Origin of the sequence: Mycobacterium sp. OTB74, assembly GCF_029892685.1 — a bacterium.
In the GTDB taxonomy this organism is placed as follows: Bacteria; Actinomycetota; Actinomycetes; order Mycobacteriales; family Mycobacteriaceae; genus Mycobacterium.
Genome location: NZ_JARXVD010000020.1, coordinates 57,672 through 115,114 on the forward strand (window position 1 = coordinate 57,672; position 57,443 = coordinate 115,114).

Genomic DNA, 57,443 nt, shown 5'->3' on the forward strand with positions numbered 1-57,443 from the left:
AAGTCATCGGCGAGGCCGGATCGGTAGCTCAAGCGATGGCCCAGATCCCCGCGCTGCGGCCCGATGTCGCCGTCCTGGACGTGCGCCTCCCAGATGGCAATGGCATCGAACTATGCCGTGACCTGCTGTCGCGACTGCCGGACTTGCGCTGTCTGATGTTGACGTCCTTCACGTCCGACGAGGCCATGCTCGATGCCGTTCTGGCCGGCGCCAGTGGCTACGTGATCAAGGACATCAAAGGTATGGAACTGGCGGAGGCAATCAAAACTGTCGGTGCAGGGCGATCACTGCTGGACAATCGCGCCGCCGCCGCGCTCATGGCCAAGCTGCGAAATGCAGCCGAGCGCTCAGATCCGTTGTCGGGCTTGACCGATCAGGAACGCGTGCTGCTGGATCTGCTTGGTGAGGGCCTGACGAACAAACAGATTGCCGCCAGGATGTTCCTGGCCGAGAAGACGGTGAAGAATTATGTGTCGCGTCTGCTCGCCAAGCTCGGCATGGAGCGGCGCACCCAGGCCGCGGTATTTGTGTCGAGACTGGATCGCCCGCAGCGTTCGGCACCGTGAAGCAATTCTGGCCACAACGGGCACCGGACATCGCGCGCGATGACAGAATCTGCGCTGTGTCAGGAAGTCCGGTAAACAATGACGGCAATACCGCGCGGCCGCTGCGCGCGCCGCTGTCCGGGCTGCGGTTGCGCGAGTTGCTCAGCGAAGTGCAAGACCGAGTCGAACAGATCATCGAGGGCCGCGACCGCCTCGACGGACTGGTGGAGGCGATGCTCACCGTCACCGCAGGCCTGGAACTGGACGAAACGCTCCGAACCATCGTGCACGCTGCCATCGAATTACTCGACGCGCGATATGGAGCACTCGGGGTCCGCGGCTCCGACCATGAACTCGTCGAGTTCATTTACGAGGGCATCGACGAAGAAACCCATCGGCAGATCGGACGGCTGCCCCAGGGACGCGGAGTCCTTGGCGTATTGATCGAAGATCCGAAACCTATTCGGCTGGATAATATTCGGACGCACCCGGATTCTGTGGGCTTCCCCGAGCACCACCCGCAGATGACTACGTTCCTTGGTGTGCCGGTCCGAATCCGCGATCAAGTCTTCGGCAATCTTTATCTGACCGAGAAGGCCTCCGGACAACCGTTCAGCGAAGACGACGAGGTGCTCGCCCAAGCGCTTGCCGCAGCTGCGGGTATCGCCATCGACAACGCCCGCCTCTACGACCAAGCACAACGACGCAGGGCGTGGATCGAAGCTACCCGCGATATCGGCACAGCGCTGTTGTCCGGAACCGAGCCAACCGAGGTGTTCCGGCTGATCGCCCTGGAAGCGCGCTCCCTGACCGACGCAGAGGCGACCCTGGTAGCGGTCCCTGATGACGATCTTCCGGCCCACGAGGTCACCGATCTGCAGGTCGTCGACTCGACCGGAAACCTCCCATCGACCCCTCGGCGGATCCCGGTGGCAGACGGACCGATCGGTACTGCATTCCGCGATCGCACCCCCGTTCGCTGCGCACCATCCGAGCTGCCCGCGGCGATCTCGACTGGGATGGGCTACGCGCTGGTTCTGCCGCTGCGGACCACCGAAAGCGTGGTCGGAATTCTGATCATTTTCCGAGCCGCGGGACGGCAGGCGTTCACCGCTGACCAGCTGGGCATGATGGCCGCGTTCACCGATCAGGCCGCGCTGGCCTGGCAACTGGCCGCGACCCAGCGCCAGATGCGCGAACTCGACGTCCTGGCCGACCGCGATCGAATCGCCCGCGACCTGCATGACCATGTCATTCAGCGCCTGTTCGCGATAGGTCTCACCTTGCAGGGTGCCATCCCCAGAGCGCGCTCCGGCGACGTGCAGCGGCGTATCACCGATTGTGTCGACGACCTACAGGAAGTCATCACCGAAATCCGCACAGCAATTTTTGACCTGCACGGCAGCTCCACGACGAGCACTCGGCTCCGCCAGCGCCTCGATGCGGCCATCTCTGCATTCTCCAGTAGCGAATTGCACACCACCGTCCGCTATAACGGACCGCTGTCGGTCATCGAACCAGAGCTGGCCGATCACGCTGAAGCCGTCGTCCGGGAAGCAGTAAGCAACGCCGTTCGCCATGGCCGAGCTACCGCCATCACCATCACTGTGAGCGTGAACAACGACCTGCATATCGACGTCACGGACAACGGTTGCGGGCTCGCAGAATCAATCACCGAAAGCGGACTGAACAACCTTCGACGCCGGGCGCAGGAATGTGGCGGTGACATGACGATAGGGGCGGCCGAAGGTCAAGGCACGATTCTCCAGTGGTGGGCGCCGCTACCGTAGCGGCTGTGCTTTACCGGAACCAATCTTTGCGTCCCCCGCCGTCGTGGTCCAACATCCGCCACTCGTTGGACCACCCTGCATAACGACTCCGGTCCAGTCGCCGGTGCAAGATGCCGACTAGTGACAGTAATCCGCCGACGACCCCCAGCCACAACGCGGCCGCTGCGCCGAATGCCGCTGTCGCAATCTGTTCCCGCGTCATTGGCGGCTCGGTGATATCACCGCGTTTGTCCACCCACACAGTGGTCCAATCGCCGGTCTTCAGATCGGTCGGTCCCTCAATCGAGCCTGTATAAGTTCTGCCCGAAACCATCCAGCGCACGTTTGACCGGAACGCGTCTGCAGCAACTCGAGATTGGATGACACTGTTGGCGACAGCCTGCGCCGGCACGTTGTGCCACTCTGCAACCTGCCGCAGCGCCAACTGCACCTGCTGATCATGAACGGCAGTACCGAATGCGGCTGCCGGCGCAATCGCCAAAACCGCGAGAATCGCCGCAATCAGCTTCACGATCGCCTCCAGCCGGTCGCTAGCGCGTACCAGTGGATTTCGAGAAAAGCATCGATACAAACCGACCGGAATCGGGCACCATGCGTAGCGATCCATGGCTGGCTCCTCAGACGACGGGTGCATCTCGCGACACCATGGACACCAGATTGCAGCACATCAGCCAGCGCGCACAGAGCCCAATGTCATTGACAACCAATACCCATGAACATCAGACCTGTAGTTGAAGTGCTGTCCAACATCAGCTGACCAAGTGACCTTCTGCCCTGTCGACAGCCGGGGATCAGACCGCACGATCACCGTATGAAGGACAAGCAATCGCCGGCCGGGTCGGCTTCGGTCGCCGGATCAGCCGTTCCGGCTCCATCAGCGTTGCCGCGCAAGCACGCCACACTGCGCGATGGATCATTCATCACGGTACGAGACCTGGTTACCAATGACTTCGCGGCCGTGATGGCACTGACCGAAAATCTCAGTGGCGACGAGCTCTACCTCCGGTTCTTCACCTTCCATCCGAAACATCTTGTGGAATGGGCACATTCGGTGACCCAGCCGCGACCTGGGAGTGTCGCCCTCGGCGCATTCGACGGCCAGTCGCTGCTAGCGGTCGGGAACTATGTGCCCACCGCTGAGCCCGGAACTGCTGAGATCGCCATCGTCGTCGCACACTCCAACCACTACCGAGGAATCGCCACCGTTCTGCTCACTCATCTCGGCGAGCACGCGAAAAATACAGGTACACAGCGCCTCATCGCGGACGTACTGGTACAGAACCTCGATATGCGCAGGGTCATCTCCGAAGCTGGGTGGAGCTGCCACCAACATCGAGACGGTGAGGTGATCTCGGTCGAGATCGACCTGACCAACTCACAACGTCCCAACGTATGTGCCATGAGGTGAAAGATATGTCCGACGAATTCCCAGATCAGCAAACCGTGCAGGCGGCGATGGCTCTTGCCACTCGCGCCCCCTCAGTGCACAACACTCAACCGTGGCGCTGGCGGGTCGGCTCCTGCAGTGTGCAGTTGTATGCCGAACAGTCGCGGCACCTGATGCACACCGATCCAGACGGCCGCGACCTGGTCATCAGTTGCGGTGCAGCGTTGCACCACGCAGTCATCGCGTTCGGTGCGCTTGGTTGGCAGGCCACCGTCCATCGATTCCCCAATCCTGCAGAACCCGAGCACCTTGCGGCGATCGAACTGCAGCCATGCGCACCTCAGCTTGCTGACATCGCCCTCGCCGCAGCGATTCCGCGACGGCGCACCGATCGACGACTTTTCAGCGGATGGCCGGTCGCGCTCGGCGACATCGCATTGATGTCTGCGCGTGCAGCCCGAATCGGCATTGCGGTCCGACGGGTGACACCCGACGACGTCCTCATAGCCGCAATGCGGCAAGCGGTTGCACAACATGGCCAAGACGTGGATTACCTGACCGAACTGACAGCGTGGAGCGGCCGGTACGCGGCGGTTGGCGGGGTGCCGGCACGCAACACGCCGATACCCGACCCTGCCGCCACCATCCCAGGCCGGATCTTCGCCGGACCGGTTCTCGATCAGCCACCTGGAACGAGTGCCGTCGACGACAACGGGTCGCTGCTGGCTCTCGGCACCGCGGCCGACACCCCGACCGATCGCCTCCGCGCCGGGGAAGCCACCAGCGCAATTCTGCTGACCGCAACAGCGCAAGGTCTGGCCACCTGCCCAGTCACCGAGGCATTAGAGAATCCGACATGCCGTGACATGGTGCGGACCGATGTTTTCGGCGACGATCTGTTCCCACAGATGCTGATCCGCGTCGGTTGGGCTCCGATCAACGCCGATCCCCTGCCGTCGACTCCCCGACGGCCGCTGGCCGACGTCGTGTCCTGGCTGGACGGGTGCCCGCCTCCGTGATGCCCCGATGAGGACGTAGGGCTGCCTGAATATGACCTTGGTCCCTCGCCGGAACGGAGACCGATGGCATCTCATATCTATACCGGGCAGCCAAACCCGCACGGCAATAACACAATCCGACAAATTCCTCAGGGCTGGAGGACCCAAAATGAGCACATCACCACAGATTCAGGACCGCACCCGCGTGCTCGCCCGCGTGCTCGGACCATACCTATTTATCGCAGCCGCGACGCTGGTCGTCCGCCCCTCATACGCTGAGACGCTGCTGCGGGCGTTCGATGAAAACTCTGCGTGGCCCTGGATCACTGGCGCATTCGTCCTGCCCATGGGGCTGGTAGTCGTTGTGCTACATCCATATTGGCGCGGACCGGCCGCAGCGACCATCTCCGTGTTGGGATGGCTGACAGTGCTCAAAGGTGTTGCACTGATGACCTTCCCACAGCGCTACCTGTCATTCGGGCAGGGGGCCGTCAGTACCGCCCCGTGGTGGCAGGCCAGCGTCTTCGTCATGGCTTTGCTCGGGCTGTACCTGATCGCCGTCGGCTGGGGCCGGGACCGACGCGAGACTCAATCGCCAACGCCACCAACCCATGCCGTCCGCGGCTGATCCGTCGATTTGGCTTACGCCGTTGCTGTTACGCGCAGCTGTTTCCTGGGGAACCTGGCTCCTGCCAGGTTCCCCAGGTCATTCGGCCCGACAGTCAGCCATCGGTCACGTCGGATTCTGAAGCAGGTCTTCGATATTCGCGATTGCGGGCAGCGCCCGATATCAGGGTCGGGCGATGGCTAATCATGCACCCGCAACAAGTGGTGTCAGAGGCCACTCGGATAGGTTTCGGGTGTCTCACCTTCACGCCAAATGCTGCTCAGCTCCAGTGGTTCCAGCGCCCGAGTCCTATCGACATGGATCATCGCGTCGAACTGATCAGCGGGACGTACATGGTAGTAATGGCTTTGCCGTTCTGTTGCGGGTAGGTAGATGACACCGATGGCGCGACCCAAGCGCACCACTGAGAGCGGCTCCGCCGCTGTGTGAGTGAGCAACGGGGAGACCAAGAATGATGCGCGACCGACTTCATGCAAGAGCTCTTCAATGCTCCCATTGAGCGCTGGGCGCACCGCCTTACGCTCAGCGATGCCACCCCATTCGCTGGCAGCGGTCACAGTACCGGCATAGGTGCTGAAGCCGATGAGCCGGCAGTCGCTTCCATAGCGCTCTCGAACAAGCTGCCCCAAGGTGAGTTGACCTTCGTTTCCCACCTCCGTGGCACGAGCATCGCCGACATGCGAGTTATGGGCCCAGACAACGATTTTCGGTTCCTGTGTACCTTGAGCATCCAAGTGATCGAGCAATGCGGTCAACGTGTGCGCCATGTGTTTGTCACGTAGATTCCATGAGGAAACCCGTCCACCAAACATCGCGCGGTAGTACACCTCGGCATCACGAACCGTCTGGGCATTCTGTTGGGCATAGAAAGCCTCGTCCTCAGCGAGCAGCCCATCGTGCTTGGCGGTGTCCACCGCATTACGCTGCATGTCGACCAGCTGCTCGATCGCCTCACGCTCACATGAGATTCCAGCTCCGAAAGCGGCTGCGAAACCGTAGGCCTGACCGTCGTCAGCGGACGAGACGTGATCGAAGCAGGCGTATCGTTCGCGTGCCCGGGCAGCCGCACGCGGATCGACCTTGTCGAGGTAGGCAATGACTTCACCCATCGAACGATGCAGGCTGTACAGATCGAGACCATAGAAGCCCGTTTGCCTCTCGTGGCCGGCAGCCCGCTCGGCATTTTGTCTGCGCAGCCAGTCGACGAAATCGCGGACCACGACATTGCGCCACATCCACGCCGGAAATCGTTCGAACCCGCTCAGCGCCTGGTCCGAGGAATCATCGGTGCCGAGACCTCGCACATACCGATTCACCCGGTAGGCATCGGGCCAGTCCGCCTCGGCCGCGACAGCGCAGAATCCCTTCTCTCGGATAAGCCATTTCGTGATCTCCGCACGTGCGGCATAGAACTCGTGTGTACCGTGGGACGCCTCGCCGATGAGAACGACTTGCGCGTCGCCGATTAGTTCCTCCAGCACCTCTGCTGGAGGAACGCCGGCGGGCGCATCGATCGCCGCGGCGTCGATGACATCGGCTGGGGTCTTCACCCGCAGCGACCGAGCCGCGTGAGCCGACCCAACCGTGGGTGTGGCCAGCAGCTCGTGCACCTCGTCATCACTGACTTGCCTGAAATCCCAGAAGGATTCGCCAACGGCACGAAATGGTGTCGGCATGCTGGCACATACAACATCATCAGCGAGGCCGGCGAACTGTCGGCAACTCGACTCTGACGCCGCAGGTATTGCAACCACCACTGCTTTTGGTTCGGCCTCTCGCAGTGCCTGCACAGCGGCAAACATGCTGGCGCCGGTGGCCAACCCGTCATCGACCACAATCACGGTCTTGCCCGTCACGTCGAGTGGCGGGCGACCAGCGCGGTACGCGATTTCCCGCCGCTGTAGTTCACGACCTTCCCGCTCCGCGATTTCTGAAAGCTCTTGCGGCGAAATTCTCAGCGCCCGAACTACATCGTCATTGATGACGACGCTGCCTCCACTGGCCAACGCTCCCATGGCGAACTCTTCATGACCGGGTGCGCCCAGTTTCCGCACAATGAAAGCGTCCAGAGGGGCACCGAGCGCGGCGGCCACTTCCCAGGCCACAGGAATTCCGCCCCTGGCCAAGCCCAAAACCACAACGCCCTCTTCGCCGCGGTACGCGGTCAACAGTTCGGCCAGTGCGCGCCCCGCCTCACGTCGGTCACGGAAGACGCGTCTCGGCGGATGTTGTATCAGGCTTCGAGTTGACATAGTTCGACTCCCTATTCGTCATTTCGTGTCGAACGGACCAATCTGATGTTCACCAGTCGGCGGCCCAGCCCGCTAGAGTCACTCTCCCCGTACGGAGAGGACTTTCGGTCCACGCCTCCGGGCGATTGGTGCCGAAGGTCCCTGATGGCGCGTCCGATCAGCCCTGCCATCGAGGCACTGCCGAGGTTCAGCATCGATTTGACGGGCATGGCGCGATCCTCGTGCGCATGCCGATGGGAGGAGCTAATGGGCAACACATCGCTGCGGCCATTGTTCGATCAACAGGGCCCCCGAGCCACGGGTGGGCACATCTCGTATGTGCCGATAGGTCAACAGGTTTCCGGAAGTATCTGATGAACGACGACAAACTCACCGCTCTCGACGCCGGTTTCCTGCAGGCCGAGGATTCCGACAGCCACACCAGCTTGGCTGTCGCAGCGCTGGCCATCATGGAAGGACCGGCCCCAGAGCTTTCAGAACTGCAAGCTACGCTCGACGAACGCTCCAAACGCATTCCCCGGTGCCGGCAGGTGTTGCATACCCAACCTCTCGATCTCAGTGCGCCGGAATGGATTACTGCGCACAAGTTCGATATTGCCCACCATGTACGCAGGCTCACCGTGGCAACGCCCGGAGACGACGCCGCCGTCTATCGCGCGGTCGCCGACGTGATGGAACGCCGACTCGATCGGTCGCGTCCGCTCTGGGAATGCTGGGTGCTTGAAGGCCTCGCGGATGGTCGCTGGGCGTTCCTGATCAAATTGCATCACTGCATCGCAGACGGCGTCGCCGCGACCGCGATGCTCGCCGGTGTCTGCGATGACGCGCCAGCCACGTACGACGACGAAAAGCCCAGCGCAACTTCGCAATCGGCCCTTCGGTTGTTCCGCAGCTTCAATCCCATCACGCTCAGCACCGACACGTGGCGCGCGGTGGCGTCGACCGCCCGCAGTGGCATACGGATGGCGATGGGCGCCGCACAGATCGTGGGCGGCATGCTGACTACGTCCGCCCAACCGCTGAACGGTCAACTCAGCGACCTACGTAAATTCAGTGCCGCCCAGGTAGCTCTGGGTGACGTCCAGTTGGTCAGCGAGCGGTTCGGCGTCACCATCAATGACGTCGCGCTCGCAGCCATCACCGAAGGTTTTCGATCAGCAATGTTGCACCGCGGCATTGAGCCGTCGACAGCGCCGATCCGCACTGCGGTACCGGTATCCGTCCGGCCCGCCGAATTCCTGCACGTGCCCGACAACCGGATCTCCCTGCTGCTGCCCGATCTTCCCGTCGATCGATCGGATCCGCTTGAACAACTACGTCTGGTCCATAAGCGCCTGAGCACCGCGAAGCGCAGTGGGCAGAGTCAAGCCGGCTCGCTTGTGGTCGCAGCGGCCAATCTGGTGCCGTTTCCGATCATGGCATCCACTGTGCGATTGCTGGGACGAATCCCACAGCGGGGCGTGGTTGCCGTGACTACCAATGTCCCTGGCCCACAACATCGGCTGCAGATCATGGGTCGCGAGATTATCGAGTTGGTAGCGGTGCCGCCCATTGCGATCGGAATGCGCACCGGCATCGCCGTCATGAGCTATGCCGGGGGTCTGACCTTTGGCGTCATCGGTGACTACGACGCCGAACTCGATGTCGACGATCTTGCCCAAGGCATTGAACACGGGATCGCCCGCCTCGTCAGCGTCGCCTCGGCTGCTAGACACACACTGCGTGCGGGCAACCTCATGTTGCTCAGCGGGTGAAATGGCGGCGCTAGTAGTACTGCAGCCTCGGATGGACGGTGCTGATCACGATGGCGATAGTTGGATGCTCAATCAGCCAGGCTCGCCAGCCGCTGCCGCGTTGCCAAACAGCATCCCGTCAAAACCGCCCCGACATAGGAGACACGCCCTAGTGTGACGGCCGAACGTGAAACAGCCGATCGGCTGACAGAGGTGCGAGGTGTGCCCATGGAAACGGTCCGTAGCTTCTGCCGCATCTGCACTTCTGTCTGCGGCATCTTGGTCGACGTCGACGGCGACGAGGTCATCCAGGTCCACGGCGATAAAGAACACCCGTTCTCCAAGGGCTACACCTGCTTGAAAGGTCGTTCCCTGCCCCAATTGCACCATCACCCCGACCGCCTGGAGCGCCCCCAGATGCGCAGGGACGGACAGTTGCAGGACACCACGTGGGACACCTGCCTCAACGATCTGGCCAGCAAACTGAAGGACGTTATCGACAAGCACGGCCCCCAATCCGTCGCCATCTACTTCAGTACCATGGAAAGCGCCGGCTTCCGCATGGCCGAGGCCCTGCATGCGGCCATCGGCACCCCGGCGAAGTTCAGCCCGTTGACCATCGACGGCACCGCAAAACCATTGGTCTCGGACCTCGTTGGCGGATTCATGGGGCTGTCGGGTCGGACGGACCTCGACAACGCCGACTTTCTGATTCTGATCGGTGTGAATCCGGTGGTCTCCCACGGCCACGCGATCTCGATGCCCAACCCGACTGGCACCATCCGTGATATCGCCAAGCGAGGTCAGGTGTGGGTGATTGACCCGCGCTTCACCGAGACGGCAAAGCTGGCCACCGGCCATCTTGCACCGCGACCCAGCACCGACCACGCGGTGCTTGCCTATTTGGTGCGCGAGATCCTGCGTGACGGCATGAAAACCGAAGTGCCGGTGCAATGTCTCGACGAGTTGCGAGCGGCGGTCGAGCCGTTCACCCTCGACCACACCGCGGACCTCGCCGACGTGCCGCAGGAAGATCTGAAGCGGCTGTGTGAGGCGGTGCGCGGCGCGAAATGTGTGGCGGTCGAGACCGGGACCGGGGTCACGATGACCGCCGAGCGGGGCAACGTCACCCAGTGGCTTGCATGGGTGCTGATGATCCTCACCGGCGCCATGAACCGGCCCGGCGGGACGTGGTTCCATCCCGGATTTGCTTACCAGCTCGAGGCTTTCGGCGAATTTCTGCCGGTCACCCCGATCGAGGGTAATTTCGGACCAGGCCCGCGCAGCCGCCCGGAGGCGCAGGCGTTCATCAACGAATGGCCGTGCGCGGTGCTGCCTGACGAAGTTGCGGCGGGAAACATCCGCGCCTTGATCAACGTTGGCGGCAGCCTGATCACCAGCTTCCCCGAAACCGGCAAGCTCATCCCGGCGCTGCAAGCCCTCGAAGTATTCGCGACCACCGAGATCATCAACAACGAGACCACGCAGTTGGCCACTCATGTTCTGCCGACCAAGGATCCGCTGGAACGGCCCGATATCACGTTGCACGACATCCTCAGTGCCCGGGTGTCGGTGCAATACACCCCTGCAGTCGTCGCCCCGGTCGGGGACCGCCGCTCGATGTGGTGGGTGTTCGCCGAACTCGGTCGCCGCATGGGCCTCGACATGGGCACTCTCGGCGATCCCGACACCAGCACCGACGACGATGTCCTCGCGGTCCTGTTGGCCGGTGCCCGCTGCGCATTCGCCGACGTGGTCACTAACGGCTGGGCCGAGTCACCGCAGGATCTGCCCGCCAAGTGGGTCGAGGACCACATCGGACGGATGGGCGGCTGGCGGCTGGCGCCGCCGCTGCTGGTCGACCAGCTCGCCGCGCTCGAACCACCGGCGCCGTTGGTGATGGTGCCGCGCCGGCAGCGTACGAAGTTGAACGGCCAGCTCGACTATCTCGGCGCACCGCCGGAAATCCAGATCAATCCTGCCGACGGCGCCGCCGCGGGCGTCATCGACGGCAACCCTGTGACGGTGCGCAGCGCTGTCGGTGAACTGACCGGTATCGCCAAACTCGACGACACGATTCGGCTTGGGGCCGTGGCGATTCCGCACGGTCATCACGCCGCCAACGTCAACCGGCTGACGAGCAAAGACGACATCGACGTGGTGACCGGAATGGTGCGCTATTCCGGCATTCCGGTGAGCCTGCACCCGGCGTAGCAGGCAGTGACCTCTGAGACGCGTTGCCCGGCTACCAGTCGATCTTGATTGTTCGGTCGACGTCGCCTCTTACCGCGCAACACCTCGACGGTATGAGGAGGCTAGGGGTGCATTAGGGATGTAAGCCGAAGAAACCCGACTGGCCGGTTCCGCTGTTGAAGAAGCCCGAACTTGTGGTACCTGAGTTGAAGTAGCCCGAGTTCTCGACGCCCGAGTTACCCACACCCGAGTTAGTGTCGCCCGAGTTCAAGATGCCCGTGTTATCGCCGGGACCCGAGTTCAAGAAGCCATCGTTACCGCCGATGCCGAAGTTCAAGAAGCCCGTGTTTCCGCTAGTCGCGCCTCCGGTTTGGAAGTTCAAGAAGCCCACGTTTGCGCCCGGGGTGGTCGGGCTCCCAACGATCTGGTTCAAGAAGCCGGTGTTACCGCCGAAGCCGAAGTTCAAGAAGCCCACGTCGGATTGGCCTTGCATGTTCAAGAAGCCGGAGCTGAAGTTTTGGGCACTTTGGATGCCGTTGAAAAAGCCGGTGTCAGTGCTGCCCGTGTTGAAGAAGCCGGAGTTATCACCGGCGATGGGGGCGGAGGGGTCTTTAGCCATGCCCATGTTGAAGAAGCCCGAGTTACCGAGGCCCGAGTTCCCGAGGCCCGAGTTACCGGTGCCCGTGTTCCCGAAGCCGGAGTTCCCGTTAGCGTCGGGCGGCAGGACCAAGCCGAAGATGCCCGTGTTCCCGACGCCGGAGATGAAGAAACCCGTGTTGGTGTTGCCGGAGTTGAACCAACCGGTGTTGACGTTGCCCGCGTTGAGCCAACCGGTGTTGGTGTCCCCCGCGTTGAACAGACCTGTGTTGGCGTTGCCCGAGTTGAAGAAGCCCGTGTTGCCATGGGGCTGGGACAATTCGGGGTCGCCGGGGGTGAGCGTGATAAAGCCGCCCGAGTTGAAGGCGCCCGCGTTACCGAAGCCCGAGTTGAAGATACCGAAGGTTTCATAGCCCGAGTTGAAAGCGCCGAAGTCGAAGCTGCCCCCGTTCCACAGGCCCATGTCCACAATGCCCGCGTTGAAGGCACCCACGTTAAAGGAGCCCGCGTTCCCGACGCCCTGGTTGAATGAGCCCGCGTTCCCAAAGCCCATGTTGAAGTCGCCCGGGTTGAAGGAGCCGGTGTTGGTGCTGCCCGAGTTCCACAGCCCGGTGTTGTGGTCGCCGGTGTTCCCGATGCCGGTGTTGGTGTCCCCGGAGTTCCACATGCCCCAGTTATTGAGGCCCGAGTTGAACAAGCCGAAGTTGTTGGTGCCCGAGTTGAAGAAACCGGCATTGTTGGTGCCCGAGTTCCCGAAGCCGACATTCCCGCTGCCCGAGTTGAACGGATCACCGAAATTGAACGTGCTAGTTGTTCTGTCGAAATAGAAGTTTCCGCTACCGATCAGATTGCTACCTGTCAGTCCGAAGCCGATGTTGTTGTTGCCGGTGTTGCCGAAGCCGATATTGCCGACGCCGTCGTTCCCGAAGCCGAAGTTCGGCCCACTGGTAAGGGAGTTCAGTCCACCAATGCCAATCTGATCGGAGCCCAAGAGCGCGATACCGATGTCGTTGTTGCCCAGGTTCCCGAGGCCGATATTGTTGTCACCGAGGTTCGCGAAGCCGGCGTTGTTGCTGCCGAGGTTCCAGCCGCCCAGGTTGAAGCTGCCGAGGTTGCCGCCGCCGAGGTTGAAGCTGCCGATGTTGCCGCTTCCGACGTTGCCGTTGGACAGGATTAAGTGGCGGGCATCCCCGTTTCCGCTGCCGATGTTGAAGCTGCCGAAGTTGCCGCTGCCGATGTTGAGGGTGCCGATGTTGCCGCTGCCCACGTTGTAGTTGCCGGAAACGGTGATCTCCGTCGGCCCCTGGGAATTGTTCGGGACGCTGATCGTGCCACCCCGGTTTCCGCTGCCCAGGTTGAGATTGCCATTCAAGTTTCCACTGCCCAGATTGAGATTGCCGACGTTGCCGCTGCCCAGGTTGGCGCTGCCGATATTCCCGCTGCCCAGGTTGACACTGCCGGTGTTGCCGCCGCCCAGGTTCAACGCGCCGGTATTGCCAAGGATGTCCGGGTCCACGGCGGCGGTGGTGAGCGCGAGCGTCGGGTTGACGGTGCTCGCGCTTGCCGAGGCAAGACTGACCGCGGCACCGGAGAGTTCGCGACGCACCGCCGCCAACAGCACCCAAGCGGTGGGCGGGTCCGCCGGCGGCGTGGCCGGGGTGTTTCCAACGAACGGGCTCAAGATCTGGTTGACCACGGCGGCAAGGACTGTCGAGACGCTGGGAGCCGACGTTGCGGCGCGTGGCGTTGTCGGCTGTGTCGTGACCACCGCAGTCGGTGTTACTTGGGAACTATGTGTGATTGAAGATGACGACAGCGTCGCCGCCGTCGTCACAGTCGTTGGCACCACAGCGGTCAAAGTGTTTGTGGGGGGTGCCTTGACGACGATCTGGTTGGCCGTGACTGTGGCACTGAGCGTCGCCGCCGAAGAAGCTGATGAGTCAAGCTTTACGCCAGCCGACGCCGATGATGAACGACCCGATGCGGCGACTTTGCGCTTCGGCGTCGCGACCGAGGCAGCCGTCTTACCGGTGATCTGCGTCGGGGTCGATGCACTCTTCGAACCGCTCTTTGCACCGCCGGTGCCCACCAGCACGCCGGGGGCGGCGGAGGACGTAGCTCCTGCTGACGCAGACGTCGATCCCGATCCCGATCCAGAACCGCTCCCCGACGAACCAGACGAGTTAGAGGTCGATCCCGACGACGTCGAGGATGACCCGCCGGAAGCGGGTGCGCCGCAGGCGACCCCATTACCGGTGAAGACCGCCGCGCCCACCCCCAGCGCTACCGCCAGTCCCCCGATACGACCGATATACAGTGAAGCATTCATCGTTCTCCCCATGTTGGCGACCAACACCCAACCGGAGACTATCCCATCGGCCATCTGAATAATGGCAAAAAATTTCGAACTCGTTAAAAATAAATCGTTAAATTATCTAATCGTTAAATTGTCTAAGGGCGGTAGTCCTCGGCCCAATACGCCGCCGATTCCGTCGCACGGAACGTTGCTGGGCTGGGTGTCGGTTCCGGCAGGCTTGTCCTGCCAGTACCACAATGAAATTCGTCAAGCTATCGAGGTTTCCCATGAAAATAGTTTTCCATCAACTTATCCGGGTTCCCACCGATTCACCTTTGACGATTTCGAGGCCGGCTGACGACGCCTTCGCTCAGCCGGTCAGGACCGTAGCCTTCAAAGCGCTGCTCACACAATCAACGTTACTGGAACAACCGCTTTCAACCGAGCATGATTGTTCCGAATTCCATTGCAACGGAACCGATTACACCTTGCCCGACCACGCGGGACGAGCGGCTGACCCAGACCGACAGAAGTCGCCGAAGTGTCCTACCGAATCGGGTCTCGGGGCCAGCGTCATGGTTCGAGCTATAGCGGGATAGACCAGCGGACTTGGGTTCCCCCTGACTCGGGGCTGAGAATATCGCAGGTACCGCCGAGTTCTTGCGCACGGCGGGTCATGTTGTCCAGGCCACTGCGACGTTGGTTATCCACAGGGATACCACAGCCATTGTCGGTGATATTGATCGTCAGGTCTTCGGCTACGGCGACCTCAACGGTCAGGGCGCTAGCGCCGGAATGACGCAACGCGTTACTGATCGCTTCGACGATGACCGCCAGAGCGTGATCGGCGAGCGCAGGACTCAGAACGGTCAGTGGACCCAGAATGCGTACCGTCGTGGCCAGCTCACAGTGTTCCGTCAATTCAGCCACTGTGCTCTGAAGTCGCTCCCGGAAACTTGTGGTACCCGGCGGCGATTGAAGGTGGAAGATGGCGGTGCGGATCTCGCTGATGGTTGATTGCAGTTCATCGATGGTGCGGGTGAGCCGCGTAATGATCTGCGGTGAGTGGACCCGGGCCACGGTACCTTGGAGATCCATTCCGGCGGCGAAGATGCGCTGGATTACATGGTCATGTAGATCGTGAGCGATCCGTTCACGATCGGCAAGAATGGTCAGCTCACGGGCTTGCTCGCTCGCTTCGGCCAAAGTCAGCGCCATTACCGCGTGGTTGGCGAAGTCAACCAACCAATTCAGGTCGTCGCGGGTGAACCGGGGACGATCAACACCGCGAGCCACCGCGAGAACGCCGGTCACATGATCGCGGGCACACAGTGGCACTGCGATGGCCGGTCGTTCTCCCAGGTCGGTAAACGACGGTTTCCGATACTGGAAGGTGTCGGTGATCACCGGGGTTCCGGTGCGGAACACTTGGCCACTGGTCGATCCGTCAATCGGTACCTGATAGCCGATTGGCAGATCGGAACTGTGCCGGCCCACGGCGGTGACGACGGTCAGTGCGTCGGCCTCTTCAGATGAGTCATCCGTGTCAGTCGGGATGAAAACAACCACCTGTTCGGCGTCAGTGAGTTCGTGGACACGCTCGGCGATCATCTCTAGCGGCTGCTCTGACGAGGCCGAGGACAACAGAGCGGAGGTGATTTCACGGCTGGCCGCGATCCAGCGAGCTGAATCCCGCAGCCGGGCATTGTCAATCGCCACTCCGGCTGCCGAACTCAATGCTCGCACGGCGTTTTCGTCGGATTCGCTGAATACACGCCCGGGCCGGTCGTCGGTGACATAGAGACTGCCGTACACCTGTCCGCGGATCGTGATGGGCACGCCAAGAAATGCCCGCATCGGCGGGTGATGCTCAGGGAAGCCCACCGCCGCCAGGTGCTGGGTCAGATCATCGACGCGCAGCGGCTCGCTACGGTCCAGCAGCACGCCCAACAGGCCTTTGCCCACCGGCAAATGCCCGATGCGGGCTTGTAACTCGGCGTCGATCCCATCAAATAGGAACGCGTCAAGGGTGCCGTCGGCTGCCCGGACGCCCAGCGCACCGTAGCGCGCCCCAGTAAGGCCGATCGCCGCATCGATGAGCCGGTTCAGCATGCTGTTCAGATCCAGATCCGAACCGATGTCGACTATGACTCTTAGCAGTGATTCCATCTGATCGCGCCCCGCAACAAGCTCATCGAGCTCTTCGCGCATCTGGGCGGACACGCCTCGCCTACTCAACCGGGAAAATACCGACCCGGTTGCACTCTCGGTGTCGGTCATTGCCCGCACCTCCACCCGCGCAATCCTGCCGGTGTGACACTACACCGGTTGCGGAGAGCCGTATTCATCGACGCCGAAACTTCATCGGGTCGCCACAGAGTCTTTGTTCGACCAGCGCCTGAGGGGTTAGCGATCATAACCGCATTCGAGCGACTCCGCCGGCCGATCACCAGCCCGAAGGCCGGCGGAGCAATTCGCACGCACCATCTTGCCAAGCCGACAACATAAAGCGATTTCAGCACACGCACCCTCAGGTTGTCGTGCTTTGGGGTGGCGTCCAGGCGTTCGGGCCCAAATACGCTGAAAAGAAATGACTTACGGCCCGTTCCGGACCCATCCTCAAACGCTAACGTCACAGATATGCAAACAGAGACAAATTCAGTCACGATTCTTTCCGAATCCGATTGCTGGGCACTTCTCGCCACAACCGCGCTGGGAAGACTGGTCACCAGTGTGGACGGTGAGCCTGAGATCTTTCCGCTCAATTTTGCGGTGCAGGGCCAGACTGTGCTGTTCAGCACGGCGCAAGGTACCAAGTTGGTGAGCGCTGCCATCAACAGCCACGTGTTGTTCGAGGCTGACGGACATACTGCGACCGAAGGCTGGAGCGTGATTGTGAAAGGAATTGCCCGTGCCCTCCGCACTGACGCGGAAATCACCGAAGCGGCCGGCTCTGGATTACGTCCATGGACCACGACGCCCAAGGATCACTGGGTACGAATCCGTCCGATTCGGGTCACGGGTCGCAGGTTCGACTTCAGCCACGCAGGTAACGGTTGATCCAGATTCATGCTATGCCGACCCGATGGGAGTTCTCGCAGGCGGGCGTTGAGAGTCCGCCGCACACGTCATGGCGCCTGTAGCTGTTCCTAGTCGAAATTATCTGTGTCACAACGGCTACCTTGCAACCGACACCGAACTCCATCCAGATTTTCAATGGCGAACTACCGTCCGCGATCCCGTCGGCGCGACCCACCGGCGGGATGACGTCGCGCTGCCTCAAGCAGCAGTGCACGTTCCGCTGCAGCGACGCTGCGCCGCGTCGCGCCAACCGCGTCGGCATTGACGGAGATCGACGTAATTCCCATCCGCACCAGGTGTTCGGCGAATGCCGGGTTGGTCGACGGAGCCTGCCCACACAGCGATGATGTGATTCCCATTCGCCGCGCGGTACCGATGATCGTCGCAATCGCATCGAGGACCGCTGGATCTGATTCGTCGAACTCGTCGGCGCACAGATCGGAGTCACGGTCCAGCCCCAGCATCAGTTGGGTCAGATCGTTGCTGCCGATGGATACCCCGTCGATACCCATGCCGATGTATTCAGGCAGCCAATGCACGACTGACGGTACCTCGGCCATTACCCACCGATGCAGGCGACGTTGCCGGCCCAATGGGCTGGAATCGACCAACTGCAAACATCTCTCCAATTCCCACCCAGTTCGCACAAAAGGGATCATCAGATGGACGTTGTTGTAGCGTTCCCGTACCTTCGCCAGCGCCTCGCACTCCATCCTGAACAGCTCAGGTTCTTGGACGTAACGCATACAACCCCGGTATCCGATCATCGGGTTGCGCTCCACCGGTTCGTATTGCTCACCACCGGACAACGCTCGAAACTCATTGCTGCGGAAGTCGGTTGCGCGATATACGACTGGGCGTGGGAAAAACGCGGCCGCGATCGTACCGATCGCGGCACTGAGCGCCGAGATCAACCGCTGCTGTTCACCATCAGCGATCAGTTTGCGTGGATGCACACCATGCAGAGCGTCGGTGAGCATCAACTCAGCTCGCAGCAGCCCGACCCCGTCAACGTCAAGAGCGGCTGCCGCTTCTGCTGCGCGCGGAATCGCAAGATTCACATAGATTTTCGTGCCGGTCGACACCGCGGGTGATTCGGTCCGTTGGTGCGGAACCGGAGAAATCTGGGGAGCTGACGGAACCACTCCGGCGCGTACTTCGCCACGGGCACCATCGACCGTCACCATCTCGCCGAGTCGCAACGTCTTCGTCGCCGATCCGGCGCCGACCACGCACGGAACACCGAGTTCACGGGCCACGATCGCAGCATGGCAGGTCATTCCGCCCGTCTCGGTGACCAGCGCCGCGGCGCGCCGGATCGTCGGCAACCAATCAGGGCTGGTCATCGGCGCCACGAGAATCTCGCCGTCGACAAGCTGTGAGCCTGCCGTGGGATCGTCCAGGACTCGCACGGGTCCGCTCGCCAGACCGGGAGCAGCTGGCAGACCACGGACCAGCACCTTGGCGTCGACTGGGACGGCAGCTGTCGTTTTTAGCGGGTGCAGCGTGGTTATCGGTCTGGCCTGCACCAGCCACGTCGCTCCGTCGGCGATCACCCATTCCACATCCTGAGGCCAACAGCTGTGCTGTTCGGCAAGAACCGCAAGTCCGGCAATCGACTGAAGCTCCGTGTCGTTGAGCACGGAAGCTCGGGCTTGTTCTTCGAGCAAATCGACCGTGACATCGTGTCCGTCCGCACCACGCACGATCTTGACCGCCTTGTGACCGATCCTTCGATCCAGAACCGCCAGTGTCTTCTTGTCGATCACATAAGTATCAGGTTCGACCCTTCCGGATACCACTACCTCGCCCTGCCCGAACGCGGCTTCGACAACCACGCGCGATGTGTCCCCGGTCGCAGGATCGGCGGTGAACGCCACGCCAGCACGCTGGGCGCAAATCATCTGCTGCACAACGACTGCCATCGCCGGCTCGCAAGCGAAACCGTGGCTGGCGCGGTAGGTGATCACCCGCGGGGTGAACAGCGAGGCCCAGCATCGGTGGATCGCTACCATGAGTTCTTGCTCACCAGTGACATTAGTCAGGGTGGCGTTCATTCCCGCGAATGAGGCGTCGCGCCCGTCTTCGCCGGTTGCCGATGACCGCACCGCCACCGAGGCAGCGGGCCCAAGCCGAGCGTAGGCACTGTTCACCTCGCGGCGAATATCGTCAGGAAGTTCCGTCCTGTTCACGAGATCCTGCATGCGGCAGCACAACTCACCCAACCGCACGGTATCGTCGACACATCCCAGAGCCTTGCTGTGCAAGGCAGCTAATTCATGTGCGACTCCGGCCGCCTGCATGGTGTCCCGATAACAGTTGCGGAGCAACACAAATCCGGGTGGCACAGGTAGGTCGGCCGCCACTAGCTCGCCCAGATTGGCTCCCTTACCACCGGCGTCGTCCGCATCGGCGACCCGAAGTGTCGACAGGTCCCGAACGTAAATCGTTGTTTTCATAGTGAAATCCATTCACACTCGCCTGGATCGGTCTGTCGGTAGGCATTCTCTGAATCGCTGTCACACTGGCGGGCAGTGTCATTCACGCACCACGAAGACCGAATCAGCAACGGCCCCAAAGGTCCGGCTAGACCCCGCAGCGTCGAGTTCATGCGACAATCGTTCGCCCCGCGGCGTGGCTACACCAACGGCCAAATGGCCCATTGCAGAGGCACAACGTCACCAGTTCAGTTGAATCGAGACCCCACAAAGTAGAGCTCACTGGCTGAACTCAATGGTGGCTCCGGCTCTCAACTGTTGAACGCGGCCGCGGCATTCGACGTCGATCGGTGCGGCGTCACCGTGTTCGGCGCTGAGAACCGAGCTTCTGCCGAAGATGCGCAGCCGCAGGCGGTGGCCACGATAGCGGAATACGAACTCTAGTTTGCCCAGCGCCTCAGGCCAGTGCGGACCCAGGACGAGGCGGTCACCACGCAGTTCCAGCCCGGTGAAACAGCGTTGAAGCAAGTCGATACTGCCGGCCATCGCGCCCAGGTGGATGCCCTCGGCAGTTGTGCCGCCTTGGACGTCCTCGATATCCGATAGCAGCGCCTGGGAGAAGTACTGCATTGCCAGATGACGGTTGCCACGTGCCAGCACCCACGAGTGCACGACGGCGCTCAAGCTTGAGCCATGCGAAGTGCGAGCCAGGTAATAGTCGACGGTCTTGGGGATTTGTTCGGGCGCGAACAGATAGCCGAGACGGTCGGTAAGGTCACGCAGTTCGTCGGCAGACAACAGATAGAACAACATCAAAACATCGGCTTGTTTGGAGACCTTGTAGTTGTTGACACTGTCGTTTTCGGCTTCCAGTATTCGGTCGAGTCGCCTCAGGTTGTCGTACCGGCTGCGGTAGAAGTCCCAGTCAAGCTCGCGCAGATCCTCGTACCCTTCGAACTGGCTGATCACGCCGTCGTGAAACGGCACGAACATGCGCACTGTGACATCCTCCCAACGGGACAGCTCGTCGTCGTTGATCCCGAGGGTCTCCAGTAGCGCCAGCCGGTAGTGCATCGGGATGCGTTCGAGTGCGTGCAACGCTCGTAGGATCACCCAGACGGCCATCAGGTTGGTATAGGCGTTGTTGTCAATGCCGTCATCCTCGCGGCCGGGGTACCCGGAATGGAACTCGTCAGGTCCAATCACACCGCAGATCACGTAGCGTTGCCGGACGTCGTCAAAACTGGCCAGACTGACCCAGAACCGAGCAATCTCGGCCAGCATTTCCGCACCGTAGTCGACCAAGAACCCGAGGTCGCCGGTCACTTGGTAGTACTGCCAGATGTTGTAGGCGATGGCGAGGCCGACATGGTGGGCACGCGCGCTGGGATCGGGCTTCCACCGGCCCGATTGCGGATTGAGATGCATCCGCTGGCTTTCTTCGCGGCCATTGCTGCCCGACTGCCAGGGAAACATCGCCCCGGCGTAACCCGCCCCGCGGGCCGCCCGACGTGCGGCTGGCAACCGGCGGTAGCGGTAGCCCAGTAGCGCGCGAGTCACCTTTGGTAGGTGCATATTCACGATCGGGAAGACAAATAGCTCGTCCCAGAACACGTGACCTCGATATGCCTCACCGTGCAGGCCGCGGGCAGGCACACCGACGTCGAGTTCGGCGGTGTGCGGCGAAAGCGTTTGCAGGATATGGAATTGGTGCAGTCGCACAATGCGCAATACGTCAGCGTCATGCGCCATGTCGATGTTGTAGAGCTCCCACAAGTGGGCCCACGCTAGGCGGTGTCCGTATTCGAGGTCGCCGTAGCGACCGTGCCGGTTCAGTTCGCCCATGGCCTCGTCCGCGGGCTCCGACATGCCCCGATCATGCCCGGTGAACAGAGTCGCGACCTTCTCCACCGTCACCGACTGACCAGACATCAAGTCCACGGCAACGTCATGACCGATGCGCTGGTTATCTTGAACGGGTCGATAGTCCGCAGCAGCGCGGGAACCATTGCGCCACAATGTAGTGCGCGCGGCGACTGCGATACGTACGCGGGACTGGATGGTTTCGGCCATCAACAGCACCGAGTCGGTGGACAGCTCACGCATGTCGGTCACCATGAGGTGCTTGCCCTGCAACTGCCGATATCGCGCGACCAACGAATTGCTCGTGTCGCCGTCGATCATGGACCGGAATTCGATCCTGCCCGACCAGTTCTCGGCACAAATCGTGGTCTGCAACGCACCCACGTGGGGCAGATGCATGGCAGCGAACCTGCGCTCGGTTACGGCGACGACGCGGCCTTGACCATCCTTGATCCGTATTTCACGTATTAGTACGCCACGCCTCAAATCGACGGTGACCTGATAGGACAACAGGTTTGCCTCGTCAAGGTCGAACCATGCACCTCCGTCGATGCGAAAGGTCAGCGGCAACCAGTTGGGCATGTTGACCATGCTTTCGTTGTCGACCGTGACACCCGCAACGTTGTCGGTCAGCCGGTTGAACACCCCCGCTACATACGTGCCGGGATAGTGGGTTACGCCCAAGTTGGCTTCGGGCGCGCAGCCACGGGTAGCGAAGTAACCATTACCCGTGGTGCACAACGCCTCTCGTAGCTTCTCATCCTCGGGTTGGTATCCACCGAACGTCAATGTCCATGGGTTGCTAAAGGGATCCCCTTCTTCAACAAGTTGGGTGAGCAATCGTTCGACGAATTGGCGTACCGCATCAGGATCATCGAGGGCGAAACGTGCCGATGATGGTCGGTCGCCGTCGTCGTCGTGGCGCACCACGATACCGATCCCGTCCCGGCGCACGGCGTCAAAACCGTCCTCATCAGTCAGGTCGTCGCCGATGTAGATTGGCAGCAGCGGTGCTTCGCCGTTGATGTGGTCAAGAACCCACTGCACGGTCGAGCCTTTGTCCCAGTCGATGTCTGGGCGCAACTCGATGATCTTGCGCCCCGCTGTAGCCCGAACACCGTTGTGCTGAGCAATGGTTCGCACCGCGGCGGTCACTTCTGCCACCCGTGCGGATTCGACGTTCCGGTAGTGCACCGCCACCGAAAACTGCTTGTTCTCCACCCGGACACCCTCCACGGTGGCTAGGCGATGACAGAGCTGCTCTGCCGCACACGCGAGTGCATCGACGGAGGCGACGGCCGCCTCATAGTTGTGCTGGCTGCCATCCGGCGCGCACAGTTCGAAACCGTGACTACCCGCATACCAGATGCCCGGCAAGCCGACCCGCGCCCGTACATCGGCGAGAGCGCGACCGCTCATAACGACAACCGGACAGCGGGATGCCAGCGATTCGAGTACTGCAGCGACGCCAGGCATCAGCGTGGCAGTATCCGGATCATCGACGATCTGAGACAGCGTCCCGTCGAAATCCACCAACAGCACCAGCTGGCGGGTAGCGATCAAGGTGGTGATTTCGCCGTAGCACTCCAGTGCATCGGTGAGCTCCGACTTCCGCTGGTAGCCGCCGCGGACGCTCACCGCGCCGTCGCGCCACCCCCACGATGACGGCCGATAATCGGCTATGCCGCCCTTCGGATCCTGCGCGCAATGCTCCACTGGATACTCCATCCACGTCACAGCGCCGACACGTTGTCAGACTATGTGGTCATTGCCATCATCGAGCTCGAGGTGCAGACGCGATAGGGACAAGAGTCACATCGGGCAGTCTGCGCCGACGCGAGGAGATCGATGAGGAGGTCAATCGGGAATTATCGGCGGCACAAACACATACGCGGCATCGCTGTCGCTCCACTACCACCCTCTGGTCAGTCGGCGATGAACACCGAGAGTCTGCAATAAGTAGTGACTTTTGACTGTTGCCGATTGGCACACTGCAACAGATGATGGTGGCGCCATCCTCACTTCAGGGAGCAGACATGATGGAACACCAATGGGACGCAACCAACTCGATCCTGACCGTCCGACCGCAATCACCGTTGAGCTCAAGCGACTTCGCTGAGCTAGCAGATACCGTCGACCCGGTGATCAAAGAGGGTGGTGATCTCACCGGACTGATCATCGACGCACCGCACTTTCCGGGGTGGGACAGTTTTGGTGCGCTGGTGAATCACGTCCGCTTCGTGCACGATCATCACAAGCACGTCAAGAAGATCGCTGTCGTCACCGACTCCCCTGCCGTCGGCGTGGCTCAGCACCTGGCCAACCATTTCGTAGCCGCGCAAATTCGCCAATTTCCGGCAGGCCAGGTTCAGCAGGCGCAGGAGTGGATCGCCGCCGCGGAGTGACCGGCCAGCGCACGCCGGCTTGTGTCCTCATGGCGACCATCTCCAGAATGTCTTTACCGATCGATCACGTCACCCCCGGCTATGCCGGCCTAGGGGCCGAGGTACCCACCTCTGACTAACCTGTGACCAGTTCTATTCCGACCAAATATCCTTTGCGAAAGGGACTTTGGTCCCCAAGGATGCAGTCGAGATTTCGACCTCGTCAATTTCATCGCGAGCGAGTCGCGCTGCAAGTAGTTGCGCAGGCGGAATGCCTAGGCGAGGCCAAACGTCCCTATCCCACCGTCCGAAACAGACCTAGTCTCACGTCATGCGCCGACAATGTCTACCGGATTCAAACCTGGTGGGAAGCGGAGCCCGCCAAGACGATGCGGTCACGTCCGGCAACGCTGCCAGATCTGGCACGCACCCTAAACACGTGTCGGATCGAGTGTCCAGCGGTCGCAGGATCGGGTCCACAACATCGTCAAGTTCCCGCGTCGATTGGAAGGACGCACTACGCAAGAGCTGGTTGGTGAACGACCGTATGACGGTAGACGTCCTTTTGGGGTTGAGTGGGCTCGCACCGTCGTTACACCTCAACGACTTTCCGTCAGGGCACCAGATTTTCGTCGAAGGCCAGTCCGCCAACCGCGTCTACGTGATCATTTCGGGAACCGTCAAGATGTCCGCGGCACTGCCACACGGGCGCCGAACCGTACGGATGCTGCTGGGCCCCGGCGACATTCTCGACACCGCTGCGGTATTCGACGGAGGACCCCATTGTTACACCGCGACCTGCCAGAGCCTGGTACGGACCGCCTGGTTGAACACGGCCGCGTTGCACAGGCTGCTCAAACAACGTCCGCAACTCGCCCGGCGATGGCTGCAGGCCCTGGCGCACGAAGTCCGCAATCGCGAAGTTGATATCGCCCTGCTGGCATCTGACGACATCACTGGCCGGGTCGCCCGTCAATTGGTCACGCTCGCAGAACATCTCGGGAACACCGCGGACGGTGCGCTGCTCGTTCCACACGGTTTGACCCGCCAGGAGTTCGCCGAGCTGACCGGCATGCCCAAGGAGGCGGTCAGCAAGGCGCTGGCGAACTTCGTTGCACGCGGATGGATCGTCACGGCCCCCGGCAGGTTTGAGATCGCCGACATCGATAGCCTTCGCCGGCGTTCGGTAGCGATGGCCGCACAGCCACCTGGCAACCGTTCGGCGACCACGGTCGACCGGGGCTACATACCGGGACCCACCATCTGATCTGGGTGCGGCACAGGGGTATCGATCCTTGAGCTGGGTGACCTCTGGCCCTACGACAGGGTGTGCCGGTTCGCCACGATATCCCTGGACGACCTCCGGACCTCATTGCCAATGATCAAGAAGGACGAGCATGCCGGCTGCAGCAGATGTGAAGGTACTAGCGAACCAATTCCTCACCTCGCCATACGCCAGCGTCGAGTTCATCAACTGGTCAATCGATCGTCGAGTCGAGGGGTTTCTCCGCAATCGCGGCCTGGCCCGGGTGGCCGATAACGGCGACTCACTACGAAACTTGGTGGATCGGGTGTTGGACTGTCACAACGCGGAACTCCCAGCGGCACCTTGCGACCAGGCGACGCCCGACCGAAGCGACGATCCGAATGAGAACGCGCAAGGGCCGATTCTGAGTCCTGGTCGGAATCGATGACTCCGCACCTTCTCGAGCCGCGGTTCGTTGGGCGTCCATAGTGCGGCGATACATCAACGCTGCCGCGCTACCCAAACCACCAAGTGTCTTTGGCCCCTACGCCTGGCGGGTCGGGTCAGAAAAGCTGATCGCGAACACAAGTCACTTCGACTCGAGGAATGCACATGATCAAATTGCTGGACGCATTCCCGGACAACGTGGTCGCGTTTGCCTACCACGGGGACGTAACCAAGTCGGACTATGACACAGTGCTCATCCCCGATCTCGAAGATCGACTGCGGCGGCACCAGAAGATTCGCATATACGTCGAGATCGCCAAAGATCTGGATAGTTTCGAGCCCCTCGCGGTCTGGGAGGATCAGAAGGTCGGGTTCCGCCATTTCTTCGACTGGGACCGCTGCGCTGTAGTAACCGACGTCGCGTGGGCGCAGCACATCGCAAAGGCGAGCGCAGTGCTCGGCTTCCTGTGGCCCGGCCAATACCGAGCATTCTCCGAGGCCGATGCCGACCAGGCACGTCAGTGGATCAGCGCCGATTCTTGACTGCCCATACCTACATAGCCAAGGACCCGTTGAAGCCGGGACTTCTTGCCCTACAAGGCCGCACTCGGTGGTGGTCCTATCGAGGTGTCCCAAACGATCGATCGATCAAGGAGCCTATCCATGACCACTTCACACATCGTTCGGCGTGAACACTCGCTCCTGCCGGACCTTTCCGATTTCTTCATGTCCTTTCCTTCGTTCGCCGGGCTGCGCCCAGTGCTGGACACGCGCCTGATGCGGTTGGAGGACGCGATGAAGGACGGCCGTTACGAAGTGCGCGCAGAAATCCCCGGCATCGATCCGGCCAAGGATGTCGACGTCACCGTCCGAGACGGACAACTGACCATCAAGGCTGAACGCACTGAGGAGTCACACGAACACGGCCGATCAGAGTTCAGCTACGGCTCATTCGTTCGCTCGGTCTCGCTGCCTGTCGGGTCCGACGAGAACGACATCAAGGCCAGCTACGACAAAGGAATCCTCACCGTTTCGGTTGGCGTTTCGCAGAACCAGCCCACCGAGAAACACATCACCATCGCCGCGGGTAGCTAGCTGAATCCAGTGGGCCCCAAGAGCATTCGCTTCAGGGGCCCGCTGTCCGCGCTGCGGGTGCCGTCGCGCGGAAGGATAAGTCGCCCGGTACGCTCATGTCACGGATACATTAATGGCAAGTGCCACAACGACTCTCCCGGTTCCAGCTGCCACAACCGGCCGGCGTTGACCCGAACCAAGCTCGCCGCTCCAGCCATGAGGACCGCGGCAAGCAGCCCGCCCAGAACGGCGGTGACTACCGTGGTGCGCAACTCGCCGGCACTCGCGGTCATCACGTCGAACCACGCGTCGCAGAGCAACAGGATTCCGGTGGTGAACGCCGCGAACACCAACAAGTAGCGGTGCAACCACGCCAAAACTGCCGTGACGGCCATGAACACCACCAGCAGACAGTCGAAGCCCACCCACATCAACGACCAGTTCCGGACCATGTGCGTCCGCGGCAAGGTGAATGCCAAATACACGATCCAGGGGGTCATGAAAACCGCCCCACCGATCATCAAACCCAAGTGCGCGCGCCTCAGCGTCGAGGCATAGCCAGTGGGCACCACGTCGTCTATCGGGCGCTGCAATCGCCTGATGAGGGCACGCCGCTGCGCCGCAGTCAATGCGCGGATTTGATTGTCGGACAATACATCTGTTGTATCGTCATCCTCGGAATGCTGATGAGACATTCGTTCAACGCTACGAACGGATCGGCAACGGCGTTAGAGCCCTTGGGCCCAAGCCAACAGAATGCTCGCCGGTGACCTTGGTCACTAGCGCCACACACTCGGTGCCGGACACCATGGAACCATGTCAACCGCTGCTATTCCGGGCATCGTGGTCGGAATCGACGGGTCGGCCGACAGCGACGCTGCGCTGCGGTGGGCCGTTGGTGATGCGATGCTTCGCCATCAACAACTGACTTTGGTAGTCGTCGTCAGTCCACTGATCACCGGCTACCCCGGCATCGGAATGTCGACGCCGGTGATGCCCCGAGACCTGACAGAGTGGCAAGAGGTCCGGGCCCGACGGGCACTGGACAAGGCCGCGCAGACGGCACGCAGCATCGCGGGTGACTCGGAGCTACAGATCCACACCGAAATTCCGTTCGGCCCCGTCGTCCCGACACTGGTCGAGTTGAGTACTCGCGCTGACATGATGGTGCTGGGCACCAGGGGCATGGGCGCATTCGACCGGCTGCTTTTGGGATCGGTGAGCACAGCACTTGTGCACCACGCGCATTGTCCAGTCGCGTTGATCAACGCGCAGGCTCCGTCCCTTCCGGTCCATGCGCCGATCCTGTTGGGTGTCGACGGCTCGCCTGGTTCAGTACCGGCCGTCGAGCTGGCCTTCCAAGAAGCAGCAGCCCGCGACGTCGAACTGATTGCCCTGCATGCATGCGGCGATGCCGAGATCCCCGAAATCACCCCGGTTCCATGGTGGGCCGCAAGCACTGACGCAGAACATCGACTGGTGGAACTTCTGACGCCGTATCAAGAACGGTATCCCGAAGTCGCCGTACGCTATTGCATCGTGCGAGATCATCCGGCCCGCCATCTGGTCACGCAGTCCGAATCCGCCCAACTGGTGGTCGTCGGCAGTCGTGGTCGCGGTGGCTTGGCGGGCATGCTGCTGGGATCGGTCAGTTCCGCCGTAGTGCATGCGGCGACCACACCGGTGATCGTCGCCCGGCACGATACAGTCCACATCGAATCCGCACCAACCGTTGCGACGGCAGCACGATCATGATCACCTCCACGATGCGCACTTGGCGGGTAACTACTCCCGGAACAATTGCCGAACGGCCGCTGGAATTCGGCAGCGCAGAAGTCGTGGCGCCGGCTGATGGCGAGGTGCTCGTCGCGGTCCGCGCCTGCGGCGTCTGCCGTACCGATCTGCATGTCGCTGAAGGCGATCTGCCAGTGCACCGTCCCCACGTCACTCCCGGCCACGAAGTCGTGGGTGAAGTGGTGGCCATCGGTGACCGACCGACCAACGACCTGGCGGTCGGCGACCGCGTCGGGGTGGCGTGGCTCAGACACACCTGCGGACGCTGTCGGTTCTGTGTCCGAGGAGCGGAAAATCTCTGCCCGCAATCCCAATACACCGGGTGGGATGCCGACGGTGGCTACGCGGAATTCGTCACGGCGCCAGCCGATTACGTCCACCGATTACCTTCGGGCTACTCCGATGCCGAACTCGCTCCGCTGCTGTGTGCCGGAATTATCGGCTACCGGTCATTGCTACGCGCCGAATTACCTCCAGGCGGTCGCCTCGGCATCTACGGTTTCGGCGGTAGCGCACATATCACCGCCCAGGTGGCACTCGCCCAAGGCGCGGAAGTACATGTCATGACCCGCGGTGACGCCGCCCAGCAATTGGCTCTGGCGTTGGGGGCGGCATCGGCGCAGGGCCCCGCTGACCCACCCCCGGTGCCTTTGGATGCCGCGATTCTCTTTGCCCCTGTAGGCGAATTGGTCTTGCCCGCTCTTGAGGCGCTGGACCGCGGTGGCACTTTGGCCATCGCCGGCATCCATCTCAGCGACATCCCGGTACTCAACTATCAGCGTCACCTCTTTCAAGAGCGGCAGGTACGTTCGGTCAGCTCGAATACCCGCGCCGACGCCCGTGAATTCCTCGATTTCGCCGACCACCATCACATCCAAGTCACCACCCCGACATATGCATTGGACCAGGCCGACCGTGCGCTCAGTGACTTGGCCGCGGGGCGTATCGCAGGCGCCGCGGTGCTTCAGGTGTCATGACTTCCGGGCATGAGGGCGGGCAATGAGCACCGGGCACGGCGCGTGGTGAATTAGACGGTGGCTCGTTGAGCCGAGCAAGAGCCCGGCCGCCGCGCCGTGGCCATGGCTGCCGACCAGAAGCAATTGGGCGTGCTGGGAATGGCTCAGCAGTACCTGCGCGGGATTTCCGGTGACCACGATGCGACGTACCGCGACATCGGGGAATTTCTCTTGCCATCCGGCCAGCCGTTCGGCCAACAGCATCCGATGCTGTTCCTCACCGGCTGCTCCTATCAAATCTTCCCATGGCGGCTCGCTGTAGTAAAAGGCTGGTGTGAACCGCGATACGTGAACAGCCACCACGTCTGCGCCGCGCATGGAGGCTTCCTCGAACGCCCAACCGACCGCGTCCTCACTTTCGGGGGCCCCGCATATCCCCACCACGACGGGACCGTCGACCGGTACACCCGGCGCGCGGACCACCACGACCGGACTGTGCCCGTGCGCGCTCAGCGCCACCGCCACCGACCCGGCGAGCAGCCCGGTGAATCCGTTCAGCCCGCTGGACCCGACGACGGTCACGAATGCGCTCTTGGACAGATCAAGCAGTATCTGCGCAGGCCGACCGCTAGACCGCACCGATGACACCTCAACAGCAGAGTCCACTGCGTGGACCTGCTCCTTGGCTTCATCAAGGAACCGTTGGCCAGCCTCCTCCAGATGCTTGAAGAAACTCTCCGAGACACCCGGGTCGAACCCCATCGCAAAGCTGCTGTAATCCACGGCATGGACCAATCGCACTGGCAGGTTGCGCAATTGCGCCTCACGGACCGCCCAGTCAAGCGCGTGCAGCGCAGACGTCGATCCGTCGATTCCGACCAAAATGTATGGGCGGGGAGATAATTCGCTCACGATGTCCTCCATCCACGTCGCGGATTTGATGCTGTCGACGTTATGGATCTGCTCGGTTCGGTGCTACGGCCGAAAGTCCCTGTTTCACCGGCCAGAGCCAGCCGCTCGAGCCGGTCGTCAGTTAGGGACTGACGGCGCCACCTCAACGGGACTTTGTGCCCTCGACACGCAGTACCAGCGGCGCGCAGAGTCGGTGACAACCGAAGCAACCGGCGTCCGGATCGGAGGAGGCGTGCAATGGATCCGGCCGATCGAGTGGCGCACCATTGGACGGTTGATACCCGAACTGAAAGCTCAAATTATGCTGCCCAGCATGATATTTGGTCACTGATCGAGAACACCCACGGTGACCCGCTGGCACCGTTTGCAATGGCATCCGGCCGCAGCTATGTCTTCAGCGTCGACGCCACCGCTGCCCTGTGTTACGAGGTACTTGCCGGTTACGCCGTCGCCGCGGGCGATCCGATCGGAGACCCGGAGCGATACGTCGAGGTGATCAACCGGTTCACCACCTTGTGCCGGCTACGTGGCTGGCGGATTGCCGTGCTCTGTGTATCTGATCAACGGCTGCCGTTGTGGCAGAACATAACTGATACAACCAAGGGTCTTTGTGCGGTGCCCATCGGACGCGACGTGGTGATCGACGTCAATCAGTTCAACCTGGTCGGCCGCGGCAAACGCAATCTTCGGCAAGCCGTGCAACGCACCCACAATTGCGGTATCACGACGCAGGTTGTTGCCGAAAGCGGCCTGAATGAGCACCTGCGCGACGAGTTGCACGACGTGATGCTCGAGTCGGGCAAGACAGCAGACATTGAACGAGGATTCTCGATGATGCTCGGCGACACACTGTCGGGTCGCTATCCGGGGGTGTGGCTCATTATCGCTCGAGATCGCGCCGGCCGGATACAAGGATTTCATCGGTACGCCAGTTCCGGTGGCGGCACCGACCTCAGCCTGGATCTGCCCTGGCGTCGCAGAAACGCCCCGAACGGCATTGATGAACGCCTCAGCATCGACATGATTCAGTGGGCTAAAAATAATGGTGCACAGCGTGTTTCGCTGGCATTCGCACCGTTTCCGGATTTGTTCGACCCCAATAGTGCACCTCGACCGGGGCTGCACACCCTCCGAGTCTTGACTCACCTCGGCGACCGATTCATCAAGCTCGAATCACTTTATCGATATGTGCGCAAATTCGAGGCCATGGACCGGCAACGATATGCACTGTTCCCGCCATTGCATGCGGCGCACGCACTGGCAGTCCTGCTGGCACTGGAATTTGGCCCCCACCATCATTCCGGCTCCCAAGATCGCGCAACTACAAACCGCGTCCAACAACGGAATCGGAGGAGTCATGACAAGCGACACACACACCGGTGACCCTGTTGTAGTCGGAATCGACGGGTCGGCAGCAGCGGTGTACGCAGCTCATTGGGCCGCGAAAGAAGCAGTCGCGCGAGACGTACCACTACGGCTGGTCAGTTGCGTCCAGCCCCCTATGGGCATCTGCGGACCTGCAGATTGGATGGTCGTCGAATACGCGCAGACCTGCCTGCGGGCAGCACAAGAAGCCGTCGAAGGCGCCGATTCGATGGTCAAGATCGAAACGGCCATCCTCGAAGGTAGCCCTACCCAGATGTTGATAGCGGAATCTCACCACGCGGCGATGCTTTGCGTCGGTTCAGTGGGTATCGGTCGCGTTGCCCGAGCATGCCTAGGCTCCACCGCCACCGAAGTCGCGGAAGGGGCGCACTGTTCCGTTGCCGTAATCCACGGATCCGTACCGCGGCGTCGCCCGGAGCACGGCGCGATCTCGGTGGGGGTGGGTGATTCCGCGGAGAACGACGACGTCATCGCGGCTGCCGTGGCCGAAGCACAATTGCGCAGCCTGCCCATCGTCGCAGTCGGAGTATGTGCGCCCGAGACTGGGATTTCTTCGCGGCAAGAACTGACGCGCCGGGTGGCAATGTGGCGCGAGCGCTACCCGGATCTGCAGATTACCGCTAAGCCCGTCACAACTGGTATCGCCCTGTTCATGGCAAAGCCGACGGAATCCATAGAACTCGTGGTGATCGGCGCCGACGATGCCACTGACCTGCCCACGATCATCGGCCCGCACACCGAGGAGGCCGGCTACTCGGTGTTGATCGTGCGTTCCTAGACGGCACCGACACGGGTTCACCGGCCGGGCAGCGTTGGTGTGGCCAACAGTTCGCGCACTTCGTCGTCGCTCACTTGGCGGAAATCCCAGAACGACTCACCGACAGCGCGGAAGGGCGACGGCATGCTGGCGCACACGACGTCATCGGCGACACCCATGAGCTCCTGGCAGCTCGACTCCGAGGCGACGGGTATGGCCACCACCACCTGTGCAGGATGACCCTCGCGCACTGCCTGAGCTGCGGCGAGCATGCTCGCCCCGGTCGCCACACCGTCGTCGACAATGATCACCGTCTTGCCCCTGATATCGAGCGGCGGTCTGCCGTCGCGGTAAAGCGCCTCCCGCCGCACCAGCTCGCGGCTTTCGCGCTCCACGATCTCCGACATCTGTTGCGGCGAAACCCCAAGTGCCCGAACCACTTCGTCGTTGATGACCATTCGGCCGCCACCACTTAGCGCGCCCATCGCGAACTCCTCATGGCCAGGGGCACCCAGCTTTCGGACGATGAAGGCATCCAGCGGGGCGCCCAGTGCAGCGGCGACCTCCCACGCCACTGGTACTCCACCCCGGGCCAATCCGAACACCACGACGTCGGCTCTGCCGCGATATCCCGTCAGTAATCCGGCCACTGCGCGCCCCGCATCTCGGCGGTCGCGGAAGACGCGCCGCGGTGAACGACGGATGAGATTTCGCGCAGACATCAGTGGCCTTGGTCCACCTCCCTGGGGCGACTGCACAACGCCTCGTACATCCAGGGTATTCACATCCGGGGTGTTCGGTGGTAATGCGTATGACGTGGCATTTCGTGTGATCGCGGTAATTCGTATGACTTAGCAATACCAGCGTCCAGGAGGCAACAGTGAAGATCACCAGGATGATCGTGGCGGCCGTAGCGACCGCGGGGATCATGACAAGCACCACTGCACCGATCGCATCAGCGGCCTACCCCGTCGTAGGCAAGCTCGGAACCGAACTGACCATGACCGACAGCGTCGGCCAGGTCAACCTCGGCTGGAAGGTCAGCGACCTGAAGCCAAGCTCCGACGTCATGCCGGGCTACCCGGTCGCCGGAAAGCTCTGGGAGGCCACGGCCACCGTCCGAGCCATCAACGGCCCCGTCACCCCGGGCGTTTCACAGTTCAATGCAGTCGCGCCGAACCAGTCCGCCTACCGGGTATTGTGGCAGGTCGCCAGCCCGGTGAACATCAGCGGCGCGACCATCCCGCAGGGCGCACAATCGACCGGCAAGATCCACTTCGACGTCACCGGCGCCCCGCCAACCACTGTGACCATGAACAACGGCATGCAGGACCTCATGGTTTGGACGCCGTAGTACCCGGCAGTCGACCCAAACGCCACCCGACCAAAATCGAGGCGGCCCACTAGACACCTTGTTATGTGCACGGGGTCCAGGGATGTCCACCGGTGTCGGATTTGTGCAGGTAGAGCCGTTGTGACGACATGGGTGGACACCCAGATACCCCCTGGATTCCTGGGCAATGGCTGTCCCAATGGCTGTCCACTGCGGCACAGGGAGGGTGGGTGTCATGCAGGGGACATCCCTGGGCCCGCTCCATAGTGCGCGGAGTAAAGCCCTGGACAAAAATCCACAATTAGTCTTAGGGATACCAGGGCCATTTCCGGTGTGCCAGAGCGATTCTGAGGGTGCGTCATCGAGACGACACCGAACGAGTTCCGGGATTTGACCACGCACAAGCTAAAGTCACAAAGAAACTGGACAAGGCTGTGCGAATGATAGCTGAGGTCAACCGTGGCGATAGCAGCTAAAAAGGGATCGCCTAATTCCCCGGTGGTCATCGTTGGGGAGAGTCTAGGTCCTCAAAAGTCGCGCATCCCGTTTGATGGCGGCAGTGGCCGGTTGCTCGACCGCGCCCTGCGGGAAGCTGGCAAAACGAAAGACGCAGTGTTCACTACCAACGTCGTTGACTGGCACCCAACCAACAATCGTCGGCTAACGCGCCAGGAAATTGCTAGCGAAACCCCGCGCCTCAAGCGTGAACTTAAAGCCGTCTCTCCCAAGCTGATTATCTGCCTTGGGAAAGTCGCCGCTACAGCATTGCGGGACCTCTATCCAGAAGCGCGAGAATTGCGTTGGCCGTTCACCGCGCCGCGCAAGCGGATCGACAACGGTCCTGCTCTCCTATTCGCCCTGCATCCGTCCGCAGCTCTACGGGAGCGTAACAAGCTGCCGGAAGGAGAACGCGAGCGTTACGAACGCCGGTACGTGTCCAGCCTCGCACGCGCTCTGCGGTGGAGCCTCCAGAGTGACAGCCGTTAGAGCGCACAAGGTCGGAGTGCGTAGAGCCACGAATCGGCACCGAAAATGCTTCAAGACCCCGGTAGGGGCGCTTCAAACTTGCTCGCTGTCGGCGAAAGCGCAGCTCGTATCGTCGGTGGCGACACCACTCATGCCCGAGGGACAAACCCGGAGGATCAGGCGGGGATGCAAAGGTTCGGCGTTTATGGTTGCGGAATCTGTGGAATCTGCGGAATGGCCGGGATAGCCGGGATAGCCGGGATGTCAGGCACCGCAGGAATGTCAGGCACCGCAGGAATGTCAAGCGCCGCGGGAATGTCAGGTGCCGCAGGAATGTCAGGTGCCGCAGGAATGTCAGGTGCCGCAGGAATGTCAGGCATCGGCGGCGCAGATGGCGGATCCGCATTTGCCACACCGATATTCAGTCCAAAGGCGGTCAAGCCTAGGGCACCGGCAACTATTGCCTTGGCGAAGAGTTGCTTTAGTGTCATCGCCCCATCTCCTTGTCTCCGTTTGGCGTTGACGTAACGTTAGTAAAGGTACACCCGAGAGACGTCCCGTTCACTAGCTCCGCAGTAAAAGCGTTTCCCAGAACCGCCTCGCGGCTAAAGCGCGGGTGCTTTCTCTTCTCGTGCTGCCAAATCCGGGTATCAGTGAGACGCGAATCGGTTAGGGGCGCTGCTGGCTAGAGACCCGCACCGCGGGTCACCAGTTCTCGCGCTGCTGTGGTGTTAAACCTGCAGGCGGGCACTCGGGGTGAGCTGGCGAATAAAAGCACGGGGCACCTGGCGGCTCGCTGCCGCCGTACGGGCCTTCGTAATATTGCCCACCAACGCAGTGATAGGTAATTCCTGAATCTTGGCTCGTGTAGCTGGAACCTTCGCGGCAATCGGCGTGCGCGACGCCAGGGCATATGACGGCGGCTGCGGCGAGTAGTGCCGCCGCGATGATCTTCGTCATGGTGTTCGCTTCTTTTCTCACAATAGGTTCTCACTTTGCACGCACCCCACTATGAGCTTTGCGTCTGCCGGGGAATAACCTTGTGGCCCATCAGCTCTATCAACGACCGGGCCTAGCCAGTCAGCCACTGCAACACGCCCCCGTGCCGCCCGGAGCAGGTGGCGGTGGGGTGCTGACTGAACGAGTAAGAGCCGTCGCGACAACGGGCGGTTGCGCCTTGCGGCCCGCTCGGTGCACAGGTGTTGGCCGCATAGCTATCGCAGTCGTTGGGACCGGCGACTGCGACCGCCGGGGCCAACAGGCTGAGGCCGACGACGATGGCGGCGATCTGCGATAGGCGTCTCATTTTGCTCTCCACTGAGCTGGGCGTATTTACCCCAAGTGGATTATCCACCGCGCGGTGGATAGCGCGACAGTCTTTTCGGCGTGGCTGGCCAGCCAGAACACCAGCTTGGACAACGCGAAAAACTGGGTGAAAGGCACCGAGGCGATGCTTCGCGGCGAGCTGCCGACGGCCCGTTCAATGGCGCTCAAAGCCTCCAGGGGCTACCGCTATCTGCTGGGGGCTTGTGAGAGCCAATGGCTGTACGAATGGCTGTCTATACCTCATGGTGGTACATCTCTGGTCGGCTTTAGAAGCCTCTGATCTGCATAAACTCTGTCGGGCTGACGTGATATGACCCCGGCGACCACTAGACACCTTGCTTTAGGGTGTCTACCCATGAAGACCTACCAGTGCGAACCCGTCGGCCTGGATTTCATCGACAGCGCACCGTTCCGGTTCGTCAGCAAGATCGATCTGGCGATCACCCGCGAGCAACTGTTCGACGTGCTCGCCGACGAGACGTCGTGGCCGCAGTGGGCAACGGTGATCACCAACGTCGAGTGGACCAGCCCCAAGCCGTACGGCGTCGGCACCACCCGCACGGTAAAAATGCGTGGCCACATCACCGGTGAGGAGGAGTTCCTGGCCTGGGAACCGTTCTCCTACATGGCGTTTCGATTCAACACCAGTACCTCCAACGCCATCTCGGCATTCGCCGAGGGCTACACCGTCGAAGAGACGCCGGAAGGCTGCCATCTGACCTGGGTGATGGCCATGAAGCCCAGCGGCCTGGCCGGCGAGATCGGCATGAATCTGGGCCGACCGATGATGGGTTGGCTGTTCCAGCGTTTCCTGCACAACCTGAGGCGCTACGCAGACAAGCGTTACGGCAAGTAGAGCCCGTCCCACGCCGCCCTACGGACCTTGTCGGGATCATCGACAATCTCGTCCTTGGTCGACGTGATGACACGGGTAGCGCGCTGATCGGTGTCATAAACCGGCCAGTCCGAAACCCCGGCGCTGGCGAAATCCAGCCACATGCGCTGCATCCGGCGGCCCACTGAGGGTTGCACCTGACGGCCCAGGGGGTGCAGCAGCCGGCCCAGGTACGAGCCGTAGCTGTGCTGGATGTGCACGATCTCGCTGCCGTGGGTGGCGCCGAGGCCGAGCACCTTCAGCGTCCAGGTGGTGTGGTCGAACCGGTACACGTGCGTCGGCGCGTGCGCACTATATGCGTCGGAGAAGGCCCAGGTCGGCGCTCCGAACATCACGTCGGAACCGAAGTCGATCAATGCGCTACGCCGCGGGTAACTCGGATATGCATGCAGGACGTTGTCTTTGGCGCCAGGATCTGTTCGGGCGAAGTATTCGTCGACCATCGGCACCGTGGTGGGCAGCATGGGTGGCTTACCCCAGGCGAACATCGAGGCCTCGCGGCTGTTGGTGCCGATGATCAGCGGCACCTTGTGTACCTCGCCGGTCCGGGCAGCGTCCACGGGGTGTATGGGCAGCAACTCGGTGCCGTAGGTCAGTCCGTAGGCCAGCGTCGGGGTGTTCACCGCGCTCTCGGTCTGCAATTTGCCGGCCGTACGCCGGAGCTGCCGCTGGGGCAGCTCCGGAATTTCGTCGACGTCGACGCCGAGTCGCCGCACGAACTCGTGGGCCTGCCGGTCCCTGCTCTCTCGGCCCGCGATCAGTGGCAGCGCCGGGCTCTGTGCGATGGCCCGACCGAAAAGTCCTTCGGCAGCCGGGCTGGCCAACAGCGCCAGCACCGATGTCGCGCCGGCCGACTCACCGAACACCGTGACCCGCCCCGGGTCACCACCGAATGCCACGATGTTGTCGCGCACCCACTGCAGCGCGGCAATCTGGTCGCGCAGGCACAGATTGTCATCGAACCCCGGGCCGAGGTCACCAAGCTCGAACCCACCGAACACCCCCAGCCGGTAGGTCACATTCACGACCACCACGTTGCCGTTGGCCGCCAACCGTGATCCGTTGTACAGCTGCAGCTGGCCGGCGCCGAAAACAAAAGCACCGCCTGGTATCCACACCATCACCGGCAGGCTGCCGTGTACATCGGGTGACCAAACGGTGACGGTCAAGCAAGCCTCGTCGCGCATCTTGGGATCGTCACGGCCGCCGCCCACGAAGGATTTGCCTTGCGGCGGGATCGGCCCGTGGGCGGTGGCCTCCCGGACTTCGGTCCACGGGATCAGCGGTTGTGGGGCGCGGAATCTGAGGTCACCGACGGGTTGTTGGGCGTAATCGACGCCGCGCCAGACCCCCACCCCGCCTTCAGTGGTGCCGCGTAAGAACCCCGCGACGGTCTGCACAACGGTCGAACGGTCGATCGTTTCCGGCTGGACGGCCACGCGCTGAATCTTAGTGTGCAAAGCTTTGGAAGCAGGAGATTCCCAGGCCCCGGATGGAGCGGTGATGACCTTCAACGAAGGTATGCAGATCGACACGAGCAACACCTCGACCAGTGGTGGCGGCGGTGGCCGCGGGATCGCCATCGGTGGCGGTGTCGGCGGACTTCTTGTTGTGGTGGTTGCGTTGTTCCTCGGGGTTGATCCGAGCACAGTGCTGCCTCAGCAGGGGCAAGCGACGTCCCAGGAGGCCGGCGGAGGCTCAAATTACGATCTGACCAAGTGCAAGACCGGCGCAGACGCCAACAAGTATCTGGAATGCCGCATCGTGGCCACCGGCAACTCGGTCGACGGCGTTTGGTCGCAGTTGCTCAAGGGATACCGGCCGCCGAAGATGCGGCTGTTCAGCAACAGCGTGCACACCGCGTGCGGCCCGGCGACCACCGCTGTGGGGCCGTTCTACTGCCCCGGTGACAAGACGGCCTACTTCGACACCACCTTCTTCCAGACGTTGGTCGACCAATTCGGTTCCAGCGGTGGACCTTTGGCCCAGGAGTACGTGGTGGCGCACGAGTACGGACATCACGTGCAGGATCTGCTGGGCGATATCGGCCGGGCTCAGCAGGGGCCCGGCGGCGCCGAAGGCAACGGCGTGCGCACCGAGTTGCAGGCCGATTGCTATGCCGGTGTCTGGGCGCATTACGCGTCCACCACCAAGCAGGAGGGCACCGGCGTCCCGTTCTTACAGCCGTTGAGCGACAAGGACATTGCCGACGCACTGTCTGCGGCGTCGTCGGTAGGCGATGACCGGATTCAAAAGGAGATGCAGGGCCGGGTCAACCCCGAATCCTGGACGCACGGGTCCTCGGCAGAGCGGCAGAAGTGGTTCACCATTGGCTATCAGACCGGTGATCCGAAGAAATGCGACACCTTCAACGCGGCCAGCCTGGGCTAACGCCATTTTGTGAATTCCTTTGTGCGCCGCCGGTAGGTTGACCCGCATGGCGAAACTGTGGATGTCTCTGGTGGTGCTCTCGGTGGTGGCGATCGGTTCGGCAGGCTGCGGCTCGTCGAACCAGCCCGGCACTGCAACGGCGCCGGCCGGCACGGCCGTTTCCGAGCCGCAGCGCACCACGCCGGATGGGTCCATATCGGTGTCGTCGGACAACTTCGTGCGGGCCGAAAGTGACCTGTACCTGGGGAGAGTCGTGCGCGACGGCGGATTTGGCAAGTTTTACCACACCCGTGAGCTCTCTCCGATGAATCACCAGGTGGTGGTGCGGCAGAACCGCGACACGTTGTACTCGGCTGCGGTCTTCGACCTGCAGGCCGGTCCGGTCACCATCTCGATGCCCGACCCCGGTGACCGGTTCCAGTCACTGCAGATCATCACCGAGGACCACTACAACCCGAATGTGTTCTACGGCAAGGGCGATCACACCTTGGACCAGAAGACCATCGGCACCCGCTACGTCATCGCCGCGGTGCGAACCCTGGTCAACCCGAGTGATCCAGCCGACCTGGGCAAGGTGCACGCGCTGCAGGATGCCATCACCGTCAAGCAGGATCACCCCGGCACTTTCGAGGTGCCCCGTTGGGACCAGGCGAGCCAGACCAAGGTCCGGGATGCGTTGCGGGTGCTGGCCTCGGCGCTTCCGCCTGACACCAAGGGCATGTTCGGCGCGGGCCCGGCTGATGTGGACCCGGTGCGGCATCTGATCGGCTCGGCCTCCGCGTGGGGCGGCAACCGGCCGAAGGACGCGACCTACCTCATGGTCAACCCACCGAAGAACGACGGCAACACGGTATACAGACTGACGGCCAAAGATGTTCCGGTGGACGGATTTTGGTCGGTCACCGTGTACAACAAGGATGGCTATTTCACGCCAAACCCGCAGAACGCGTACTCGTTCAACAACCTGACCGCTGCCAAAGGTCCCGACGGTGCAGTGACCATCCAGTTCGGTGGCTGCACGCCGGAGGTTGCCAACTGCCTGCCGATCACACCGGGTTGGAACTACACGGTGCGTATGTACCGGCCGCAGCAGTCCATCCTCGATGGCACGTGGACGTTCCCCGCTGCCCAACCGGTCTAGCTGGCCGGTGGCCACGGCCGCTTTCGCAGCACCCAGGCTATTGACCGAATTGAACAGATATCGTTAATCTGTTCAAATGCCTGGCTCGCCGATACCGCCGCGCGCGGTTTCTCCAGCCCTGCTGGACGCCACCGCCAAGACGCTACGACGACTGGGCCCAAGGCAATTCAGCCTGACCGCCGTTGCCGAAGCCGCCGGAGTGTCCCGCGGGACTGTCTACAACGCGTTGGGTAGCCGCGAGAACGCGATCACCGTCGCGCTGGATCATCTGGCATCGGCATTCGTCGCTGCGATGGCCGCCGAGGTGGACAAACAGGACACCCTGGCCGAGCAGGTCGCGGCCGCCGCAGTGCTGATCTGTGCACACCGGCAGAGTTCTCCTTCGGTGCCGCAGAACAGCATCAACGAATCCATCGTCGTACTGCTGCTGCGCAACATCGGTGAGGACTTGATGCGCCGTGCGGTCGACCTGTGGAAGCCGCGGGTCAAGGCCGCGCAGCGCGACGGCGAGATCAGCGCCGCTATCGATCCCGCCCGCGCCGGCGAATGGATTGTCCGAATACTGCTGAGTTTCGAGGTTCTCCCACCCATCGGGGTCAACCTCGACAGCCCACGCGCCGTCCGGCGCTTCGTCACCGACCACATCGTCACAGGACTCAACGGAGAGGCACCATGACCAAACCCGACCACGAGGTCGTCATTATCGGCGCAGGGCCAGGCGGCATCGCCACCGCGCACCTGTTGCACCAGAAGGGTATTGACGACTTTGTGATCGTCGACCGCGGTGACGACTTCGGCGGCACCTGGCGGGACAACCACTACCCCGGCCTGGCGGTGGACATTCCTTCGCTGTGGTATCAGCTGTCGTTCGCCCCGAACCCGAATTGGAGCCGGTTCTTCGCGCCGGGCCCGGAGATCTACGCCTATCTGCGTGACACCGCCGCCAAGTTGAACCTGTACCAGCACCTGCGCACCAATTCCGAAGTGCTGCGCCAGAAGTGGGACTCCGACGCCGGGTTCTGGCGACTGACCATTCGTGATCAGCCGGAGTTGACCGCGCGGTTCCTGATCAGCTCGGTCGGCGGCTACGTCAATGCCAAGAACGATATCGACATCGAGGGCATCGAGGACTTCGAAGGCACCATTCTGCGGCCCAACGCCTGGGACGACCACTACGACGTCCGGGGCAAACGAGTCGCGATCATCGGCACCGGTTCCAGCGGCGTGCAGATCACCGGCGCACTGTCCGGAGTGGCAGCCAATCTCGATGTGTACCAACGCACTCCGGCCTGGGTACTGCCCAAACCCGACTTCGACATCCCGGAGTGGATGCAGCGCGCACTCAAGTTCCCCGGCGTCGTGGGCGCGGTCAACGTATTCGGACGCCTGCTCATGGACGCCACCATGGTAGCCCCGATCATCCACGTGTTCTCCCGACTCCCCCGCCGCATCCTGACCCGCCTCATCCCGCTCTATGACGGGAACAGCCGTAATCTCTACCGACTGCTGTTGCGCTACACCGTCAACGATCCGGCCACCCGCAAGGCGCTGCTGCCCCGCTACGGCATCATGGCGAAGCGACCGGTCATCTCCAGCGACTTCCTGCCCGCGCTGAATCACCCGGACACGCATCTGATCACCACCCCGATCGAGCGCATCACCCGCAGGGGGGTACGTACCGTCGATGGCGTGGACCGACCGGTCGACCTGCTGGTCACCGCCACCGGATATGAGCTGTGGACCGATCCGGAGACCTACCGGCCCGGAACCGTCTTGGGCACAGGCGGATTCGACCTCGCCGAGTATTACCGGGCACACGGCATGCACAGCTATGCCGGCACCGCGCACCCACGCCTGCCCAACCGCTGGGAGATCGTCGGCCCGCTCGGATTCGTCGGGTTTGCCTGGATGGACTACGTGGAGACCACTGCCGCACACGCGATCCGGATGATCGAACAGGCGCGACGCCGTGCCGCCACCCCGGTCGTCGCGGTCAGCCAAGATGCGTTCAACCGCTGGAATGCGCTGATCGACCGTCGCGGCCGTACCGCCAGTACTTACTACACCGACTGCAATCCGGGCCTGAACACCTATTTCGTCAACTCGCAGCAAGGCACCCCTTACTACCGTCCGCAAACCATCACCGGCTCAAGGATCTTCGCGCGGAGTTCGCCGTTAACCGATTACGACTTCAGCACCGTCCAGGCCGCACCCATCAAAGAGGAGCTCAGCGCATGACCGAACAACCCCTCGCCGGCAAAGTCGCCTACGTCACGGGCGCAGCCCGCGGACAGGGTCGCTCCCACTGTGTGCGGTTGGCGCGGGCCGGTGCCGACGTCGTCGCCATCGACGCCTGCGGCCCGGTGACCCCGGCCAACGGCTACGAGCCTGCAACGCCGGCGGACCTGGCTGAAACGGTGAATCTGGTTGAGAGCGAAGGGCGCAAGATCTACGCCAAGGAAGTCGACGTCCGCGACGCCCAGGGCCAGCAGCGGATGGTGGCCGAGGCCATAGAGCAATTCGGCCGACTGGACATCGTGGTCGCGAACGCCGGTGTGCTCAACTGGGGCCGGGTCTGGGAGATCTCCCAGCAGCAGTGGCAGGACACCCTCGACATCAACCTGACCGGGTTCTGGAATACCATCCGGGCCGTCGTCCCACCGATGATCTCCGCGGGTAACGGCGGGTCGATCATCGCCACCAGCTCTGCGGCAGGCATCAAGGCGGTGCCAGGCTGCGGGCACTACTGCGCCACCAAGTTCGGCGTGGTCGGGATGGTCAATTCACTGGCAATTGAGTTGGGCGAGTACGGAATTCGCGTCAACTCGATCCACCCGTACGGCACCGACACCCCGATGGGCAACGACCTGTCGATGTACAAGATTCTGCAGGACCACCCCAACTACATCCACAGCTTCTCCCCGGGAGCGCTGCCGACTGATTCATTGATCAAGCCGGACACCATCTCCGACATCGTGGTGTGGCTGGCCGGCGACGCGTCGTCGCTGGTCACCGCGGCCCAGATCCCCGCCGACAAGGGCTACCTGAAGATCTAGAGCGACTTCGGCGCGCTCCGTATCGGACAGCGATACGGAGCGCGTCGAAATCCCGCTACAAGCGGGAGTGCTCTGCGATACCGGTGTCGGTCGTCCGCAACGGACGGATCAGCCCGTCCTGGCTGAACGAGGCGATCAGCTCGCCCTGCTCGGTGTGCACGGTGCCGCGCACGTAGGACATGCCGGCACCCACCTGGGTGCTCTCGTGGCTGTAGAGCAGCCAGCCATTCCACTTGACCGGCTCGTGGAAGCTGACGGTGACGGTCATGGGCGCAGTCGAGACCGTCAGATGTGCCTGCGCGGTACCGATGCCCTCATGTGCCCGCATGGTGGTCGAAATGCCAAGGTGGCCGGTGAAATACGCGACCAGAGCCTTGGCCAGGTCCTCCCGCTGCGGGACCGGGTCGTAGTGCAGCCAGGCGTACAACTCGGGTGGGCCGACCTCATCGGGGCTGTTGACGTCGACCACGTCTACCAGTCGCAGCTGACGGCCCGTCATCGGCATCTCGGAGACGTTCGACTCGTCAGGGCCGGCTACGTCGGGCTTGGGCACGTGGTGGCGGATCACGTCACCGGAGGGCACGTCAGCCAACACGGTGACCGTGATGCACCGCTTGCCACCCTGGCTGGCGGTGATTACGGCGCTGGCGGTGCTGCGGCCCTCGCTGACCACGTCGAGTTCCAGCTCGACCGGCGGCCCGACCATAACGGCGCGGGCGAACACCGCGTGCGCAGAGCGGATCGACTTCTCCGGAAAACGTTTGGCAGCGGCCACAATCGCGGCCGCCAGCACCTGGGTGCCCTCAACCACCTGACGCTCGTCGGCACCGGCCAACCCGCTGGGCACCGTGTAGCGGTTCTCGCCGTCGGGCTGTGCATCGAACAGGTCGAGCAGCATCTGCAGCGTCCACGGCGTCGACACGGATTCTGTTGTCATTACAGGCTTTTCCTTACTGGTTACTACTGGTCACTTATCTGGATTCTCTGATCACGGTGTCGGCGAACTCGGTCAGCGTCGATGGTGCGGCGAAGTCGGCGAACCATACATAGAACCGCTTCACCCCTTGGGCCGCCAGGCCGGCGAAGTGCTCGCGCAGTTCGGCGGCGTCCCCGCACACCAAGCCACTGCCCAGATGCCCGAAGCGCCGGGTGCTTGTCGCGACGACACTGTCGCGGTCCGAACCGGCACCGACGAACCCGACCATCAGCTGCACCGACACGCCGACGTCGCCGACCGTTGGAAGCAGCGTGGGCAACCGGTCGAGTTGATGCGACGGCACATTCCACCAGTCGGCATAACGCCGCACCAGTCCCATGGTCTTGGGACCGGTGCCGCCGATGACCAACGGGATCTTGTGCGACGGCCGTGGCTCCTGAATCTCGCCGCCGTTGGTGAGCCCCCAGTACTGGTGCAGCAGGCCGAGGGTCTGATCCATACGAGCCACCCGAGCCGGCGCGTTGTCGCCGTCGGGCAACCCGAAACGCTCGAACTCCGCAGGCCAGGAGCCCCAACCCAGACCCAGATCGAACCGACCGCCGGAGATCGCATCGAGGGTCACCGCCTGCTTGGCCAGGACGGCCGGATGCCGGAAGGCGTCGCACAGCACCAGATGGCCGATCCGCAGACGTTCGGTGCGCGCAGCCACCAGCGTCGCGATGGTCATTGCCTCCCAGATGCTTTGGTGGGTGGCACCGGGCGGCTCCAGATGATCGATGAAGGCGATGCCGTCAAAGCCCGTGGCGTCGGCCACCCGCGCCCGCTCGACGATATCGTCGATCTCCATCCTCACCTGAGGCAGGAATACAAACCATTCAGCCATCGCTGCGTCACATTAGCCTTAACTTCGCCAACGCTCTACAAAAACGGTAATCTCATTCTCCATGCCGAAGCCGATCGCAGCCAGCGCCGCCGACACCGAGTCGCGGGCGAGCAGGTTCATGCGCTCGGCTCTGGAAATCCTGGGCGAGACCGGTCGCACCGACTTCACCGTGCTGGAAGTGGTGGAACGCTCCAAGACCTCGTTGCGGTCGTTTTACCAGCACTTTTCCACCAAAGACGAGCTGCTGCTGGCTCTGGTGGACACGATCATGACCGAGTCGACCAAAGGCTGGCGTGCCGAGACCGATGGCCTGGGCGCCGCCGCGGCACTGCACGTCCTGGTGGACCGAATCTGCGCGCCGGCCGAGTCCAGCACCCAGGAAGGCATCAACCGCGGCCTGACGTTCTACAACGATCACCTGGCCGAGTCCATGCCCAGCGACTATGCCCGGGTGCTGGCCCCCTTGCACACCCTGATCTGCGACATCATTCAACGCGGAATCAATAGCGCCACATTCGATTCCGCGCTTCAGGTGGACGTCACCGCAGCGCTGATCATGCAGACCGTGCTGGGCGCGATGCGGCTGCGGGTGCTCGGTGCGGAACTCAACGGAACCCCGGTCGACAGCAACCACATCTACACGTTCTGCCTGCGCACCTTGACCAAGTAGCGACTACACAGCGCCGCGAAGACAACACTAACCCGCCCTGGAAGCAACCCCGTTTTCCGTCATGCGCAAAAAATGGTAATGTCATTACCGCTGCCGAATAATGCGACTCTCAGGAGCGGACATGCCTTCACGCAACCTTTCCTACCCGGTGTTCGACGCCGACAACCACTTCTACGAACCCAAAGAGGCGCTGACCCAGTTCTTGCCGGACCACCGCAAGGGCGTCATCGACTACATCGACGTGCACGGCCGCACCAAGATCATGGTGCGTAACCACATCAGCGACTACATCCCCAACCCGACCTTCGAGGTCGTCGCACGCCCCGGCGCGCAGGAGGAGTACTTCAAGCACGGCAGCGGCGGCAAGAGCTACCGCGAGATCATGGGCAAGCCGATGAAGGCCATCCCGGCATTCCGCAATCCGCAGGCGCGCCTCGAGGTTCTGGACAGCCTGGGGCTGGACTACACCCTGATGTTCCCGACCCTGGCCAGCCTGGTCGAGGAGCGGCTCAAGGACGACCCTGAGCTGATTCTGGACATCGTGCACGCGCTGAACCAGTGGATGTACGAGACCTGGCAGTTCAACTACGAGAATCGCATCTTCTCCACCCCGGTGATCAACCTTGGCATCGTTGATCGCGCCATCGAGGAATTGGAGTGGTGCCTGGAGCGCGGCGCCAAGACGGTACTGGTCCGCCCGGCCCCGGTGCCCGGTTTCCGCGGCAGCCGCTCGTTCGGCCTGCCCGAGTTCGACCCGTTCTGGCAGGCCTGCGTCAAGGCCGGCATCCCGGTGTCGATGCACGCGTCAGACAGCGGCTACGCGCAGTACCTCAACGACTGGGAGCCGGCCGAAGAGTTCCTGCCGTTCAAGCCGACGTCGTTCCGGATGGTGGCCATGGGCAAGCGTCCCATCGAGGACACCATGGCGGCGCTGGTCTGTCACGGTGCTCTGACCCGCAATCCGGATCTGCGCATCCTGTCGGTGGAGAACGGCGCGTCCTGGGTGCCGTACCTGTTCTACCAATTCAAGGACGTCTACTCGAAGATGCCGCAGGAGTTCCCCGAGGACCCGATTGCGGCCTTCCGGCGCGCCGTCTACGTCGCACCGTTCTGGGAGGACGACTTCAACAAGATGGCGGACCTGTGCGGTATCGACCGGATCATCTTCGGTTCGGACTGGCCGCACCCAGAGGGCCTGGCCGACCCGATCAACCTGGTTGCCGACCTGGAGGCTCAGGGCCTGGACGCCGAAGGCGTCCGAAAGGTCATGGGCGGCAACATGGTTGACCTGTTCAAGGTCGAGAACGCGCCCTGCCATAACCCCGATGTGCCGGCACTCGAGCTGGTCTGACCCGAGGCTGAACTGACTTTATGACCGACAATCCCGAACAACTGCTGTTCACGTCCACCGCGCAGGCATTCCTGGACAAGGAAGTGCCGATGACCCGGGTGCGTGAGCTGCACGCCGCAGGCATCGCCTTTGACGCCGACTGGTGGCAGCGCGCCGCCGAACTCGGCTGGGCCAGCCTGCTTGTTCCCGAAGACCTCGGCGGCGGCAGTGTCTCCGGTAACGGCGTCGCCGACCTGGCGCTGCTGTCCGAGCAGGCCGGGCGCACCGTCGCTCCCGGTCCACTGCATCCGGTCAGCGTGGTGCTCGCCGGACTCGTCGAGGCGCCGGAGGGCCACGAGACGACCATCGAGGCGCTGGTATCAGGTGAGACAATCGCTTCCTGGGCGGTATACGAACCCGGTAACGGTTGGGCGCCAACTGAACCCGGCCTGATCGCGACCGAAACCGCGGACGGCTTCCAGCTCGACGGAGTCAAGGACCGGGTCGAGGCCGGAGCCGAGTCAGGCGTGCTGCTGGTGGCCGCCCGCTGCGGCGATGCCGTACGGCAATTCTTGGTGCCCACCGATGCAGCAGGTGTGACCATCGAGGCCCAGCAGTCGATCGACATGGTAAAGCGTTACGCCCGAGTCACTTTCGATGGCGTTCAGGTCGGTTCGGACGCCGCGGTTGGAACTGCCGAGCAGGCCTCCCGGCTGATCTCCCGGCAGGCCCAGATCGCCCAGCTCCTGCAGTGCACCGAGACCGTCGGAATCCTGGGTGCAGTACTGGATTTCACCATCCAATGGGCGTTCGACCGGCATTCGTTCGGCCGGCCGCTGGCGTCCTACCAGGCGCTCAAGCACCAGTTCGCGGACCTGAAGATCGAGTACGAAACCTGCCGCGCCACCACCTATGCCGCGGCCAAGGCTGTGGCCGAGGACTCCCTCGACGCTGCCGTCAAGGCCAGCATCGCCAAATCCTATGTCGGCGAACATGCTTCAGACATGATCCAACGCTGCGTGCAACTGCACGGCGGTATCGGTGTCACTTGGGAGCACGACCTGCACCTGTATCTGCGACGTGCGGCGCTGAACCGCTCGCTGTTCGGCACTCCGGAAGATCACAATCTCGCGGTCTACGCCGCCGAAGCAGACAAGGCCGCATCATGACCGAGACCGTCGCAGAGTTCGCAGCTCGGGCCGACGCCTGGCTGGCCGAGAACATGCCGCCCATCGATCCGGCCAACCCGCCGGAGGTCGATCGCGGTGCCGAGGAGCCGTGGCTGCGCGCGCGAGAGCTGCAGAAGAAGCTCCACGCCGGCGGGTTCGCCGGGATCTGCTTTCCCCGCGAGTACGGCGGGCTGGGCCTGCCCATCGAATACCAGAAGGCGTTCGACGAGGTATCGCGCAACTACGAGCTGCCGATCATCCTGAACACCCCGACCTTCACCATCTGCGCCGCAACCATCCTGGACACCGGCTCCGAGGACCAGAAGCGCGACCGCATCTCGGCCGCCATCCGCGGCGACGAGGTGCTGGTACAGCTGCTCTCAGAGCCCAACGGCGGTTCGGACCTGGCCGGGGTGATCACCCGCGCCGACCGCAAGGACGGCAAGTGGGTGATCAACGGCGCCAAGACCTGGAGCACCAGCGCGTTCGCCGCCGACTACGGCCTGATGCTGGCCCGCACCAACTGGGATGTGCCCAAGCACGAGGGCCTGACCATGTTCCTGGTGCCTATCAACTCACCCGGCATCACCATGCGTCGGATCCGTCAGGTCGACGGCAGCGACGAGTTCTGCGAAGAATTCTTCGACGACCTGATCCTCGGCGATGACGCCGTGGTGGGCGAAGTGAACGACGGCTGGGCAGTGGCCTCCCGGCAGATGCACCACGAGCGCCGTGCGGTGGGCGGCGGCTCGGAGTTCGCGAGCGGCATCGGGGCCGAAGGTTCCAGCGATCGGCCTGTGGACTACCCGGCGCTGCTGGCTCAGGTCGGCGACACCGAACGGCATCGCGAGATGGCCGGTCGGGCACTGGTGCGCCGGGCGGTACAAGAACAGCTGATCGAGCACGTGTACCACAGCACCATGGATGGTTCACTGCCCGCGGCGGCAGGTTCGATCATCCGGGTGGGGCATGCAGAGGCCATTCAGTTCGAAATGGACACAGTGCTCGCGCTGACGGGCAGCGCCGGTGTGGTCGACGGCGACGATGGCTTGTTCCCCATCACGGCCCGCTATCTGTCCCGTCAGCAGGCATCGCTGGGTGGCGGCACCTGTGAGATCGCCCGCAACGTGATCGGCGAGCGAATCCTGGGGTTCCCGCGCGAGTTCGCCGCCGACCGTGGACTGCCGTTCAACCAGGTCAAGCGCAAGCGCGACTGACTCCCTCCCCTTTCCTGCCCAAATGGGCGAACGGGCCGCTTTGCTCGACTAAGGCGGCCCGTTCGTCGGTTTCGGGGGTCTGGGCGGCTATGCGACTGTTGCCGTACCGTGGCGCCGATACACCACAATCCGGCCGCCGTCGGCCGGCGCGCTGGCAATCCCTCGCGAGTGCAGTCGCTCGCCGGGTGCCGTGGTGGTGCCGAACTCGAACTCGCGCAACAGCGTTCGCAGCGTGACGGTCATCTCCATGTTGGCGAACGCGGCACCGATACATCGGCGCACCCCGCCGCCGTACGGTATCCAGGTGTAGTTGTCGGGCGGATTGCCGATGAACCGGTCCGGGTTGAAGCGTGCTGCGTCGGGGAAGCTGTCTTCTGCTGCATGGGCCGCACCGATGCTGACCACGATGACGCGGTTTTCCGGAATTACCCACGGTCCCAACTGGATTCGTGCTCGGCTGATCCGTGCGATGGTGTTGACCACCGGCCGGGTCCGCTGCACCTCGAAGATCGTGGCTTGGGTCAGCTCCGTCCCACCGGCGTCGACCTCGGCCCCGAGCCGGGCCAGCACATCGGGATGGCGCCGGAGGCGTTCCATGGCCCAGGCCAACGTCGTCGCCGTGGTCTCGTGACCCGCCGCCAACAAGGTCAGCAGCTCATCGGCGACGTGGTCGTCCGGGATCGCCGAGCCGTCGTCGTACCGGGCTGCCAACAGCAGCGCCAACACGTCGGCTCGCTGGTCCAGTTCCGGGTCGGCGCGGGCCTGCGCGATCAACCCGGCGATGACCTGGTTATAGCGATCTCGCAGCTTCAACGCGCGGCCGCCCGGACTGAGCGGGCCGAAGTCGTGGCGCGCCAACGGTGGCAAAACCACCAGACGCGATGCTCCTAATACCATCAGCGGCAACAGTTCTCGCAGTTCCTCCAACGCCTTGCCTTCGGCGCCGAATACAGCGCGCAAGATGGCGTTGAGCGTGATCCGCATCATCGACGGCATAGCCGCGAACTCACGTCCCTGCGGCCAGTTAGCCGTCTCGCGCAACACTTCTTCTTCGATGATGCTTTCGTAACCGTGCATCCGCTTGCCATGAAATGGCGGTACCAACAGCTTGCGCCGCTGCCGGTGCGCACTGCCGTCCAGGCTGAATATCGACCCATCCCCCAGCACGTCGCCGAGCTGGCCGGCTCGCCCGATCAGATCGGTGTTCATGGTGAACAACTCTTTGACTGCGACCGGATCGCTGATCACAACAGTGGGCCCGAAGGTCGGCAGATCCAGAGTGAAAGCCGAGCCGTGTCGCCGGGTCAGCCGGGCGAAAGTCCGTTCGCGCGCCACGACGAACCTGAGACCCTGAATGAATCCGGGCACTCGCGATGCCGGCGGTAGACGCACCTCATCTGTCGTGGCTAGACCCATGCGCCCCACGGTACGTTGCGGTACCGGCTCGAACAACCCACAATCAGAACAACGCAGGCTGCACCGCCCCGGCGGCCATTGCCGCCGGGGCGGTACGCACGGAATCATGTTCGTTGCGGAACCGCGCCATCGCGCCCGTGGACCGATTCAAGCCATGACGACGAACTAGTGGCGCAACCCTGCCGCGCAGTTCCTCTTGATAGCCGGAACCCAAATACGCTCCACGCCCGTACAATTGACGGTATATGGGCAGCAGATCCGGATAGGCCGATGCCAGCCACGCCAGGAACCAGCCCCGCGTCGCTCCCCGTAGATGCAGCCCGAACACCGTCACGCCACTGGCACCGGCGGCGGCGATCCTGCCGAGCAACGCATCGAGATGTTCGACCGAATCCGTCAGATGCGGCAGCACCGGAGCCACCATGACGTGGCAGTCCAGACCGGCACGGGTGATGGCCGAAATGAGCTCCAGACGAGCCGTCGGTGACGGGGTTCCAGGCTCGACTGCACGATGCAGATCCGGGTCGAGCACCGCCAACGACACCGCGACGCTGACCTCTACCCCCTCGGCGGCCGCAACGATCAGCGGCAGGTCCCGGCGCAGCAGTGTGCCCTTGCTCAAAATCGAGAACGGTGTGCGCGAATCTGACAGCGCCGCAATAATTCCCGGCATCAGCGCGTAGCGCCCCTCGGCCCGTTGATACGGGTCGGTGTTGGTACCCAACGCCACCGACTCGCGGGTCCAAGAGCGCCGAAAAAGCTCACGCCGCAACACTTCTGCGACGTTCGTCTTCACCACCACTTGGCGATCGAAGTCGTGACCGGAGTCGAAGTCGAGATATTCATGCGTGGGGCGGGCGAAGCAATACCGACAGGCGTGCGAACAGCCACGATAGGCGTTGACGGTGAATCGGAACGGCAGATTCGAAGCCGCAGGCAGCTTGTTCAGTGCCGATTTGCACAGCACCTCGTGAAACGTCATGCCTTCGAACTGCGGCACCCGAACACTGCGAATCAAGCCGATGCGTTCCAGCCCCGGAAGCGCACCCTCGTCACCCGCTGTGACCGCCTGCCCTTCCCAACGCATATCCATATCGAACACTTGTTCGATACAAAAGTCAAGAAGTCACCAGTGGCGTCGCCGCCGCACCTACCCACGACGAAAAGCGCTACCCACCAATGTCGGCGAGGTAGGGAGTCCGGTAATCAATGACCACCCGGCCCTCGATTTTGCCCTCCGCCAGCTCTGCGAGGATGGCGTTGATCTCGTCTAGATGGGCGCGGGTGACGCTGGGCTTAATCAATCCACGGGCATAGAAGTCGAGCGCTTCGACCATGTCCTGCCGAGTTCCCACGATCGAACCACGAATAGTCAGACCCTTGATCACGATGTCGAAGATCGACGCAGGGAAATCGCCTGGCGGTAGACCATTGAACACAATGGTGGCGCCCCGCCGCGCCAGCGCGATCGCCTGTCCGAAAGCCTCGGCATGCACGGCGGTGACCAATACTCCATGGACACCTCCCGTAGCCTCTTTGACCGTCTCCACAGCATCGTCAAACTTCGCGTTGACTGCCACCTCGGCACCGAGGCTTTTTGCCAGCGCCAGTTTCGGCGCATCGACATCGATGGCGACGACCCGCATGCCCATAGCACGCGCGTATTGAACAGCAATGTGTCCGAGTCCGCCGATCCCCGATATCGCCATCCACTGCCCCGGCTGGACATCGCTGACTTTGAGGCCCTTGTACACAGTCACGCCGGCACAGAGGATGGGTGCGACCTCCACGGGATCGGCGTCATCGGGGATCCGGGCGGCATAGTCAGCATTGACCAGCATGTAGGTGCCGAAGCTGCCGTTGACGGTGTAGCCGCCATTTTGTTGGCTCTCGCATAGGGTCTCCCAACCTGTACGGCAGTACTCGCAGCGACCGCACGCCGACCACAGCCATGCATTGCCGACCTTGTCGCCGACAGCAAGATCGTTCACGCCGTCGCCGAGTGCGACGACGGTGCCGATTCCTTCGTGGCCGGGAACAAACGGCAGCTCGGGCTTGATCGGCCAATCACCTTGCACCGCATGCAAATCCGTATGACATATGCCGGACGACTCCAATTTGACAAGAGCCTCACCCAAACCCGGCGAGGGCAGTTCAAGTTCACGCAGCTGCAGCGGCGCGCCAAACTCGGTAGCCACCGCGGCCCGCATGGTCCTCGGCTGGGTGAGATGGGTTGAAACATGCCGTGTCTGAGTCATGGTTTACCTTCTCGGTGATTATTGAATTCTCTTGGCATGCAATTACATTGCCTGTCAGTGCCGATGCGCTCAGATCATCGAACGGACAGCAGCGAGCAGTCCGAACGGCTTACGCTCTTGCACGTGTGACCACTGGTCAGCTCTTCGACCAATTCTGGGCGACTTCCCGCCCCAATGACAAGCTGATCCATTGATCTCCAATGATATCCGGGTCACCCATCGCCGCCTTCACATCGCGCCCAAAGTCCCCATGGAGGCCGCGCGTGACGGCGACATTCACAGCTGAAATCCTTCGGGCAACGACGAGTCGGCGCTGCTGACATACGGCCTCTAATCGTCACCGAAAGTCACCCAAGAGCGCACAGATGACTTCTGGCCCTGTCAGCACCGAACCGAATCGGGCACCGTGAAAGTGCACCTCATCGCCACCGAGAAGGACAACTCATGACGAAACGCCCCGTCGTTTCACAACAGCCAACCGTGGCGTTGGGTTCTGGAGTCAACCACCCTGCGACTTTTTCTCGATACCGAACGACAGGTGCGGCAGGTGACATTGAACACCCGCCGATGCCCGGGAGAGTTCCTTTCATTCGCCGGCCGCCATCAGGTCCCCGTCACTGCACCGAGATATCCATGGGACCACGCCCGGCACGCGCCGAGCGTGCTTGCCGCCGGACGCATCTGCGGCGCCGCGGTGGTCGAGGTCAGCTGAACCATGCCCCCGCTCACCCACCGACATCGGCTACCTGCCGACCACTGGGCCCCAGACGCTGATCGCCTTGGCCATCAAACATCGCTCCACTTCGCCGCACAGCAGGCGGTCCCAAATGCCGCTCCAACTCGAGAGGAAAACATCATGTACAAGCACCAGGCCGACGTCGTGATCGTCGGAGTCGACGGTTCGCAAACAGCCGAGGCTGCTGCACTCTGGGGCGCCCAGGAGGCCGCAAGTCGCGGGATGCCGTTGCGGTTGCTCTATGTGATCAAGTCGAGCCTGGCCACCCCAATGCCCGCAGAGGTGTACCGCGTCGAGCTGAACAAGGGCAAAGCCGCCCTGGCATCGGCCTATCGCACCGTCGCGGCCAACATTCCTACACTGACGGTGAAAACCGATGTCTTACAAGGTGATCCCGCCGGAGTCCTGGTTGCCGAATCCCGATTCGCAGCGATGATCTGCGTGGGATCGACCGGAATCGGCCGGTTCCGTGAAGCGTTCCTGGGGTCAACCTCGGCCACGGTGGCGAGCGACTCCACCTGCTCGGTCGCCATCATCCGTCCGGCTAATACCGGGCAACCTGTAGATTTCCAGCCGCGATTCGTCATTGCACCGGTCAGCATTTTCACCGACAACTCCGACGTCATCGGCGCCGCGGCAGGTCGAGCCCGTCACCACCACTGTCCGGTATTGGCAGTGGGTATCAAGGACAATGATCTCGGCGCCACACCCTATGACGTGCTGGACAGCTTGGTCGATGGCTGGCGCCGCGAATATTCGGACGTAACTTGGTACCCGGTTCCCACCAACTCCGGGCTGCACAACTTCCTGCACGCCCATCCAGAATTGTCCGCGATGGTTGTCCTGAATCCCAACGCAGATAAAGATATTTCAGCAATCATCAGGCGTATTCCACGGGACCCAACTACCGGCCAGCAACTGATTGTATTCATCGACCGAGATCATCCGACGATCGAATCAGGCACTGAACACGACACCGCGTCCGTGGGCGGTCAAGCGTCCCCGCACTGATACTCGCGCAACGCGATATTCTCTGTACCCGTGAAAAAGCCAAGCTACCAATCAATTTCAATTACTCACACGGCCGCAAAGATGGCCTGAACGGCAACGCCGTCCAGGCCATCCAGCCTGATGGCTCAGTACCAGTGTCGTCGGCCACCGACGGTGTGGCCGATCGAGCCGAGCACCCACATCACTGCACCGATGACCAACAAGACAACACCGATAACCCACAACGCATACACCTTCAAGAACAGGCCAAGGATGAGCAGCACGGCTCCCAACACAATCATCGTTACCTCTCAATCCGTCCAGCCTGCACGGTCACCAGATTGAACTCGGTGCCATCGAACTCGGTTGCGGCAGGCGACAATCAACGACTTTGGGGTTCACCCCTGCGTAGTTCAGCGGTCCCGCGACCACAGTCAGGGCGATCCGGCCCGCCGTGCCGCAACTTGTGTCACCGCCATGGAAGTAGTCGCGCTGCCAGGCCGCGAAAACTCCGATCACCAACCAGACCAATACGAGCGTGCTGCCAACACCGCGCCACATGATGTCCTCCATGAATTTGAACTACCTTGTACCGCATACCCCGTCGGCGTCGATCACAAACATCGACCGTTCCGAACCCGCAGCGTCATGGCTATTTGCATCCACCAACGCTCAGCGCAGACCTGATGATGGACAGGATCTTTCGTGCCGATCGGCACAGATTTGCTCATAGTGGATCAATTAGCCGGCTAGACACCGTCCAAAATCGAGTACGGCCCAGAACCACGGCGTCCCCTTCAGGCGCGTTTGGCGTGCCGGACACCGGGGTATTACAAGAACGGAAATATCAGCCGACAATGGAGGGGTCGCTATGTCTGAAGCGAATACCCACCAGAATGTCGGAACGATGAAAGCAACGGAGTTCCACGACGACGTCCGCAACGACGGCTCCGGACATCAAGGGCGGACAGCCCTGAACTGGACGTTGGCCGCTCTTACGGTGCCTGGCGCCTTGATCGTCGTTGCCTTCGAATACATCCAGGTGCTGGGTACCGCCGGCTGCTCAGAGCACACCTGCGGCCCCTTAGGCCCCGGACCGTTCGTATTCGGGCTGATTGAATACGGCGCACCGCTGGTGGCGATTGTGTGCGTCGCACTGTCGTTCATAACCGCCAGGCGCCGCTACGGAACCCTTGTGCCATCGGCCGCGTGGGCAATTCTGGTAACCGCATTTGCGGTGCTGAACTTCAGCTTTCAGATTCGTTGATTGTCGCCAAAAGCCCGCCGTCGAAGACTGCGATGCCCCCTGGCGAGCGGGCCTGGCGAGCGGGCCTGGCGAGTTCACGGGTTGGCTCAGCCGAGTACCGAATCGGCCGAGCCGATAGTCACCTTGTCGGCCGAGCCGACAGTCACCACTGACTGAGCTGGCACTGCACGTTGTACGGCGAGTCCTGCTGGGTGGCCACCTGGCCGTCAATTGCGATCTCGCAGTGCGAATTCGGCGCGGCCTGTCCGCCGTGCGTGGTGCTGCTGACAGTGAAGATCGCCCACTGCGGGTCGGCCAATTTGGTCTCAAACACCCACGGCGCATCCGGCGAAACGCTGACCGTCTCGCGCTTGACGTACGAATATGCGTCGGCGTTGTAGGCCGCCTTGCTCGCCGGCTGATTCACCAGGTACAGCAGATCGAAGCTGGCCGGGCCACCCACCGACAAGGTGTACCGGACGGTGTGACCGGCCGGGTCGGCGGACGCAGCACCAGCTGTCAGCCCCGCGGCCACAACCGCTGCCGCGCCACACACTGCCCCGAACTTCACTGTCGCTTTACCCATACCGGTCATATCGACGAAACTACCGGATCGTTACAACTGCAACAGCAGCATCAGGCCTACTGCAACTCCAACAGCACCGTCACCGGGCCGTCGTTCACCAGTTCGACCTGCATATTCGCCCCAAAAACGCCGCTGGCCAC

At 62.2% G+C, this 57,443-nt stretch carries 52 protein-coding genes and 2 pseudogenes (2 of these 54 cut by a window edge); 33 read left to right on the forward strand and 21 right to left on the reverse strand.

The features are described from left to right. Window positions 1-566, forward strand: partial view of a response regulator transcription factor gene (locus M2432_RS22780; RefSeq protein ID WP_280829167.1) — the 3' portion only. 82 nt of this gene lie to the left of the window's left edge; 566 of the gene's 648 nt are visible here — the last part of the coding sequence; its start codon lies beyond the left edge, outside the window; the stop codon is at window positions 564-566. 56 nt (window positions 567-622) lie between these two features. Beyond that, a complete protein-coding gene (locus M2432_RS22785; RefSeq protein WP_280829111.1) occupies window positions 623-2,335 on the forward strand; it encodes a GAF domain-containing protein in 1,713 nt (570 codons plus the stop codon). A 10-nt stretch (window positions 2,336-2,345) separates the two neighbouring features. Here M2432_RS22785 and M2432_RS22790 read toward each other — a convergent pair whose 3' ends face one another. Beyond that, window positions 2,346-2,846 carry a hypothetical protein gene (locus M2432_RS22790; protein ID WP_280829112.1) on the reverse strand — a complete coding sequence of 167 codons (501 nt, stop codon included), beginning with the start codon at window positions 2,844-2,846 and terminating at the stop codon, window positions 2,346-2,348. Window positions 2,847-3,146: 300 nt separating this feature from the next. Between M2432_RS22790 and M2432_RS22795 the strand changes: the two genes are divergently transcribed. The 3 genes from M2432_RS22795 to M2432_RS22805 all read left to right on the forward strand — a co-directional run bounded on the left by M2432_RS22795 (window position 3,147) and on the right by M2432_RS22805 (window position 5,348). Next, window positions 3,147-3,743, forward strand: a complete 597-nt coding sequence (locus M2432_RS22795; RefSeq protein WP_280829113.1) for a GNAT family N-acetyltransferase — start codon at window positions 3,147-3,149, stop codon at window positions 3,741-3,743. A 5-nt stretch (window positions 3,744-3,748) separates the two neighbouring features. Further along, window positions 3,749-4,741: an NAD(P)H nitroreductase gene (locus M2432_RS22800; RefSeq protein WP_280829114.1), complete on the forward strand. Its 993-nt coding sequence runs from the start codon at window positions 3,749-3,751 to the stop codon at window positions 4,739-4,741. A 148-nt stretch (window positions 4,742-4,889) separates the two neighbouring features. Further along, on the forward strand, window positions 4,890-5,348 hold the full coding sequence (locus tag M2432_RS22805; RefSeq protein WP_280829115.1) for a hypothetical protein: 459 nt from the start codon (window positions 4,890-4,892) through the stop codon (window positions 5,346-5,348). A gap of 206 nt (window positions 5,349-5,554) precedes the next feature. Here M2432_RS22805 and M2432_RS22810 read toward each other — a convergent pair whose 3' ends face one another. After that, window positions 5,555-7,600 carry an erythromycin esterase family protein gene (locus M2432_RS22810; protein WP_280829116.1) on the reverse strand — a complete coding sequence of 682 codons (2,046 nt, stop codon included), beginning with the start codon at window positions 7,598-7,600 and terminating at the stop codon, window positions 5,555-5,557. 353 nt (window positions 7,601-7,953) lie between these two features. Here M2432_RS22810 and M2432_RS22815 point away from each other — a divergent pair, with 353 nt between their 5' ends. Both M2432_RS22815 and M2432_RS22820 read left to right on the forward strand, forming a co-directional pair. Next, complete coding sequence (locus M2432_RS22815) at window positions 7,954-9,354, forward strand: wax ester/triacylglycerol synthase family O-acyltransferase (protein ID WP_280829117.1); 1,401 nt, start codon at window positions 7,954-7,956, stop codon at window positions 9,352-9,354. Window positions 9,355-9,561: 207 nt separating this feature from the next. Next, window positions 9,562-11,547, forward strand: coding sequence for a molybdopterin-dependent oxidoreductase (locus M2432_RS22820; RefSeq protein WP_280829118.1), 1,986 nt, complete (start codon window positions 9,562-9,564; stop codon window positions 11,545-11,547). Between the two features lie 112 nt (window positions 11,548-11,659). Here M2432_RS22820 and M2432_RS22825 read toward each other — a convergent pair whose 3' ends face one another. After that, entirely contained in the window at window positions 11,660-13,891 is a 2,232-nt protein-coding gene (locus M2432_RS22825) for a PPE family protein (protein ID WP_280829119.1), read from the reverse strand. Between the two features lie 28 nt (window positions 13,892-13,919). Here M2432_RS22825 and M2432_RS22830 point away from each other — a divergent pair, with 28 nt between their 5' ends. Continuing rightward, complete coding sequence (locus tag M2432_RS22830) at window positions 13,920-14,510, forward strand: hypothetical protein (protein ID WP_280829120.1); 591 nt, start codon at window positions 13,920-13,922, stop codon at window positions 14,508-14,510. 494 nt (window positions 14,511-15,004) lie between these two features. Here M2432_RS22830 and M2432_RS22835 read toward each other — a convergent pair whose 3' ends face one another. Next, on the reverse strand, window positions 15,005-16,630 hold the full coding sequence (locus tag M2432_RS22835; protein ID WP_280829168.1) for a GAF domain-containing sensor histidine kinase: 1,626 nt from the start codon (window positions 16,628-16,630) through the stop codon (window positions 15,005-15,007). A gap of 429 nt (window positions 16,631-17,059) precedes the next feature. Here M2432_RS22835 and M2432_RS22840 point away from each other — a divergent pair, with 429 nt between their 5' ends. Beyond that, window positions 17,060-17,479 (forward strand): pyridoxamine 5'-phosphate oxidase family protein, encoded by a 420-nt coding sequence (locus M2432_RS22840; protein ID WP_280829121.1) that lies wholly within the window; start codon window positions 17,060-17,062, stop codon window positions 17,477-17,479. Window positions 17,480-17,643: 164 nt separating this feature from the next. Here the strand turns inward: M2432_RS22840 and ppsA are convergent, their stop codons facing one another. After that, window positions 17,644-19,959, reverse strand: a complete 2,316-nt coding sequence (gene ppsA / locus M2432_RS22845; protein ID WP_280829122.1) for a phosphoenolpyruvate synthase — start codon at window positions 19,957-19,959, stop codon at window positions 17,644-17,646. 258 nt (window positions 19,960-20,217) lie between these two features. Next, a complete protein-coding gene (otsB, locus tag M2432_RS22850; RefSeq protein ID WP_280829123.1) occupies window positions 20,218-23,529 on the reverse strand; it encodes a trehalose-phosphatase in 3,312 nt (1,103 codons plus the stop codon). Window positions 23,530-23,837: 308 nt separating this feature from the next. Between otsB and M2432_RS22855 the strand changes: the two genes are divergently transcribed. The 4 genes from M2432_RS22855 to M2432_RS22870 all read left to right on the forward strand — a co-directional run bounded on the left by M2432_RS22855 (window position 23,838) and on the right by M2432_RS22870 (window position 26,973). After that, window positions 23,838-24,206, forward strand: a complete 369-nt coding sequence (locus M2432_RS22855) for an STAS/SEC14 domain-containing protein (RefSeq protein WP_280829124.1) — start codon at window positions 23,838-23,840, stop codon at window positions 24,204-24,206. Window positions 24,207-24,732: 526 nt separating this feature from the next. Continuing rightward, a complete protein-coding gene (locus M2432_RS22860) occupies window positions 24,733-25,452 on the forward strand; it encodes a Crp/Fnr family transcriptional regulator (protein WP_280829125.1) in 720 nt (239 codons plus the stop codon). Window positions 25,453-26,043: 591 nt separating this feature from the next. Next, complete coding sequence (locus M2432_RS22865) at window positions 26,044-26,421, forward strand: STAS/SEC14 domain-containing protein (RefSeq protein WP_280829126.1); 378 nt, start codon at window positions 26,044-26,046, stop codon at window positions 26,419-26,421. A 120-nt stretch (window positions 26,422-26,541) separates the two neighbouring features. Next, window positions 26,542-26,973 (forward strand): Hsp20/alpha crystallin family protein, encoded by a 432-nt coding sequence (locus tag M2432_RS22870; protein WP_280829127.1) that lies wholly within the window; start codon window positions 26,542-26,544, stop codon window positions 26,971-26,973. 98 nt (window positions 26,974-27,071) lie between these two features. Here the strand turns inward: M2432_RS22870 and M2432_RS22875 are convergent, their stop codons facing one another. Further along, complete coding sequence (locus M2432_RS22875; protein ID WP_280829128.1) at window positions 27,072-27,647, reverse strand: hypothetical protein; 576 nt, start codon at window positions 27,645-27,647, stop codon at window positions 27,072-27,074. A gap of 121 nt (window positions 27,648-27,768) precedes the next feature. Here M2432_RS22875 and M2432_RS22880 point away from each other — a divergent pair, with 121 nt between their 5' ends. Both M2432_RS22880 and M2432_RS22885 read left to right on the forward strand, forming a co-directional pair. Next, window positions 27,769-28,707, forward strand: coding sequence for a universal stress protein (locus M2432_RS22880; protein ID WP_280829129.1), 939 nt, complete (start codon window positions 27,769-27,771; stop codon window positions 28,705-28,707). Then, on the forward strand, window positions 28,704-29,723 hold the full coding sequence (locus tag M2432_RS22885; protein ID WP_280829130.1) for a zinc-binding alcohol dehydrogenase family protein: 1,020 nt from the start codon (window positions 28,704-28,706) through the stop codon (window positions 29,721-29,723). The genes M2432_RS22880 and M2432_RS22885 overlap by 4 nt, the downstream gene beginning before the upstream one ends. On the opposite strand, the gene M2432_RS22890 is transcribed toward M2432_RS22885, so the two are convergent. Beyond that, on the reverse strand, window positions 29,718-30,614 hold the full coding sequence (locus M2432_RS22890) for a universal stress protein (RefSeq protein WP_280829131.1): 897 nt from the start codon (window positions 30,612-30,614) through the stop codon (window positions 29,718-29,720). The genes M2432_RS22885 and M2432_RS22890 overlap by 6 nt on opposite strands. Before the next feature lie 237 nt (window positions 30,615-30,851). On the opposite strand from M2432_RS22890, the gene M2432_RS22895 reads away from it, so the two are divergent. Further along, on the forward strand, window positions 30,852-31,997 hold the full coding sequence (locus M2432_RS22895) for a phosphatidylglycerol lysyltransferase domain-containing protein (protein WP_280829132.1): 1,146 nt from the start codon (window positions 30,852-30,854) through the stop codon (window positions 31,995-31,997). Continuing rightward, window positions 31,972-32,778 carry a universal stress protein gene (locus M2432_RS22900; protein WP_280829133.1) on the forward strand — a complete coding sequence of 269 codons (807 nt, stop codon included), beginning with the start codon at window positions 31,972-31,974 and terminating at the stop codon, window positions 32,776-32,778. Before M2432_RS22895 ends, M2432_RS22900 begins: the two co-directional genes overlap by 26 nt. A gap of 32 nt (window positions 32,779-32,810) precedes the next feature. Here M2432_RS22900 and M2432_RS22905 read toward each other — a convergent pair. Continuing rightward, window positions 32,811-33,479, reverse strand: a pseudogene (locus M2432_RS22905) (phosphoribosyltransferase); the annotation flags it as partial. Window positions 33,480-33,637: 158 nt separating this feature from the next. Here M2432_RS22905 and M2432_RS22910 point away from each other — a divergent pair. Beyond that, window positions 33,638-34,111 (forward strand): MPT63 family protein, encoded by a 474-nt coding sequence (locus M2432_RS22910; RefSeq protein ID WP_280829134.1) that lies wholly within the window; start codon window positions 33,638-33,640, stop codon window positions 34,109-34,111. A 438-nt stretch (window positions 34,112-34,549) separates the two neighbouring features. Next, window positions 34,550-35,077 (forward strand): uracil-DNA glycosylase family protein, encoded by a 528-nt coding sequence (locus M2432_RS22915; protein ID WP_280829135.1) that lies wholly within the window; start codon window positions 34,550-34,552, stop codon window positions 35,075-35,077. Window positions 35,078-35,259: 182 nt separating this feature from the next. Here M2432_RS22915 and M2432_RS22920 read toward each other — a convergent pair whose 3' ends face one another. Together M2432_RS22920 and M2432_RS22925 are read right to left on the reverse strand one after the other, a co-directional pair. Beyond that, complete coding sequence (locus M2432_RS22920) at window positions 35,260-35,547, reverse strand: hypothetical protein (protein ID WP_280829136.1); 288 nt, start codon at window positions 35,545-35,547, stop codon at window positions 35,260-35,262. Window positions 35,548-36,128: 581 nt separating this feature from the next. Continuing rightward, complete coding sequence (locus M2432_RS22925; protein ID WP_280829137.1) at window positions 36,129-36,362, reverse strand: DUF3761 domain-containing protein; 234 nt, start codon at window positions 36,360-36,362, stop codon at window positions 36,129-36,131. Between the two features lie 54 nt (window positions 36,363-36,416). Between M2432_RS22925 and M2432_RS22930 the strand changes: the two genes are divergently transcribed. Together M2432_RS22930 and M2432_RS22935 are read left to right on the forward strand one after the other, a co-directional pair. Beyond that, window positions 36,417-36,662 carry a hypothetical protein gene (locus M2432_RS22930; protein WP_280829138.1) on the forward strand — a complete coding sequence of 82 codons (246 nt, stop codon included), beginning with the start codon at window positions 36,417-36,419 and terminating at the stop codon, window positions 36,660-36,662. A gap of 75 nt (window positions 36,663-36,737) precedes the next feature. Further along, window positions 36,738-37,238 (forward strand): SRPBCC family protein, encoded by a 501-nt coding sequence (locus tag M2432_RS22935; protein WP_280829139.1) that lies wholly within the window; start codon window positions 36,738-36,740, stop codon window positions 37,236-37,238. Here M2432_RS22935 and M2432_RS22940 read toward each other — a convergent pair. Next, window positions 37,226-38,860: a carboxylesterase/lipase family protein gene (locus tag M2432_RS22940; protein WP_280829140.1), complete on the reverse strand. Its 1,635-nt coding sequence runs from the start codon at window positions 38,858-38,860 to the stop codon at window positions 37,226-37,228. The genes M2432_RS22935 and M2432_RS22940 overlap by 13 nt on opposite strands. On the opposite strand from M2432_RS22940, the gene M2432_RS22945 reads away from it, so the two are divergent. From M2432_RS22945 to M2432_RS22965, 5 genes are all read left to right on the forward strand, one after another. Beyond that, window positions 38,781-39,668, forward strand: coding sequence for a neutral zinc metallopeptidase (locus M2432_RS22945; protein ID WP_280829141.1), 888 nt, complete (start codon window positions 38,781-38,783; stop codon window positions 39,666-39,668). The two genes, M2432_RS22940 and M2432_RS22945, sit on opposite strands and share 80 nt — an antisense overlap. A 199-nt stretch (window positions 39,669-39,867) precedes the next feature. Further along, window positions 39,868-40,809 (forward strand): DUF1254 domain-containing protein, encoded by a 942-nt coding sequence (locus M2432_RS22950; RefSeq protein WP_348536332.1) that lies wholly within the window; start codon window positions 39,868-39,870, stop codon window positions 40,807-40,809. 76 nt (window positions 40,810-40,885) lie between these two features. Further along, entirely contained in the window at window positions 40,886-41,485 is a 600-nt protein-coding gene (locus M2432_RS22955) for a TetR/AcrR family transcriptional regulator (RefSeq protein ID WP_280829143.1), read from the forward strand. After that, on the forward strand, window positions 41,482-43,047 hold the full coding sequence (locus M2432_RS22960; protein ID WP_280829144.1) for an NAD(P)/FAD-dependent oxidoreductase: 1,566 nt from the start codon (window positions 41,482-41,484) through the stop codon (window positions 43,045-43,047). Before M2432_RS22955 ends, M2432_RS22960 begins: the two co-directional genes overlap by 4 nt. Continuing rightward, on the forward strand, window positions 43,044-43,865 hold the full coding sequence (locus tag M2432_RS22965; RefSeq protein WP_280829145.1) for a mycofactocin-coupled SDR family oxidoreductase: 822 nt from the start codon (window positions 43,044-43,046) through the stop codon (window positions 43,863-43,865). The genes M2432_RS22960 and M2432_RS22965 overlap by 4 nt, the downstream gene beginning before the upstream one ends. Window positions 43,866-43,920: 55 nt before the next feature. Here the strand turns inward: M2432_RS22965 and M2432_RS22970 are convergent, their stop codons facing one another. Together M2432_RS22970 and M2432_RS22975 are read right to left on the reverse strand one after the other, a co-directional pair. Beyond that, on the reverse strand, window positions 43,921-44,802 hold the full coding sequence (locus tag M2432_RS22970) for an acyl-CoA thioesterase domain-containing protein (RefSeq protein WP_280829146.1): 882 nt from the start codon (window positions 44,800-44,802) through the stop codon (window positions 43,921-43,923). A gap of 34 nt (window positions 44,803-44,836) precedes the next feature. Beyond that, window positions 44,837-45,685, reverse strand: coding sequence for an LLM class flavin-dependent oxidoreductase (locus M2432_RS22975; RefSeq protein WP_280829147.1), 849 nt, complete (start codon window positions 45,683-45,685; stop codon window positions 44,837-44,839). Window positions 45,686-45,746: 61 nt separating this feature from the next. Here M2432_RS22975 and M2432_RS22980 point away from each other — a divergent pair, with 61 nt between their 5' ends. The 4 genes from M2432_RS22980 to M2432_RS22995 all read left to right on the forward strand — a co-directional run bounded on the left by M2432_RS22980 (window position 45,747) and on the right by M2432_RS22995 (window position 50,071). Beyond that, window positions 45,747-46,355 carry a TetR/AcrR family transcriptional regulator gene (locus tag M2432_RS22980; RefSeq protein ID WP_280829148.1) on the forward strand — a complete coding sequence of 203 codons (609 nt, stop codon included), beginning with the start codon at window positions 45,747-45,749 and terminating at the stop codon, window positions 46,353-46,355. 121 nt (window positions 46,356-46,476) lie between these two features. Further along, window positions 46,477-47,706 carry an amidohydrolase family protein gene (locus tag M2432_RS22985; protein WP_280829149.1) on the forward strand — a complete coding sequence of 410 codons (1,230 nt, stop codon included), beginning with the start codon at window positions 46,477-46,479 and terminating at the stop codon, window positions 47,704-47,706. A 20-nt stretch (window positions 47,707-47,726) separates the two neighbouring features. Continuing rightward, a complete protein-coding gene (locus M2432_RS22990) occupies window positions 47,727-48,854 on the forward strand; it encodes an acyl-CoA dehydrogenase family protein (protein WP_280829150.1) in 1,128 nt (375 codons plus the stop codon). Then, window positions 48,851-50,071 carry an acyl-CoA dehydrogenase family protein gene (locus M2432_RS22995; RefSeq protein WP_280829151.1) on the forward strand — a complete coding sequence of 407 codons (1,221 nt, stop codon included), beginning with the start codon at window positions 48,851-48,853 and terminating at the stop codon, window positions 50,069-50,071. The genes M2432_RS22990 and M2432_RS22995 overlap by 4 nt, the downstream gene beginning before the upstream one ends. A gap of 87 nt (window positions 50,072-50,158) precedes the next feature. Here M2432_RS22995 and M2432_RS23000 read toward each other — a convergent pair whose 3' ends face one another. From M2432_RS23000 to adhP, 3 genes are all read right to left on the reverse strand, one after another. After that, window positions 50,159-51,487 carry a cytochrome P450 gene (locus tag M2432_RS23000; protein ID WP_280829152.1) on the reverse strand — a complete coding sequence of 443 codons (1,329 nt, stop codon included), beginning with the start codon at window positions 51,485-51,487 and terminating at the stop codon, window positions 50,159-50,161. Between the two features lie 43 nt (window positions 51,488-51,530). Further along, window positions 51,531-52,574: an Rv2578c family radical SAM protein gene (locus M2432_RS23005; protein WP_280829153.1), complete on the reverse strand. Its 1,044-nt coding sequence runs from the start codon at window positions 52,572-52,574 to the stop codon at window positions 51,531-51,533. A gap of 82 nt (window positions 52,575-52,656) precedes the next feature. Beyond that, entirely contained in the window at window positions 52,657-53,745 is a 1,089-nt protein-coding gene (adhP, locus tag M2432_RS23010; RefSeq protein WP_280829154.1) for an alcohol dehydrogenase AdhP, read from the reverse strand. A 547-nt stretch (window positions 53,746-54,292) separates the two neighbouring features. Between adhP and M2432_RS23015 the strand changes: the two genes are divergently transcribed. Both M2432_RS23015 and M2432_RS23020 read left to right on the forward strand, forming a co-directional pair. Next, window positions 54,293-54,457 (forward strand): hypothetical protein, encoded by a 165-nt coding sequence (locus tag M2432_RS23015; protein ID WP_280829155.1) that lies wholly within the window; start codon window positions 54,293-54,295, stop codon window positions 54,455-54,457. 144 nt (window positions 54,458-54,601) lie between these two features. Next, entirely contained in the window at window positions 54,602-55,492 is an 891-nt protein-coding gene (locus tag M2432_RS23020) for a universal stress protein (protein WP_280829156.1), read from the forward strand. A 125-nt stretch (window positions 55,493-55,617) separates the two neighbouring features. Here M2432_RS23020 and M2432_RS23025 read toward each other — a convergent pair whose 3' ends face one another. Continuing rightward, window positions 55,618-55,773, reverse strand: a complete 156-nt coding sequence (locus M2432_RS23025) for a DUF6131 family protein (protein ID WP_280829157.1) — start codon at window positions 55,771-55,773, stop codon at window positions 55,618-55,620. A gap of 31 nt (window positions 55,774-55,804) precedes the next feature. After that, window positions 55,805-56,044, reverse strand: coding sequence for a hypothetical protein (locus M2432_RS23030; RefSeq protein ID WP_280829158.1), 240 nt, complete (start codon window positions 56,042-56,044; stop codon window positions 55,805-55,807). 298 nt (window positions 56,045-56,342) lie between these two features. Between M2432_RS23030 and M2432_RS23035 the strand changes: the two genes are divergently transcribed. Continuing rightward, window positions 56,343-56,738 carry a hypothetical protein gene (locus tag M2432_RS23035; RefSeq protein ID WP_280829159.1) on the forward strand — a complete coding sequence of 132 codons (396 nt, stop codon included), beginning with the start codon at window positions 56,343-56,345 and terminating at the stop codon, window positions 56,736-56,738. A 142-nt stretch (window positions 56,739-56,880) separates the two neighbouring features. On the opposite strand, the gene M2432_RS23040 is transcribed toward M2432_RS23035, so the two are convergent. Together M2432_RS23040 and M2432_RS23045 are read right to left on the reverse strand one after the other, a co-directional pair. After that, a complete protein-coding gene (locus M2432_RS23040; protein WP_280829160.1) occupies window positions 56,881-57,312 on the reverse strand; it encodes a hypothetical protein in 432 nt (143 codons plus the stop codon). A 47-nt stretch (window positions 57,313-57,359) separates the two neighbouring features. Beyond that, window positions 57,360-57,443, reverse strand: a pseudogene (locus M2432_RS23045) (D-aminoacyl-tRNA deacylase); its annotated part runs 156 nt beyond the window's last position; the annotation flags it as partial.

What these genes read in the sequence shown, in the direction of transcription:
- M2432_RS23025 (WP_280829157.1), bottom strand. Translation starts at nt 55,773, where the DNA reads ATGATTGTGTTGGGAGCCGTGCTGCTCATCCTTGGCCTGTTCTTGAAG.
- M2432_RS22820 (WP_280829118.1), top strand. Translation starts at nt 9,562, where the DNA reads ATGGAAACGGTCCGTAGCTTCTGCCGCATCTGCACTTCTGTCTGCGGC.
- M2432_RS22880 (WP_280829129.1), top strand. Translation starts at nt 27,769, where the DNA reads ATGTCAACCGCTGCTATTCCGGGCATCGTGGTCGGAATCGACGGGTCG.
- M2432_RS22810 (WP_280829116.1), bottom strand. Translation starts at nt 7,600, where the DNA reads ATGTCAACTCGAAGCCTGATACAACATCCGCCGAGACGCGTCTTCCGT.
- M2432_RS22960 (WP_280829144.1), top strand. Translation starts at nt 41,482, where the DNA reads ATGACCAAACCCGACCACGAGGTCGTCATTATCGGCGCAGGGCCAGGC.
- M2432_RS22835 (WP_280829168.1), bottom strand. Translation starts at nt 16,630, where the DNA reads ATGCGCGAAGAGCTCGATGAGCTTGTTGCGGGGCGCGATCAGATGGAA.
- M2432_RS23020 (WP_280829156.1), top strand. Translation starts at nt 54,602, where the DNA reads ATGTACAAGCACCAGGCCGACGTCGTGATCGTCGGAGTCGACGGTTCG.
- M2432_RS22935 (WP_280829139.1), top strand. Translation starts at nt 36,738, where the DNA reads ATGAAGACCTACCAGTGCGAACCCGTCGGCCTGGATTTCATCGACAGC.
- M2432_RS23005 (WP_280829153.1), bottom strand. Translation starts at nt 52,574, where the DNA reads ATGCGTTGGGAAGGGCAGGCGGTCACAGCGGGTGACGAGGGTGCGCTT.
- otsB (WP_280829123.1), bottom strand. Translation starts at nt 23,529, where the DNA reads ATGGAGTATCCAGTGGAGCATTGCGCGCAGGATCCGAAGGGCGGCATA.
- M2432_RS22980 (WP_280829148.1), top strand. Translation starts at nt 45,747, where the DNA reads ATGCCGAAGCCGATCGCAGCCAGCGCCGCCGACACCGAGTCGCGGGCG.
- M2432_RS22885 (WP_280829130.1), top strand. Translation starts at nt 28,704, where the DNA reads ATGATCACCTCCACGATGCGCACTTGGCGGGTAACTACTCCCGGAACA.
- M2432_RS22920 (WP_280829136.1), bottom strand. Translation starts at nt 35,547, where the DNA reads ATGACACTAAAGCAACTCTTCGCCAAGGCAATAGTTGCCGGTGCCCTA.
- M2432_RS22800 (WP_280829114.1), top strand. Translation starts at nt 3,749, where the DNA reads ATGTCCGACGAATTCCCAGATCAGCAAACCGTGCAGGCGGCGATGGCT.
- M2432_RS23000 (WP_280829152.1), bottom strand. Translation starts at nt 51,487, where the DNA reads ATGGGTCTAGCCACGACAGATGAGGTGCGTCTACCGCCGGCATCGCGA.
- M2432_RS22985 (WP_280829149.1), top strand. Translation starts at nt 46,477, where the DNA reads ATGCCTTCACGCAACCTTTCCTACCCGGTGTTCGACGCCGACAACCAC.
- M2432_RS22840 (WP_280829121.1), top strand. Translation starts at nt 17,060, where the DNA reads ATGCAAACAGAGACAAATTCAGTCACGATTCTTTCCGAATCCGATTGC.
- M2432_RS22875 (WP_280829128.1), bottom strand. Translation starts at nt 27,647, where the DNA reads ATGTCTCATCAGCATTCCGAGGATGACGATACAACAGATGTATTGTCC.
- M2432_RS22925 (WP_280829137.1), bottom strand. Translation starts at nt 36,362, where the DNA reads ATGAGACGCCTATCGCAGATCGCCGCCATCGTCGTCGGCCTCAGCCTG.
- ppsA (WP_280829122.1), bottom strand. Translation starts at nt 19,959, where the DNA reads ATGAAAACAACGATTTACGTTCGGGACCTGTCGACACTTCGGGTCGCC.
- M2432_RS22975 (WP_280829147.1), bottom strand. Translation starts at nt 45,685, where the DNA reads ATGGCTGAATGGTTTGTATTCCTGCCTCAGGTGAGGATGGAGATCGAC.
- M2432_RS22860 (WP_280829125.1), top strand. Translation starts at nt 24,733, where the DNA reads ATGACGGTAGACGTCCTTTTGGGGTTGAGTGGGCTCGCACCGTCGTTA.
- M2432_RS22815 (WP_280829117.1), top strand. Translation starts at nt 7,954, where the DNA reads ATGAACGACGACAAACTCACCGCTCTCGACGCCGGTTTCCTGCAGGCC.
- adhP (WP_280829154.1), bottom strand. Translation starts at nt 53,745, where the DNA reads ATGACTCAGACACGGCATGTTTCAACCCATCTCACCCAGCCGAGGACC.
- M2432_RS22870 (WP_280829127.1), top strand. Translation starts at nt 26,542, where the DNA reads ATGACCACTTCACACATCGTTCGGCGTGAACACTCGCTCCTGCCGGAC.
- M2432_RS22900 (WP_280829133.1), top strand. Translation starts at nt 31,972, where the DNA reads ATGACAAGCGACACACACACCGGTGACCCTGTTGTAGTCGGAATCGAC.
- M2432_RS22990 (WP_280829150.1), top strand. Translation starts at nt 47,727, where the DNA reads ATGACCGACAATCCCGAACAACTGCTGTTCACGTCCACCGCGCAGGCA.
- M2432_RS23030 (WP_280829158.1), bottom strand. Translation starts at nt 56,044, where the DNA reads ATGGAGGACATCATGTGGCGCGGTGTTGGCAGCACGCTCGTATTGGTC.
- M2432_RS22945 (WP_280829141.1), top strand. Translation starts at nt 38,781, where the DNA reads ATGACCTTCAACGAAGGTATGCAGATCGACACGAGCAACACCTCGACC.
- M2432_RS22895 (WP_280829132.1), top strand. Translation starts at nt 30,852, where the DNA reads ATGGATCCGGCCGATCGAGTGGCGCACCATTGGACGGTTGATACCCGA.
- M2432_RS22795 (WP_280829113.1), top strand. Translation starts at nt 3,147, where the DNA reads ATGAAGGACAAGCAATCGCCGGCCGGGTCGGCTTCGGTCGCCGGATCA.
- M2432_RS22955 (WP_280829143.1), top strand. Translation starts at nt 40,886, where the DNA reads ATGCCTGGCTCGCCGATACCGCCGCGCGCGGTTTCTCCAGCCCTGCTG.
- M2432_RS22970 (WP_280829146.1), bottom strand. Translation starts at nt 44,802, where the DNA reads ATGACAACAGAATCCGTGTCGACGCCGTGGACGCTGCAGATGCTGCTC.
- M2432_RS22940 (WP_280829140.1), bottom strand. Translation starts at nt 38,860, where the DNA reads ATGGCGATCCCGCGGCCACCGCCGCCACCACTGGTCGAGGTGTTGCTC.
- M2432_RS22995 (WP_280829151.1), top strand. Translation starts at nt 48,851, where the DNA reads ATGACCGAGACCGTCGCAGAGTTCGCAGCTCGGGCCGACGCCTGGCTG.
- M2432_RS23035 (WP_280829159.1), top strand. Translation starts at nt 56,343, where the DNA reads ATGTCTGAAGCGAATACCCACCAGAATGTCGGAACGATGAAAGCAACG.
- M2432_RS23040 (WP_280829160.1), bottom strand. Translation starts at nt 57,312, where the DNA reads ATGACCGGTATGGGTAAAGCGACAGTGAAGTTCGGGGCAGTGTGTGGC.
- M2432_RS22865 (WP_280829126.1), top strand. Translation starts at nt 26,044, where the DNA reads ATGATCAAATTGCTGGACGCATTCCCGGACAACGTGGTCGCGTTTGCC.
- M2432_RS22855 (WP_280829124.1), top strand. Translation starts at nt 23,838, where the DNA reads ATGATGGAACACCAATGGGACGCAACCAACTCGATCCTGACCGTCCGA.
- M2432_RS22965 (WP_280829145.1), top strand. Translation starts at nt 43,044, where the DNA reads ATGACCGAACAACCCCTCGCCGGCAAAGTCGCCTACGTCACGGGCGCA.
- M2432_RS22805 (WP_280829115.1), top strand. Translation starts at nt 4,890, where the DNA reads ATGAGCACATCACCACAGATTCAGGACCGCACCCGCGTGCTCGCCCGC.